47 protein-coding genes are annotated in these 49554 nt (G+C 66.2%); 36 read left to right on the plus strand and 11 right to left on the minus strand.

Going from position 1 to position 49554, the window contains the following annotated elements; all coding sequences use genetic code 11:
• Window positions 1-77: 77 nt before the first annotated feature.
• The 7 genes from dmpG to QMG28_RS20015 all read left to right on the plus strand — a co-directional run bounded on the left by dmpG (window position 78) and on the right by QMG28_RS20015 (window position 5768).
• On the plus strand, window positions 78-1112 hold the full coding sequence (dmpG, locus tag QMG28_RS19985) for a 4-hydroxy-2-oxovalerate aldolase (protein WP_281843988.1): 1035 nt from the start codon (window positions 78-80) through the stop codon (window positions 1110-1112).
• Complete coding sequence (locus QMG28_RS19990) at window positions 1109-1873, plus strand: 2-keto-4-pentenoate hydratase (protein ID WP_281843989.1); 765 nt, start codon at window positions 1109-1111, stop codon at window positions 1871-1873. The genes dmpG and QMG28_RS19990 overlap by 4 nt, the downstream gene beginning before the upstream one ends.
• 10 nt (window positions 1874-1883) lie before the next feature.
• Window positions 1884-2108 (plus strand): 2-hydroxymuconate tautomerase, encoded by a 225-nt coding sequence (gene thmT / locus QMG28_RS19995; protein ID WP_281843990.1) that lies wholly within the window; start codon window positions 1884-1886, stop codon window positions 2106-2108.
• A gap of 42 nt (window positions 2109-2150) precedes the next feature.
• On the plus strand, window positions 2151-2975 hold the full coding sequence (locus QMG28_RS20000; RefSeq protein WP_281843991.1) for an alpha/beta fold hydrolase: 825 nt from the start codon (window positions 2151-2153) through the stop codon (window positions 2973-2975).
• 149 nt (window positions 2976-3124) lie between these two features.
• On the plus strand, window positions 3125-3925 hold the full coding sequence (locus QMG28_RS20005; protein WP_281843992.1) for an ABC transporter ATP-binding protein: 801 nt from the start codon (window positions 3125-3127) through the stop codon (window positions 3923-3925).
• The gene (locus QMG28_RS20010) at window positions 3922-4683 is read left to right on the plus strand and encodes an ABC transporter permease (RefSeq protein ID WP_281843993.1); all 762 of its coding nucleotides are present in this window, start codon (window positions 3922-3924) and stop codon (window positions 4681-4683) included. The genes QMG28_RS20005 and QMG28_RS20010 overlap by 4 nt, the downstream gene beginning before the upstream one ends.
• A gap of 50 nt (window positions 4684-4733) precedes the next feature.
• Window positions 4734-5768: an ABC transporter substrate-binding protein gene (locus tag QMG28_RS20015; protein WP_281843994.1), complete on the plus strand. Its 1035-nt coding sequence runs from the start codon at window positions 4734-4736 to the stop codon at window positions 5766-5768.
• 293 nt (window positions 5769-6061) lie between these two features.
• Here the strand turns inward: QMG28_RS20015 and QMG28_RS20020 are convergent, their stop codons facing one another.
• The 8 genes from QMG28_RS20020 to QMG28_RS20055 are packed head-to-tail and all read right to left on the minus strand — an operon-like array spanning window position 6062 to window position 15615.
• On the minus strand, window positions 6062-7624 hold the full coding sequence (locus QMG28_RS20020; protein ID WP_281843995.1) for a flotillin family protein: 1563 nt from the start codon (window positions 7622-7624) through the stop codon (window positions 6062-6064).
• Between the two features lie 13 nt (window positions 7625-7637).
• Window positions 7638-9113, minus strand: coding sequence for an aldehyde dehydrogenase family protein (locus tag QMG28_RS20025; protein WP_281843996.1), 1476 nt, complete (start codon window positions 9111-9113; stop codon window positions 7638-7640).
• 15 nt (window positions 9114-9128) lie between these two features.
• On the minus strand, window positions 9129-10352 hold the full coding sequence (locus tag QMG28_RS20030; RefSeq protein WP_281843997.1) for an ABC transporter ATP-binding protein: 1224 nt from the start codon (window positions 10350-10352) through the stop codon (window positions 9129-9131).
• Window positions 10345-11082 carry an ABC transporter ATP-binding protein gene (locus QMG28_RS20035; RefSeq protein WP_281843998.1) on the minus strand — a complete coding sequence of 246 codons (738 nt, stop codon included), beginning with the start codon at window positions 11080-11082 and terminating at the stop codon, window positions 10345-10347. The genes QMG28_RS20030 and QMG28_RS20035 overlap by 8 nt, the downstream gene beginning before the upstream one ends.
• On the minus strand, window positions 11079-12011 hold the full coding sequence (locus QMG28_RS20040; protein ID WP_281843999.1) for a branched-chain amino acid ABC transporter permease: 933 nt from the start codon (window positions 12009-12011) through the stop codon (window positions 11079-11081). The genes QMG28_RS20035 and QMG28_RS20040 overlap by 4 nt, the downstream gene beginning before the upstream one ends.
• Window positions 12008-12874, minus strand: a complete 867-nt coding sequence (locus QMG28_RS20045) for a branched-chain amino acid ABC transporter permease (RefSeq protein ID WP_281844000.1) — start codon at window positions 12872-12874, stop codon at window positions 12008-12010. Before QMG28_RS20045 ends, QMG28_RS20040 begins: the two co-directional genes overlap by 4 nt.
• 54 nt (window positions 12875-12928) lie before the next feature.
• On the minus strand, window positions 12929-14131 hold the full coding sequence (locus tag QMG28_RS20050) for an amino acid ABC transporter substrate-binding protein (protein WP_281844001.1): 1203 nt from the start codon (window positions 14129-14131) through the stop codon (window positions 12929-12931).
• A 35-nt stretch (window positions 14132-14166) separates the two neighbouring features.
• Window positions 14167-15615 carry an aldehyde dehydrogenase family protein gene (locus tag QMG28_RS20055; RefSeq protein ID WP_281844002.1) on the minus strand — a complete coding sequence of 483 codons (1449 nt, stop codon included), beginning with the start codon at window positions 15613-15615 and terminating at the stop codon, window positions 14167-14169.
• Between the two features lie 136 nt (window positions 15616-15751).
• Here QMG28_RS20055 and QMG28_RS20060 point away from each other — a divergent pair, with 136 nt between their 5' ends.
• The gene (locus QMG28_RS20060) at window positions 15752-16645 is read left to right on the plus strand and encodes a helix-turn-helix domain-containing protein (RefSeq protein ID WP_281844003.1); all 894 of its coding nucleotides are present in this window, start codon (window positions 15752-15754) and stop codon (window positions 16643-16645) included.
• Window positions 16646-16715: 70 nt separating this feature from the next.
• Here the strand turns inward: QMG28_RS20060 and QMG28_RS20065 are convergent, their stop codons facing one another.
• Window positions 16716-17660, minus strand: a complete 945-nt coding sequence (locus QMG28_RS20065; protein ID WP_281844004.1) for a LysR family transcriptional regulator — start codon at window positions 17658-17660, stop codon at window positions 16716-16718.
• Between the two features lie 166 nt (window positions 17661-17826).
• Here QMG28_RS20065 and QMG28_RS20070 point away from each other — a divergent pair, with 166 nt between their 5' ends.
• From QMG28_RS20070 to QMG28_RS20085, 4 genes are all read left to right on the plus strand, one after another.
• Complete coding sequence (locus tag QMG28_RS20070; RefSeq protein WP_281844005.1) at window positions 17827-18816, plus strand: hypothetical protein; 990 nt, start codon at window positions 17827-17829, stop codon at window positions 18814-18816.
• A 65-nt stretch (window positions 18817-18881) separates the two neighbouring features.
• Window positions 18882-19904 carry a Bug family tripartite tricarboxylate transporter substrate binding protein gene (locus tag QMG28_RS20075; RefSeq protein ID WP_281844006.1) on the plus strand — a complete coding sequence of 341 codons (1023 nt, stop codon included), beginning with the start codon at window positions 18882-18884 and terminating at the stop codon, window positions 19902-19904.
• An 80-nt stretch (window positions 19905-19984) separates the two neighbouring features.
• Entirely contained in the window at window positions 19985-20824 is an 840-nt protein-coding gene (locus QMG28_RS20080) for a universal stress protein (RefSeq protein ID WP_281844007.1), read from the plus strand.
• Window positions 20825-20954: 130 nt separating this feature from the next.
• Window positions 20955-22997, plus strand: a complete 2043-nt coding sequence (locus QMG28_RS20085) for a tripartite tricarboxylate transporter permease (RefSeq protein ID WP_281844008.1) — start codon at window positions 20955-20957, stop codon at window positions 22995-22997.
• Window positions 22998-23054: 57 nt separating this feature from the next.
• On the opposite strand, the gene QMG28_RS20090 is transcribed toward QMG28_RS20085, so the two are convergent.
• Complete coding sequence (locus QMG28_RS20090) at window positions 23055-23492, minus strand: MarR family winged helix-turn-helix transcriptional regulator (RefSeq protein ID WP_281844009.1); 438 nt, start codon at window positions 23490-23492, stop codon at window positions 23055-23057.
• A 258-nt stretch (window positions 23493-23750) separates the two neighbouring features.
• Here QMG28_RS20090 and QMG28_RS20095 point away from each other — a divergent pair, with 258 nt between their 5' ends.
• The 21 genes from QMG28_RS20095 to QMG28_RS20195 all read left to right on the plus strand — a co-directional run bounded on the left by QMG28_RS20095 (window position 23751) and on the right by QMG28_RS20195 (window position 45354).
• A complete protein-coding gene (locus tag QMG28_RS20095) occupies window positions 23751-25025 on the plus strand; it encodes a Rieske 2Fe-2S domain-containing protein (RefSeq protein ID WP_281844010.1) in 1275 nt (424 codons plus the stop codon).
• Window positions 25026-25130: 105 nt separating this feature from the next.
• The gene (locus QMG28_RS20100) at window positions 25131-26258 is read left to right on the plus strand and encodes a Gfo/Idh/MocA family oxidoreductase (protein WP_281844011.1); all 1128 of its coding nucleotides are present in this window, start codon (window positions 25131-25133) and stop codon (window positions 26256-26258) included.
• 21 nt (window positions 26259-26279) lie between these two features.
• Entirely contained in the window at window positions 26280-26687 is a 408-nt protein-coding gene (locus QMG28_RS20105) for a hypothetical protein (RefSeq protein ID WP_281844012.1), read from the plus strand.
• A gap of 103 nt (window positions 26688-26790) precedes the next feature.
• The gene (locus QMG28_RS20110; protein ID WP_281844013.1) at window positions 26791-27480 is read left to right on the plus strand and encodes a class II aldolase/adducin family protein; all 690 of its coding nucleotides are present in this window, start codon (window positions 26791-26793) and stop codon (window positions 27478-27480) included.
• A gap of 42 nt (window positions 27481-27522) precedes the next feature.
• Window positions 27523-28479: a PDR/VanB family oxidoreductase gene (locus QMG28_RS20115; protein WP_281844014.1), complete on the plus strand. Its 957-nt coding sequence runs from the start codon at window positions 27523-27525 to the stop codon at window positions 28477-28479.
• A gap of 57 nt (window positions 28480-28536) precedes the next feature.
• Window positions 28537-29622: an AbrB family transcriptional regulator gene (locus tag QMG28_RS20120; protein ID WP_281844015.1), complete on the plus strand. Its 1086-nt coding sequence runs from the start codon at window positions 28537-28539 to the stop codon at window positions 29620-29622.
• Between the two features lie 331 nt (window positions 29623-29953).
• Entirely contained in the window at window positions 29954-31249 is a 1296-nt protein-coding gene (locus tag QMG28_RS20125; protein WP_281844016.1) for an ABC transporter substrate-binding protein, read from the plus strand.
• Window positions 31246-32010, plus strand: a complete 765-nt coding sequence (locus QMG28_RS20130) for an ABC transporter ATP-binding protein (protein WP_281844017.1) — start codon at window positions 31246-31248, stop codon at window positions 32008-32010. Before QMG28_RS20125 ends, QMG28_RS20130 begins: the two co-directional genes overlap by 4 nt.
• On the plus strand, window positions 32007-32738 hold the full coding sequence (locus QMG28_RS20135; protein WP_281844018.1) for an ABC transporter ATP-binding protein: 732 nt from the start codon (window positions 32007-32009) through the stop codon (window positions 32736-32738). The genes QMG28_RS20130 and QMG28_RS20135 overlap by 4 nt, the downstream gene beginning before the upstream one ends.
• A complete protein-coding gene (locus tag QMG28_RS20140; protein ID WP_281844019.1) occupies window positions 32735-33619 on the plus strand; it encodes a branched-chain amino acid ABC transporter permease in 885 nt (294 codons plus the stop codon). Before QMG28_RS20135 ends, QMG28_RS20140 begins: the two co-directional genes overlap by 4 nt.
• A 2-nt stretch (window positions 33620-33621) precedes the next feature.
• Window positions 33622-34632, plus strand: a complete 1011-nt coding sequence (locus QMG28_RS20145; RefSeq protein ID WP_281844020.1) for a branched-chain amino acid ABC transporter permease — start codon at window positions 33622-33624, stop codon at window positions 34630-34632.
• On the plus strand, window positions 34629-35456 hold the full coding sequence (locus QMG28_RS20150; protein WP_281844021.1) for a helix-turn-helix domain-containing protein: 828 nt from the start codon (window positions 34629-34631) through the stop codon (window positions 35454-35456). The genes QMG28_RS20145 and QMG28_RS20150 overlap by 4 nt, the downstream gene beginning before the upstream one ends.
• Window positions 35457-35624: 168 nt before the next feature.
• Complete coding sequence (locus QMG28_RS20155; RefSeq protein WP_281844022.1) at window positions 35625-36071, plus strand: acetyl-CoA carboxylase biotin carboxyl carrier protein; 447 nt, start codon at window positions 35625-35627, stop codon at window positions 36069-36071.
• A gap of 3 nt (window positions 36072-36074) precedes the next feature.
• Window positions 36075-37439 carry an acetyl-CoA carboxylase biotin carboxylase subunit gene (locus QMG28_RS20160; RefSeq protein ID WP_281844023.1) on the plus strand — a complete coding sequence of 455 codons (1365 nt, stop codon included), beginning with the start codon at window positions 36075-36077 and terminating at the stop codon, window positions 37437-37439.
• The gene (locus tag QMG28_RS20165; RefSeq protein WP_281844024.1) at window positions 37436-38902 is read left to right on the plus strand and encodes a carboxylase; all 1467 of its coding nucleotides are present in this window, start codon (window positions 37436-37438) and stop codon (window positions 38900-38902) included. Before QMG28_RS20160 ends, QMG28_RS20165 begins: the two co-directional genes overlap by 4 nt.
• A complete protein-coding gene (locus QMG28_RS20170) occupies window positions 38899-39744 on the plus strand; it encodes an HAD-IIA family hydrolase (RefSeq protein ID WP_281844025.1) in 846 nt (281 codons plus the stop codon). The genes QMG28_RS20165 and QMG28_RS20170 overlap by 4 nt, the downstream gene beginning before the upstream one ends.
• Window positions 39744-41735: an acetoacetate--CoA ligase gene (locus QMG28_RS20175; RefSeq protein ID WP_281844026.1), complete on the plus strand. Its 1992-nt coding sequence runs from the start codon at window positions 39744-39746 to the stop codon at window positions 41733-41735. The genes QMG28_RS20170 and QMG28_RS20175 overlap by 1 nt, the downstream gene beginning before the upstream one ends.
• A 21-nt stretch (window positions 41736-41756) precedes the next feature.
• Complete coding sequence (locus QMG28_RS20180) at window positions 41757-42533, plus strand: SDR family NAD(P)-dependent oxidoreductase (protein WP_281844027.1); 777 nt, start codon at window positions 41757-41759, stop codon at window positions 42531-42533.
• A gap of 177 nt (window positions 42534-42710) precedes the next feature.
• Complete coding sequence (locus QMG28_RS20185; RefSeq protein ID WP_281844028.1) at window positions 42711-43463, plus strand: SDR family NAD(P)-dependent oxidoreductase; 753 nt, start codon at window positions 42711-42713, stop codon at window positions 43461-43463.
• A gap of 40 nt (window positions 43464-43503) precedes the next feature.
• Window positions 43504-44733, plus strand: a complete 1230-nt coding sequence (locus QMG28_RS20190; RefSeq protein WP_281844029.1) for a Tm-1-like ATP-binding domain-containing protein — start codon at window positions 43504-43506, stop codon at window positions 44731-44733.
• Between the two features lie 51 nt (window positions 44734-44784).
• Window positions 44785-45354 carry a biotin transporter BioY gene (locus tag QMG28_RS20195; protein WP_307726364.1) on the plus strand — a complete coding sequence of 190 codons (570 nt, stop codon included), beginning with the start codon at window positions 44785-44787 and terminating at the stop codon, window positions 45352-45354.
• An 83-nt stretch (window positions 45355-45437) separates the two neighbouring features.
• On the opposite strand, the gene QMG28_RS20200 is transcribed toward QMG28_RS20195, so the two are convergent.
• Window positions 45438-46391, minus strand: coding sequence for a LysR substrate-binding domain-containing protein (locus QMG28_RS20200; protein ID WP_281844030.1), 954 nt, complete (start codon window positions 46389-46391; stop codon window positions 45438-45440).
• 122 nt (window positions 46392-46513) lie between these two features.
• On the opposite strand from QMG28_RS20200, the gene QMG28_RS20205 reads away from it, so the two are divergent.
• From QMG28_RS20205 to QMG28_RS20215, 3 genes are read left to right on the plus strand one after another with little or no spacing between them, the layout of a single operon-like run.
• Window positions 46514-47530 carry an ABC transporter substrate-binding protein gene (locus QMG28_RS20205; RefSeq protein WP_281844031.1) on the plus strand — a complete coding sequence of 339 codons (1017 nt, stop codon included), beginning with the start codon at window positions 46514-46516 and terminating at the stop codon, window positions 47528-47530.
• Window positions 47527-48336, plus strand: a complete 810-nt coding sequence (locus QMG28_RS20210) for an ABC transporter ATP-binding protein (protein ID WP_281844032.1) — start codon at window positions 47527-47529, stop codon at window positions 48334-48336. Before QMG28_RS20205 ends, QMG28_RS20210 begins: the two co-directional genes overlap by 4 nt.
• Window positions 48333-49103 carry an ABC transporter permease gene (locus QMG28_RS20215; protein WP_281844033.1) on the plus strand — a complete coding sequence of 257 codons (771 nt, stop codon included), beginning with the start codon at window positions 48333-48335 and terminating at the stop codon, window positions 49101-49103. The genes QMG28_RS20210 and QMG28_RS20215 overlap by 4 nt, the downstream gene beginning before the upstream one ends.
• Window positions 49104-49554: the final 451 nt, after the last annotated feature.

Raw genomic sequence — 49554 nt, forward strand, 5'->3', positions numbered from 1 at the left:
CGACATCATGACTTCTGCGGCCAAGGCCACGGCGGAAAGCTGGGCCCGGGCGCACCGCGACGGAAAGGCGGCCTGACATGGCGATCACCGACAAGACCCGGCTCTACATTCAGGACGTGTCGCTGCGCGACGGGATGCATGCGCTGCGTCACCAGGCCAGCCTTGACGATGTTGCCCGGATTGCCGGCGCGCTGGACGCGGCGGGCGTGGATGCGATCGAGGTGACCCATGGCGACGGGCTGTCGGGTTCGTCCTTCAACTACGGCTTCGGCAGCCATTCGGATCTGGACTGGATCGAGGCGGCGGCAGCGGCGGTGTCGCGGGCGCGGATCACGGTGCTGCTGGTGCCGGGGATCGGGCTGGCCGAGGATCTGAAGGCGGCGCGCGAAGCCGGGGCCAGTTCGGTGCGCATCGCCACCCATTGCACCGAGGCCGACGTGTCGCGCCAGCATATCCGCGTGGCCCGCGATCTTGGCTATGACACGGCGTGCTTTCTGATGATGGCGCATATGACCCCGCCCGAGGCGCTGCTGGACCAGGCGAAGCTGATGGAGAGCTACGGCGCCGAATGCGTCTATGTGGTCGACAGTTCGGGCGCGATGCTGCCCGACGACATCACCGCGCGCGTGACGGCGCTGCGCGGCGGGCTGAAACCCGAAACCGAGGTTGGCATCCATACCCATGAGAACCTGCATCACGGCGTCGCCAATGCGGTGGCGGGGGTGCGGGCCGGGGCGGTGCGGGTCGACGGCTCGCTGGCCGGGCTCGGCGCGGGCGCGGGCAATGCGCCGATCGAGGCGCTGATCGCGGTGTTCGACCGGCTCGGGCTGGCGACGGGCTGCGACTTCACCCAGCTCTCCGCCGCCGCCGACGAGCTGGTGCGCCCGCTGATGGACCGCCCCGTGCGGGTCGACCGCGAGAGCCTGATGCTGGGCTATGCCGGGGTCTATTCGAGCTTCCTGCGCCATGCCGAGAAAGCCGCCGCCGATTACGGCATCCCCGCCGCCGACATCCTCGTCGAGCTTGGAAAGCGCAAAATGATCGGCGGTCAGGAAGACATGATCGTCGATGTCGCACTCGATCTGGTGGCGCGCGGGCGGGCCGCGCAATGAGCGTTCTGGCCGCAACCGCCGCCCGGCTCGACCGGGCGATCCTGACCGCCACGGCCACTCACCAGATGCCCGAGGCCGAGCAGTTCGACGCGGCCACCGGCTACGCGGTGCAGGCGCAGGGGATCGAGCTGCGCAAGGCGCGGGGCGAGCAGGTGATCGGCGTCAAGATGGGGCTGACCAGCCGGGCCAAGATGGCGCAGGTGGGCGTCGATGAAGTCACCTGGGGGCGCCTGACCGACACGATGCGGCGCGAGGAGGGCGGCGCGCTGGACCGCGCGCAGTTCATCCATCCCCGTGCCGAGCCGGAGATCGCCTTCATCCTGAAGCGGCGGCTGACCGGCGAGGTGAGCATGGCCGAGGCGGCGCTGGCCGTCGAGGCATTGGCGCCGGCGGTGGAAATCATCGACTCGCGCTATGAGAACTTCCGCTTCTCGCTGGGCGATGTCGTCGCCGACAATTCCTCGTCCGCCGCCTTTTTCCTGGGTCCGTGGGCCCGGCCGGATACCGACGTTTCGAACCTCGGTATCGTTCTGTCCGTCGATGGTGTGGCGCGCGAGATCGGGTCTTCCGCCGCGATCCTCGGCCATCCCATGCGCGCGCTCGTCGCGGCGGCGCGGATGACGGCGCGTGCGGGCCATGTGCTTGAGCCGGGCGATATCGTGCTGGCCGGCGCGGCCACTGCCGCCGTTCCGCTCGCCCCCGGCATGCAGGTCGAGGCCGAGATGCAGCGGCTTGGCCGCCTGGCATTTTCCGTAGTTTGAGGAGGCACCGATGCCGCTCGTGGAAATCACAATCGTCGAAGGCCGCAGCCTTGAACAGAAGCGGATGCTCATGGCCGGGGTGGCCGACGCGGTCGAGCGTGCCCTTGCCGCCCCGCGCGAGGCCATCCGCATCGCCATCCGCGAAATTCCGGTGGAGCACTGGGCGATAGGCGGCGTCTCGCTTCCCGAACTGCAGGCGGCGGAGGCCGCCCGGAAGGCGGCGGACGAGACATGACGCGCCAGGACGGAACCCGTTGCATCAGACAGGGAGGGGCACATGGCTGAGAACCCCGAGATCGGCCGCCAGATCAACGCCGGCGGGCTGAACACCAATTATCACGATATCGGCGCTGGCCGCCCCGTATTCTTCATTCACGGCTCCGGCCCCGGTGTATCGGCCTGGGCCAACTGGCGGCTGAACCTGCAAGCTGTGGCCGATCATGGCCTGCGCTGCATCGCGCCGGATATGGCCGGGTTCGGCTATACCGAGCTGCCGGCGGAGATGGCCTTCTCGCGCGATGCGTGGGTTGAGCATTTCGCCGCCTTCGCCGACGCGCTCGCGGGCGGCGAACGCATCTCGATCGTCGGCAATTCCTACGGCGGTGCGATTGCCCTTGCCTATGCGATCCGCTTCCCCGAACGGGTCGACCGGCTCGTTCTGATGGGCGCCGTGGGGCTGGACTTTCCGATCACGGCCGAGCTCGACAAGGTCTGGGGCCATGTCGCCTCGCGCGAGGCGATGCGCGATCTGATGAAGATCTTCGCATGGGACCAGAGCCTGGTGAACGACGACCTGGCGGAGCTGCGCCATCTGGCCTCGATCCGGCCGGGCATGATGGAAGCGTTTTCGGCCATGTTTCCCGAACCGCGGCAAGCGGCGCTGCGCGCGCTGGCCTCGCGCGAGGAAGACATTGCGCGGGTGCAGGCGCCGACCTTGATCATTCATGGCCGGGATGACCGGGTGATCCCGGTCGACGTTTCGAAGCGGCTGTTCGAGCTGCTTGCGAACGCGGAACTGCACCTGTTTCGCAAGTGCGGTCACTGGACGCAGATCGAGAAGGCAGAGCGCTTCAACGCGATTGTCGGCGCGTTTTTGCGATGAGTTGAAGGATCGAAAACCACGGATGAACCGAACTCGTCCGGGAGGCGGCGAGTTGCAACATTCACCCCGATCGAGGCTTGCGCGTGTCGCCGCAGGCCCGGGCCGCGGGCCGGCCCGTATGAGACCGGCGGCGAAAGCGAGGAGACCAAATGACACAGAAAGACAGTATAGCGGTTACGGGAGAGGCGATCACCCTTACCGGCGTGTCGAAAACGTACATGACGGCGAGCGGCGCGCTCCCGGTTCTGCGCGATATCGACCTTCACATCGAAGCCGGCCAGTTCGTATCCTTCGTCGGGCCGTCCGGCTGCGGCAAGTCGACATTGCTGAACATCATCGCCGGCCTCGTCAGCTACGACACCGGCACCGTCACCGTCGGTGGCCAGCCGCCGCGCGAGGGGCGCGACGATATCGGCTTCATGCTCCAGAAATCGGTGCTGATGCCCTGGCTCAACGTCAGCAAGAACATCGAACTCCCGTTCATCATTGCCCGTCGCCGCGGCGCCGACACGGCGCAGCGCGTGACCGATCTGCTTGAGCTTGTCGGCCTGTCGGATTACGCGACGATGAATTCCTGGGAGCTGTCCGGCGGCATGCAGCAGCGCGTCGCGCTGGCCCGCGCCCTTGCGCTCGATCCGGGCGTCATGCTGATGGACGAACCCTTCTCGGCGCTCGACGAGTTCAAGCGGGAACATCTGAACATCGAAGTCGCCCATATGTCCGAGCGGTTCGGCAAGACCACGATTCTCGTCACCCACAGCATCAGCGAAGCGGTGCTGATGTCGGATCGCATCATCGCGCTGGGCGCCAATCCCGGCCGCATGGTTGGCGATATCACCGTCGATCTCGAACGGCCGCGCCGGCCGGAGATGATCGGAAGCGACCGGTTTCAACAGATCAGCAACGAGGTGCGCGCGGCGCTGTCTCAGGGCATGGAGGAAAGCCAATGACACAATCCCTCTGGTACCGGATCGGCTTGCCCGTCGGCGTCTTCGTGATCTTTGTGGCGATCTGGCAGATCCTCAGCGTCACCGGCACGCTGAACCCGGTGACGTTCCCGTCGCCGCTCGAAATCACCATCGCCTTCGGCGAGCTGGTCACCCGCGGCTATTTCTGGGACGCGACCCGGATCACGCTTCTCGAAACCTTGCTCGGCTTCATCATCGGCGCCGCGCTGGGCCTTGTGATCGGCGCGCTGACCGGCACGTTCCGCACCTTCCGCACCGCCTTCTACCCCTTCGTGGTGGCGTTCCAGAACACGCCCCGCGTTGCGCTTGCCCCGATCTTCCTGACATGGTTCGGCTTTGGCATCACCTCGAAGGTCGTCATGGCGGCGGTCATCTGCTTCTTCCCGGTCGTGATCAACACGGTCGCCGGGATCGCCGGTGTCGATGAAAACGCCAAGACCCTGTTCCGCTCGCTCGGCGCCAGCAAGGCCCAAACCTTCTTCCGGCTGACGCTGCCGGGCGCCTCGGCAATGGCGTTCGCCGGGATCAAGACGGCGCTGACGCTGGCCCTGCTCGGCGCGATCGTCGGCGAATTTGTCGGCGCCTCGGAAGGGCTCGGGGTGCTCATCAAGGAGCTTAACTTCCAGCTCGAAGTGGCGATGGGCTTTGCCGTCGTCATCTTCCTGGCGGTGATCGGCCTGGTTCTCTACGGGCTGATCGAACTTCTGGAAAAACGTCTGATTACCTGGGCGCGCGACTGATGCCGCGCGCCTGCAACCCAATTCACAACCACACATCAGAGGAGGAAAACATGAAACCTTTCGGTTGGAGAATGACCGCTGCGGCACTGGGTGCCGTCGCATTGAACATCGCGGCGACGGGAGGGAGCGCCGCCCAGGACCTCACCCCGGTGAACGTGCTGCTGCCCATTCCCGAGGGGATCGCCTTCACGCCGATGATCGTCGCGCGCGAAAACGGGATCTTCGCGGATGCCGGGATTGATGTCAGCACCTCCGTCGCCGACGGGTCTGGCTATCTGTCGCAGCAGATCGTTGCGGGGCACTCCCAGTTCGCCCTGATGGGCGCGGCCGATGCCGTCGTGTCTTTCACCAAACGCGACGATGTCCGGGTGCTGTTCTGCAACCAGGTCAAGAACGTGTATCGCATCGTCGCCAAGGCCGATGCGGGCATCGGTTCGATGGCCGAGCTGCAGGGCAAGTCGCTGGGCTACACCGAGCCGGGTGGCGGCGAGAGCAAGCTCGTGTCGGCGGCGATCGACGAGGCGGGTCTGGTCGTGAACGACACGATCCGGCTGGTGCCGATCGGGTCTGCCGGGCCGCAATCGCTGGTCGCGCTTCAGAACGACACCGTTCAGGCCTACAGCTCCAGCTTCCCCGATGTGGCTGCGCTCGCCGCTGCCGGGATCGAATGGGTCGACATCACCCCGGCGAAATACTCGAACGTGCCGGGGGCCTGCATGGTGACCACCGAGCAGGTGCTGGCGACCGACGAAGGCATGGCCGCCGCGACGGCGCTCACCTCGGCCTGGGTCCAGGGGCAGTACTACTCCATCGAAAACAGGGCGGAAGCCTTCGAGCTGGTCTGCTCGACGATCGAAAGCGCCTGTGAGAACGAGGTGGCTGCCGAGGCGCTGTTTGCCGAGGCGATGAACCTCATCACCCCGCCGGAAGGCCACCGCCCCGGTGAGTTGACCCCGTCGTCGTGGCAAACTGTGGTCGAGATCCTCGCATCGAGCGACACGGTGCCCGCCGACCTCGATATCATGCCGCTGATTTCCGGCGAACATGTCGAGGCGGTGATCGCCGCCGCTTATGCCGGGCGGTGACCGGGCAATGATGCCGGCGGCGGCCGGGCGCTGATCCCCGGGGATTGGCTGCCGTCGCCCGCATCTCTCAAAGACACGCTTTGAAATCTGCAAAGCGGGCGCTGAAAGGCATCTTCTGAGCCTTTCAGCGCCATTTTCATTTAGTGGCACGTGGTTGAGATGATCCGGCATGTGCCCGGGGGGCATGGCCCGGCGCGGGCGGCATCTTCAGCAAGCGGCCGCCGTCCGTCCCGCCGCTCTCAGGCAGGTCGATCAGAACCACAGCTTTTCCCGCCGCGCCATGCCGGTGGCGCTCAGGCGCCTTTGCCCTTTTCGGCGTCCTGGCCGACGCCCTCGCCGATGATCTCGCCCAGCTTGTTCATCGCCGGCAGCGCCACCGACATATCGAGGATCGAGTCGACGATCTGCGACACCGGCGAGCCCGCCTTCGCCTCGCCCGGCTCGACGCCGCCGCGCGCGCCCAGCCCGGAGATGTGGTTGATCGAGATCCTGTCGATCTTCTCGGCGGGCTTGACCATCTGTGCGACGATGCCCGGCATCGCCTGAAGCCGCATCTTCTCCAGCTCCATCGCCATCAGCGCGTCGGAGCGGGCGTTTTCGGCCTCGATCCGGGCGCGCTCGGCCTCGGCCTCGGCCAGTTTGAGCAGCTTGACCGCCTCGGCCTCCTCGCGCTTCGCCTCCTTGCGGTCTTTCGCCGTCGCCTTCTCACTCTCGGCGGCGATCCGGGCACGCGTGGCGGCGGTTTCGGCATCCTGCTGGGCGGCGAGCAGGGCCACCTGCTTGCGCCGCTCGGCCTCGGCCAGCTGGCGCGCGGTCTGGATCGCTTCTTCGGCTTTCACCGCCTCGGCGCGGGCGGTGTCGGCCTCGGCCCGGGCGCGGCTTTCCTCCTGGCTCTTTGCCGAGATCTGGATCTGGCGGTCCTGCTCGGCGATCTGGAGCGCGCGGGCTTGCGCAATCTCGGCCTCGCGCACCGCCAGTTCCCGGGCGATATCGGCCGACTGGATTTCCTGCTCCATGCGGATGCGCGCATGCGCCGCCTCGCGCTCGGCATCGGCCTTGCGGCGGGCCACTTCCGCCAGTTGCGCCGCCATCAGGCTTTCGACTTCCTGCGCCTGCGCAATCTCGGCGCGGCGCTCCTCAAGGTCGATCTCCAGCTTGCGCCGGCTCGCTTCCATCGCGGTGCGGCGCACCTCGACCTCGCTGTCGCCCTCGATCTGCGCGCGTTCCTTCTTCGATTTCGAGATCACCTCGGCCAGCTTGCGCATCCCGACCGCATTGAAGGCGTTGTTGTCGTCGAGCGCGGAAAACGGCGTCTGGTCGAGCTCGGTGAGCGAGACCGAGTCCAGTTGCAGCCCGTAGCGCTCGATCGTGCCATGCAGCGCGTCGCGCACCTCGCGGACGAACTCGGCGCGGTCTTCGTGAAGCTGGTCCATCGTCATCTGCGCGGCGACCGCGCGCAGCGCATCCACCATCATGCCGTCGATCAGCGCCTTGAGCTCGTCGGGCTGAAAGGTGCGCCGGCCCAGCGTCTGCGCCGCGCGGGCAATCGCGTCGGCGCTCGGCACCACCGAGGCGTAGAACTCGGCGCTCACATCGACGCGCATCCGGTCCTTGGTGATCAGCGCGCTCTCGCCGCGCCGGGTCACGTCCATGCGGATGGTCTGCATGTTCACCCGGCTGATCTCGTGGAAATAGGGAATGGCCAGCGTGCCGCCGTCGATGATGACCTTGCGCCCGCCGATACCGGTTTTGACCAGGCTCACCTCGTTGGTGGCGCGCTCGTAAAACCACGCCGCCAGCGCGATCACGATGGCCGCGAGAACGATGAGAAGAATGATCCAGCCCAGAACGCTCATGGTGTGTCCTCCCTCAGAATGCCGGCGGGAAATGCCGCCCGCCGCGGTCGAGCGTGATCCAGCGCAGCTCGGTGAAGGCGTCGAGCGACCAGCGCCCGCCATAGCGGCCGACGCCGGAGGCCTTCACGCCGCCGAAGGGCACGTGGGGCTCGTCGTTGATGTTCTGGCAATTGACGTGGCAAATGCCGGTTTCGACCTGTTCGGCAATGCGCAGCGCGCGCGCCTCGTCGCGGCTCATGATCGCCGCGGTCAGGCCGTATTCGGTATCGTTGTTGAGCGCGATCGCCTCTTCCTCGGTGCGGAAGGGCACCACGATCACCACCGGGCCGAAGGTTTCATCGTGCCAGATATCCATGGTGGAATTGACGTTGGTGAGCACCGTCGGCTCGACGAAATTGTCCCACGCCTTGCCGCCGATCTCGGCGGTCGCGCCCTTCGCCAGCGCGTCGTCGATCAGCGCCTTCACGCGCTGCGCCTGGCGGGTATTCACCAGCGGGCCAAGGATGTTGTCCTTGTCGCGCGTGTGCCCGGTTTTCAGCTTCGCGGCGCGGGCGAGGAACTTCTTCATGAAGGTATCGTAGACGCTCTCCTGCACCAGGATCTTCTCGGTCGACATGCAGACCTGGCCCTGATGCATGAACGAGCCGAAATTGGCGGCCTTCGCGGCATGGTCCAGATCGGCATCCTCGAGGATGATCATGCTGTCCTTGCCGCCAAGCTCGACGCAGGCTTTCTTCAGATGCGCCCCGCATTTGGCGGCGATATGGCGGCCCACGGCGGTGGAGCCGGTGAAGGAGACGGCCTTCACGACCGGGTTCTCGATCAGCTCGTCGCCCACCGCGCCGACGCTCTCGCGCGAGCAGGTGACGACGTTGAACACCCCTTTCGGAATGCCAGCCTCTTCGAGGATCTCGGCAAAGTAGAGCCCGCCGGCATAGGGCGTGTCTTCGGACGGTTTGAGCACCACCGTGTTGCCCGCCGCCAGCGCGGCGGCGAACCCGCGCGAGGTGAGGATGCCGGGCATGTTCCAGGGAGAGATCACGCTGACCACGCCGAGCGGCACGCGCAGCGCCATCATGAACTTGTGGTGCTCGGAGGGCAGCACCTCGCCGGTATTCTGGTAGCACAGCGCCGAGGCGGAGCGGAACACTTCGGCGACGTAGCCCGCCTCGAACGCGCCCTTGCCGAACCAGCCGCCGCCTTCCGCCATCGCCGCGGCGATGAAATCGCTCTGCCGCCGGTCCCAGACCTCGGCAATCTTCAGCAGGTAATGCGCGCGTTCATGGAAGGCGAGGCCCGCCCAGGCCGGAAACGCGGCCCTTGCCGCGTCGATGGCGCGGCGCACATCCTCGGGCGAGCCATCGGGGATGCGGGCGTAGAGCGAATTGTCGGACGGGTTGAGGTCGTCGAAGGTGCGCGCGGCGGGCACCCAGTTTCCGTCGATATACATGCCCCGGATCGTCGGGGCAGACGTGGCGGTATCCAGCATGATCGTCTCCTTTCGTCAGTCGATATCCCGGTTTGGCGGGCCGGGGCTGCGTGTGCTGCGGCTGCGCGCGCGCGCCGCCGCCTCCTCGATTTCGGCGAGGACTTCCTTCAGGCGGTCGCCATGCGATGAGAGGTCGGGCATCGCGGGGCGTTGCGGGGCTGGTGCGGGGCGGGGCTGGGCCGGCGCGGGGCGCGGCCCGGCGGGCATGGCGCTGCGGCCCGACGACATATCCCGCGCCCGCGCCACCAGCGCGTCGATCTCGATGCCATGCGCGCCGGGCTTTGCCGTGGCGCTGCCGTTGCGGGGCGGCGGGGCCGTTTGCACGGGCGGCGGTGCGGGTGGCGGCGGCGGTGGTGGCGAAACCTTGGGCGCAGGCGGCGGTGTCGGCGCAGGGCGCGAGCCGGGCACGGAGGAGATCGCCGCCGCGGCGATGTCGGAGGGCGACGGGCCAGCCGCCGGGCGCGGCGCCGACGGCATGGGCGCAGCCGGAGCCGCTACCCCTGCCCGGCGCGGCCCGGCTGCCGAGGCACCCGCACCGCCCAGATAGGCTTTCTGCACCGCCGGGTCGCGCATCAGGTTGGCTGCCGTGTCTTCATGAATGATATGGGCGTTTTCGAGCAGATAGCCGCGATCCGCGATGGCGAGCGAGGCGCGGGCGTTCTGCTCGACGAGCAAAATCCCGATCCCGGTCGCGCGCACCGCTTTCAGGCTCTGAAACAGCTCCTTCGACAGCAAAGGCGACAGGCCGAGCGAGGGTTCGTCGAGCGTGAGGATCGCCGGGTTCGACATCATCGCGCGGCCGATGGCGACCATCTGCTGCTCGCCGCCCGACATCGTCCGCGCCACCTGCCCGCGCCGTTCCTCGAGCTTGGGAAACAGCCGGTAGACCCGGCCGAGATTGGCGCGCTCCTCGTCGCGCGCGCGGCCCGGATAGGCGCCGAGCAGCAGGTTTTCCTCGACCGTCAGATCGGCGAATATCCCGCGCCCCTCCGGCACCAGCGCCACGCCTTCCTCGACGATCCGGTCGGCGCGCTCACCCACCACCTCGTGGCCGTTCATCCGCACCGAGCCCGACACCTTGCCCTCGCAGATGCCGCTGATCGCCTTCAGCAGAGTCGACTTGCCCGCGCCGTTGGCGCCGAGGATCACGACGATCTCGCCACGCCCGACCCTGAGCGACACGTCCTCAAGCGCGATATGCTGGCCGTAGGCCGCCGAAAGGCGTTTGACCTCAAGCATCCTCGTCCCCCAGATAGGCGCGCACCACGTCGGGGTCGGACAAGACCTCCTCCGGCGTGCCTTCGGCGATCTTCTTGCCCGACGACATCACCACGCAGCTGTCGCAGAGCGAGCGGATCGCATCCATCACGTGCTCGACGAGGATGATGGTGCGGCCCTCGTCGCGCAGGGCGTGGATCAGCTCGATCCCGGCCTGCAACTCGGTCGGGTTGAGGCCCGCGAGCCACTCATCCAGCAGCAGCACTTCCGGTTCGCCCGCCAGCGCGCGGGCCAGTTCGACGCGCTTGGTGTCGATATAGGTGAGCTGGCTGAAATGCGCCCTGGCCTGGCGCGCCATGCCGACCTTTTCGAGGATCGCCATCGCGTGCTGTTCGGCTGCACGCCCCCAGCGCCGCCGGTGGCCGAACACCGCGCCGGCCATGACGTTTTCGAGCACGGTCATCGACGGCAGGAGCCGCACGAGCTGGAAGGTGCGCGACACACCGAGGCGGGCGATGTCCTTCGCCGGCAGGCCGGTGATCGGCGTGCCGCGCAGCACGATCTCGCCATCGCTGGGGGTGAGCGCGCCCGAGATCAGGTTCAGCGTGGTCGACTTGCCCGAACCGTTCGGGCCGATCAGCCCTTTGACCTCGTGTTCGGTGACGTCGAAATCCATGTTGTCGACGGCCACGAGGCCGCCGAACTGCTTGGTCGCGCCGCGCAGCGATATGACATTGGTGGCGGTCCTCATGCCGGCACCCCCCGCAGCGCCCGCCGTGCGCGCAGCCTGTCATAGAGCCCGACGAAGCCGCCCGGCAGCAGATAGACGATGACCAGAAAGCTCAGCCCGAGCAGCAGCGTCGTCTGGTTCGGGAAGGAGGCCGAGATGACCTCCCACAGCAGCGTGAACGGCACCACGCCCACAAGCGGCCCCCACAAGCGCCCGGTGCCGCCGAGCAGCGCCATGATCACCACCTGGAACGACAGCATCGGCGCGAAGGCGATGGCAGGCTCGATATAGACGTAGCGCGGCGCGATGATCGCCCCGACCACCGCCGCGACCGCCCCCGAGACGACGAACAGCGCGACCTTGGAGAGTGCTGTGTTGATCCCGACATGGCGCGCCACGTCCTCGTCCTCGCCGATGATGCGCAGCGCGAAGCCCAGCCGCGAGCGCCCGATCGCCCAGCCGGCGAGGTAGACGAGGCCGGCCAGCCCGAGCAACTGCCAGTAGATGCCGGAATCGGTCATGTCGGTGAGCACATAGGTGCCCTTGTGGCCGGTCTGGTTCTGATACCAGGTCACCACCTGGCGGATCATCTCGGCCAGCCCGAGCGAGAAGATCACGAAATAGACCCCCGAAAGCCTGAGCGTGGCGAGGCCGACGAGCGCGGCCAGCACGCCACCCGCAACGGCCGCAATCGGCAAAAGCGCCCAATAGGGGATGATTTCGATCCACGACCCGGTGACATAGGAGCCGACGCCGAAGAAGGCCGCCGTGGCCAGCGAGATGTAATGGGTCGGCCCCGAGAACAGCGCCCAGCTGGTCGCCAGCACGGTATACATCGCAATGCTCACGCCGAGCGAGATCAGGTATCCGTCGCCGGTCAGCGGCAGGAGGGCCGCGACGAGCAGCAGGAGGGCCGCAAATCCGAGCGTCTGCCAGTCCTTGCGCCTCATGCGCTCTTTCTCCCGAACAGGCCCTGCGGGCGGAACAGCAGGATGAGGATGAACAGGGCATAGGCGGTGGCGAGGGTCAGGCCCGGGTCGATCAGCGAGGCCACCAGCGTTTCGCCCACGCCCAGAACGAGGGCGGCGACGATGGTGCCGCGCACGTCGCCGACACCGCCCATGATCACGATGATCAGCGCCTTCATGGTGAAAAGCACGCCGGTCGAGGCATCGAGCGTGAGGAAGGTCGAGATCACCGCGCCCCCCACCGCCGTCACCGCGCCGCCAAGCGCGAAGGCGCGCGCCGAGAGCTTCGGCACGTCGATCCCCACCAGCCGCGCGCTTTTGGGCGAGACCGCGACGGCACGGATCGCCATCCCGGCGCGCGAGTGGTTGAGCCAGATATAGAGCGCTGTGCAGAGGATCACGGCACCGATGAAGGCCGAGAGCCGGTTGAGCCCGTAATTGTCGCCAAACAGCACGACCGGCCGGGCGAGATAGGAATAGCTGAAATAGTCGCCGCCGAAGACCCAGATCATCAGCCCGACCATCACGAAGGACAGCCCGAAGGTGGTCAGGATCGCATCCTGCTCCAGCATCCCGCGCGATTTCGCCCGCGTCACCAGCGGGCGCAGCATGATGCGGTAGATCAGCCAGTTCAGCAGATAGGCCACCGGCGCGACGATGAAGATGGTCAGAAACGGGCTGACCGCCGCGCCGGAATAGAGCGCGAAGGCGGTGAAGGCGCCGACCACGAGCATTTCGCCATTGGCGAGGTTCATGATCCGGGCGACGCCGTATTGCAGGTTCAGCCCCATGGCGATCAGCGCATAGGTGCCGCCCAGGAACAGGCCGGTGATGATGATGTCCATGTATCCCCCGAGAGGTGGTAGGCGGGCCCGCAGATGCCGGGCCCGCCGGTCAGATCATTCCCAGCCGGCCTTCACGAAGGGTTCGACAACGCCGTCGAGCCCGCCGAAAGACGCAACCCCCTTGAACACGCCGTCCTGCCACTGGCCCGCGGTCCAGTAGCCGGTGGAGCTGTTCTGGTCGTCGAAGGTGATGGTGCCCATCACCGTCTCGAAGGAATTGTCTTTGATGTATTGGGTCACCTCCGCCATATCGAGCGTGCCGGTCGCCTCGATCGCGGCCTCGAGGATCTGGAGCGAGGCATACATCTGCCCGGACGCCCAGTAATCGGGCTGCGAGCCGGTCTCGGCTTCGAGCCGGGCGGCATAGTCGAGGAAGGTCTCCGACGATGCATTCACGCCGCCGATCCCCATGATCCCCTCGGCCGCCGCGCCGAAGCGCCCGGCGAAGGACGGGAAGGCGGTGCCGACGCCGGTGTAGAACACACCCACATCGAGCCCCTCGATCATCGCCTGCTCGGTCAGCCCGAACGTGTCGCCGGGATAGGAGAAGGCGACGAAGGCGTCGGGTTCGGCATCCTTGGCGGCCTTCATGATCGGCGAAAGGTCCTGGGTGCCGAGCGGATAGGACGTCTCATAGACGATCTCAAACCCGGCGGCTTCCAGCGCCGGCTTGCCCGCGCTGACCAGCTCGATGCCAAAGGCGTCGGCCACGTTCACCAGCGCCACGCGGTTGCCGATCTCGCCGGCGTCGCGCATCTTGGCCATCGCCTCGACCGCGCCGCCCGCGATCTCGGCGCTGCGCCCGAGCAGGAAGAACAGGTTCGGGAACTGGCCCGCAAGCTCGTCAATCTGGTCGGTCGCCGCCGACGAGGTGATCTGCGGAATGCCGAGCCGGTCGAAGATCGGCGCCGCGGCCAGGCTGAGCCCGGTCGAATAGGGCGACAGGATGATATCGGCATTGTCCTGCTGCGCGAGCCGCGTGACCGCCTTGATCGTCTCGGCCGGGTTGGTCTGGTCATCGTATTCGATGACTTCGAGCATCCGCTGCTCGCCGCCCACATTCAGCCCGCCGCGCGCGTTCACCTCGCTCACCCAGAGCTGGATATTGGGCCAGTGCGTCACCGCCGCGCCGCCGGCCAGCGGGCCGGTCTTGGGCGCAACCGCCCCCACGACGATCGGATCGGCGGCAAAGGCGGCGCCGGCAAGGGTCATCGCCGCTAGCGCGGTGCTGGCCCGGAAAAAAGTTCTGCGTTTCATGTGTCTCCTCCCTGACTTGGTTCTTTGTGAACTCGTTACGTCCAGAACGGGAAATCTCCCCTCGGTTCCTGGATCGTTATCCACCTGAGTTCGGTGAATTCGTTGATGACCGCCTCGCCGCCGAACCGGCCATAGCCCGAGGCTTTCATGCCGCCGAACGGCATTGCCGGGTCGTCGAACACGGTCGGGCCGTTGATATGGCAGACGCCGGTTTCGATCCGTGCCGCCAGCCTGCGGGCGCGGTCGGTATCGGCGCTGTAGATCGACGAGACGAGGCCATATTCGGTGTCGTTGACGATGGTGACCGCCTCGTCCTCGTCGCGCGCGCGGATGATCGCGGCGACCGGGCCGAAGCTTTCCTCGCTGTAGATCTTCATCTCCGAGGTCACCCGGTCGAGCAGCGTCGGCTGCACGCTGGCGCCCGAAACCTCGCCGCCGATCTTGAGCACCGCCTGGCGCGACAGCGCATCCTCGATCAGCCGGCCCACCCGGCGGGCGGCCTCGGCATTGATCAGATCGCCGACCTTGTGGCGCCCCTTGCGGGTGAGCAGGGCGGCGCATTCGGCCTCCATCTCGGCGACGAAAGCGTCGGCCACCGCCTCGACCACGACGATCCGTTCGGTGGTCATGCAGATCTGGCCCTGATTGAAATAGGCGCCATATGCGGCGGCGCGGGCGGCGGCGGGCAGATCGGCATCTTCCAGCACGACCAGCGCGGCCTTGCCCGACAATTCCATCAGGCAGGGCTTGAGGTGGCGCGCGGCGATCCCGGCGATGCGCCGGCCAATCCGGGTGGAACCGGTGAAGTTGATCCGGCGCACGGCGTGATGCGCGGCCAGCGCCTCGACCACGGCTTCGGCCTGTTCGGGGGCATGGAGAACCGAGGCCACCGCGCCATCGGGCAGACCGGCCTCGCAGAGAATGTCGACGATCAGCGAATGCAGCTTCGGGCAAAGCTCGGAGCCCTTGAACACCACCGTGTTGCCGCAGGCGAGCGGCCAGATGATGGCGCGCACGGCAAGCGTGACCGGCGCGTTCCACGGCGCGATGGCAAGCACCACCCCCACCGGCTGGCGGATCTGGTGCGAGGTAATCCCGTCCTTCTCGCTGGTCTTGCCCCAGCTTTCGACCTGGGCGGGGATCTTCAGCGCCTCGTCGATCACCTGGGCGGCGATGGCGATGTTGAAGCGGATCCAGTCGGGCGTCGAGCCGAGCTCACGGCCGGCGACCTCCACGAGTTCTTCGCTGCGCGCGACCAGAGCGTCGCGCGCTCTGGCGAGGATTGCGCATTTCCGCTCCGCCGGCATGTCGCGCCAGCCGGCGAAGGCGGCGGCGGCGGCATTGGCCGCATCGCGCGCATCGCGCGGACCCGCCGCCGCAGCGGTGGTGACCGGCTGGCCATCGACGGGCGAGACGCGCTCGAAAGTCGCGCCATCGCGTGCGTCAACACCCGCCGCGCGGATATGAAGCTTCGCTTGGTACATGTCCTCCCAGACCGGCCGGCTGTTCGCGCAAGGGGCCGTTGGAAGAAGGATGACCGAGGATTCGCGGAAAAATAATGCTGGAACATGGGAATAAATTGTCAAACTATGGGTTTTACCATCACAAACCCGTGGACCCATGCCCGATTCCGTCACGCCCCAGTTTCGCGCCGCGCGGGTCGATTGTGCCCTGCAGGAGCGCATGATCGGCACGCAGGCGGCGTTTGCCCGCAGCCGGTGGTTTGCCTTCTTCCTCGAAAGCGGTCACGCCGTCGCCCAGACCCAGGCCGGCGAGTTCGAGCTGACCGGCCCGGCCCTGCAATGGGGCCCGCTCGATGAAGATACCCGCCTCAGGATCGACGCGGGCAGCGCCGGGCATTACCTGTTCCTGTCCGACCGGATGCTCGACGACGCGATCGGCGTGGTGGCGGAGGCGGCGGATCTGCGGCAATTCGCACGCCGGCACATGGTGGTCACCCTTGGCCGGTCCGATCCGCGCACGACCGATCTCGAAACCTTGTTCGAGCGGATCGAGGCGGAAGCGGCACGCGCGGCTTTCGGCACCGAAATTTCCGTTTCGGCCTATATCCGCCTGCTGCTCGTGGCGCTGTGGCGCGGCCGGGAGCGGGAGGGCGCCGGAGCGCGGACGACCGTTGGCCAGGGACGCCGCGAGATCAATCGGTTTCGCAATCTGGTGGAGGCGCATTTCCGGGCGCGCTGGAAGGCAAGGCAGTATGCCGCAGCACTCGGCATGTCCTACGACCGGCTCCACGATCTGTGCGTCCGCTCGGTCGGCAAACCGCCCGCGCAGCTGATCCGCGAGCGCTGCTTTCACGAGGCCGAGATTCTGCTCCGGCGCACCACCCTGAGCGCCGAGCGGATTTCGGCGATGCTGGGGTTCAGTTCCGCGAGCCAGTTCAACCACTTCTTCAAGGCGATCGCGCAGGAAACGCCGGGCGCATTCCGCAGCCGCATCGCCAGCAGCCAGGAAGCCCCCGCCACACAGGCCGCGCGGTTCTCCGACTGGCCCTGAACGGCATTATGGGCGGGACGGCTGGCATCACCGCTACGGCAGTGGCCGGAGCGGGTTGGGCGCGCAGCCCTCATCGGAGTTCATGCAGCCGGTGGCGCAGCGGATGGGCGTAGGCGCCCAGCCGCTGGCTGTATTCCTTCAGCAGCGCGGGCACGAAGACCTTCATGAAGGCGGGCGGGATTGTTTTTCGGGCGCTGCGCGACATGGTGAAATAGAGCGTGCGCACCGCGCGCGCATTGGCGATGGGGCGCGCGCAGATCAGATTGTTTGTCGCCTCCTCGACCATTGCCCCATAGGGTATGATGCTGGTCGCGGCGCCCTGTTCCACCAGCTTCTTCACCGCCGATTGCGACTGCACCTCGAACGCCACCGTCACCTCGCGCGACAGGTAATCGGCGGTGTTATGGACGATCTGCCAGATGATATCGCGGCGGCTGAGCAGGGCGAGGTTCGGCACCAGCGCATCTTCAAAGGCAATCGGCTGCCAGTTGAGGTCCGGATCGGGCGCTGAGACGAAGAACAGGGTTTCTTCCAGCAGGGCATACCGATCCGCCTGCGGATTGTCTTCGATGTTGAAGGCGAATGCACAGTCGATCTCGTGGTTCTCCAGCGCGGAGACGAGCTTGAACGACAGACCTTCGACGAATTTGACCGAAGCGACATCGGAGATTTCCTCGGCCAGCTCGAAGACCCGTGGCCCGAGCAGCTCCATGACGCTGGGGGTCATCCCCAGGCTGATCAGCGGGCGGCGCCCGCTGCCGAGATCGCGCAGATCGCTGACCGTGTCATCCAGCATCGTCAGAATCTCGCGGGCGCGGCCGGCAAAGATTTCCCCCGCTTCGGTCAGGCTCACCCCCCGGGAATGCCGGTTGATCAAGGGCACGCCGAGTTCGTCTTCGAGGTTTTTGATCTGTAGCCCAAGTGCAGTCTGCGCGATATTCAGCGCATGCGCGGCATGGCTGAGATTGCCGGTTTCGGCGGTTTTAACAAAGTATTTCAACTGTTTGAGGTTCACCGCCGATCAGCCTCCTCCGCTCGATCCGCTCTGATCAACAAAAATCTTTGGTCAGAAGTATATATTCTATGTTGGACTGGATGTCTACACTGCTGCACGGTGCGCAGGATCGGGAGGCACGGATTGAACCGTGCGGGAAGATGAACGTTCGGGAGGCGGCCAGACCATGCGCAAGACCATCACATTCGGTTGCTGGGACTATGACCGGATGTTTCCGATTCTCGATGGTCGCGTGCAGCCGCAGGGGATTGACCTGAACTTTCTGAACATGCCGGTCGAGGAGACCTTCTTCCGGATGCTCAGGCACCAGGAATTCGACGTGTCGGAGCTGTCGCTCTCATCCTATGTCGTATCGCTCCACAAGCCGGAACGCCCGTTCATCGCAATCCCGGTGTTCCCGTCGCGCTTCTTCCGTCACAGCTCGATCTACGTGAATGCCGAGAGCGGCATCGAGAAGCCTGAGGATCTGGCCGGCAAGAAGGTTGGCTGCCCCGAATACCAGATGACCGCGCCGGTCTGGATCCGCGGCATCCTGAGCGACGATTTCGGGGTTCCGGTCAATTCGGTGACCTATTTCACAGGTGGCGAAGAAGAGCCCAATCGCGTCGAGAAGCTCAAGCTGGATCTGCCGGAGGATATCAGGGTCGTGCCCATCGGGCCGGACAAGACGCTGTCGCAGATGCTCTACGATGGCGAGATCGACGCACTCTACACCGCGCGCAAACCCAGCACCTATACCGGCCCGAACGGCAAGGTGCGGCGGCTGTTCGAGGATTTTCCGGCCGTTGAGAAAGCCTATTTCCAACGCACCGGCATCTTTCCGATCATGCACACCGTGGCGATCCGCCGGGCGGTCTACGAGGCCGATCCCTGGATCTGCCAGTCGCTTCTGAAGGCTTTTGACGAGGCCAAGGACATCACCGTGCAGAGCCTTTCGGAAACCGCCGCGCTGAAGACGATGCTGCCCTGGGCGGCGGCGCATTTCGAAGAGGCGCAGGCCGCGCTCGGCGAGGATTACTGGCCCTACGGCTTTGCCCCGAACCGCGACACGGTGGCGACGTTTCTGCGCTACTCGCACGAGCAGGGGCTCTCGCCAAGGCTGTTGGAACCGGAGGAAATCTTCGCGAAAGAAACGTTGGAGGCGTTCGTGATCTAGGCCAGTGGCCGCAATCGCCGGCCCGCGTTCAGGGCCGCATATCAAAACATCAGGGAGGAATAAAAATGTCAGTTATCAAGGTTTTAAAATCGCTCGCGGTGGTTGCCGCGGTCGCCGTTCCGGCCAGCGCGCAGGCGCAGTCGGTCGAGGAATTCTACGCAGGCAAAACCGTTAGCCTGTATATCGGCTACAGCGTCGGCGGAGGTTACGATACCTATGCCCGCGTGATTGCATCGCATCTGGGCAAGCACATCCCGGGCAATCCGACGATCGTGCCCACCAACATGCCCGGGGCCGGCAGCCTGCGCCTGGCCAACTGGCTCTACGAGGCCGCGCCGAAAGACGGCACCGCCATCGGCACGGTTGCCCGCGCCGCGCCGTTCGAGCCGCTGCTTGAGAATGAAGCGGCCAGCTTCAACGCCGCCGAGTTCAACTATATCGGCAATGCGAACACCGAATATTCGCTTTGCGCCGCCAATGCCGATGCGGGGATCGCCAATATCGACGACCTGCGCAGCAAGGAGCTGCTGGTCGGCGGCACCGGCGCGGCGTCGGACCCCAACAAACAGGCCAATATCGCCAATGCCGCGCTCGGCACCAACATGACGATCATCGACGGATATCCCGGCGGCAACGACATTACGCTGGCGATGGAGCGCGGCGAGGTCATGGGCCGTTGCGGCTGGTCCTGGTCGACGATCAAGGCCACCAAATGGGATATGATCGAACAGGGGCAGGTGAACCTGCTGCTGCAATTCGCAAACACCCCCCATCCCGATCTTGCGGATGTGCCGCTTGTGGCCGAGCTTGCGGATACCGACGAGCAACGGGCGATGCTGAACTTCATCGTGGCGCCGCAGGAGATGGGGCGGCCCTATATCGCCCCGCCGGGCGTGCCGCAGGACCGCGTGGATGCGTTGCGTCAGGCTTTCATGGATACGATGGCGGATCCGGAATTCCTGGCCGCGGCAACGGAGGCCGGTCTTGAAATCACGCCCTCCAGCGGCGAGACGTTGCAGGAGATCGTCGCCTCGGTCTTCGCCACCGATCCCGCGATCATCGCCAAGGTGATCGAGGCAACCAACTGATGCAGGATGGCGGCCGGCCCTACGCCGGCCGCTACCGCGACCGAAACCGGTCTTCCGGCATCCGCCGGTGAGGAGTGAACATGGGCCTCAAGAACATTCTGGTTCCCTATAACGGCACCACTTCCGCAAACCGGGCGCTTGCCCAGGCTTTGAGCATTGCCGAAGAGCGGGGCGCCCACGTGACCGGGTGCTTCCCCTATGAGGCGTTCGACTCCCTCGGCGTCTTCGATCTTCCCATGAGCCGACCGCTCAAGGAGGATTTCCGCAAGATCGCCAAACGCATGGAAACCGAGGCGCGCAAGGCGGTCGAGGAGAGGTTTCGCGAGGCGACCAGCGCCTGCGCCGCCCCCGACCGGCTGCACTGCCTCGACATCACCGGCGATACGGATATCGCGATCACCAAGGCCGCGCGGCATTTCGATCTGACGGTGATCAGCCCGGCCGATCCGGAAGACGACCCGGATGCGCGGCAGGTCCATCCCGACGTGATCGCGCTGCGCAGCGGCAAGCCGGTGCTGATCGTGCCGAAGGGCAAGCCGACCGGCGCCATCGGCCGCCGTGTGGTGCTGGCCTGGGACGGCAAGCGCGCCGCCGCGCGCGCCGTCGGCGAAGTGTTGCAGATGTTCGGCCCGATCGGCGCGGCCTTCGTGCTCCGGGTTGGCGCGCCCGACGAGGCGGCGGATTTCTGGAGCGGGCAGCTCTGCGATCATCTGGCCCGCCACGACACGCCGGCAACCTTTCTGCGCCGCGACGAGAGCGGCTCCATTGCCGCAACGATCCTCGATGTCTGCAACGAGGTCGGGGCCGATCTGCTGGTCATGGGCGCCTACGAGCATTCCAAGTTCGGCGAGGATCTGCTGGGCGGCACGACGAATGATATCCTCGCCGGCCTGAGCATTCCGGTCTTCATGGCGCATTGAACGCGGCCCGGCCCGCCGGTCTGGCGGACAGGGCAGGGCCAAACGGCGGTTCGCGCCGGCGTCGGAAAGTATAACGAAATTCACCCCTCCCGGCACTGGGCCGGGCGACAGAAGAAGGGCTCGCAAGACAATGGTCGAAAGCCTCATCGACGCATTTTTCCTGGTGATCCAGTTTGAACGTCTGATCTATCTGGCCGCCGGGGTGATGCTTGGGCTGATGCTCGGCATCCTGCCCGGTGTTGGCGGGGTCGCGGGGATGGCGCTTTTGCTGCCCTTCACCTTCGGCATGGACCCGATTGCCGCCTTCGCCTTCATGCTCGGCCTGTCCGCCGTCGCCGCGACCTCGGACACGATCCCGGCGGTGCTGTTCGGCGTGCCCGGCACGCAGGCGTCGCAGGCGACGGTCATCGACGGCCACGCGATGGCGCGCAAGGGCGAGGCCGGGCGTGCGCTCTCCGCCGCCTATGTCTCGTCGGTGATTGGCGGGCTTTTCGGGGCCTTTCTGCTGGCGCTGGCGATCCCGGTGCTGCGTCCGATCATGCTTTATATCGGCTCGCCGGAATTGCTCGCCGCCTCGATCTTCGGCATCTCGATGGTCGCCGTTCTCGCCGGCAGTTCGCCGTTGCGAGGGCTGGGCATCGCCGGTTTCGGCATCATGCTGTCGATGATCGGCAGCGACCCGCAGGGCGGCGATCTGCGCTGGACGATGGGCACGGTCTATCTCTACGACGGGCTGCCGCTGCTGCCGATCGCGCTGGGCCTGTTCGCCCTGCCGGAGCTGGCCGACCTCGCCATCCGCCGCGTCGCCATCGCCAGCAAGACCAAACATGAAGTGCGTGAAGGCATGCTTCAGGGCGCGCGCGACGCTTTGCGCAACTGGTGGCTGATCCTGCGTTGCGGCGGCATCGGCGCGGCCCTCGGGGCCATGCCCGGTCTCGGATCGTCGGTTATCGACTGGTTCGCCTATGGCTACGCCGCGCGCAGCGTGAAGGGCGCGCGCGACAGTTTCGGCACCGGCGACGTGCGCGGCGTGATCGCGCCGGAAAGCGCGAACAACGCCAGCACGAGCGGCGCGCTGGTGCCCACCATCGCCTTCGGGGTTCCCGGCAGCGCCAGCATGGCGATCCTGCTGGGCGCCTTCCTGATCCACGGGCTCCAGCCCGGACCGGCGATGCTGACAACCAATCTCGCAATAACCTATTCGATGGTCTGGAGCGTGGCGATTGCCAACATCCTCGGCGCCGGAATCTGCTTTGCCCTGAGCGGCCAGATGGCCAGGATCGCCACCCTGCGTTACACGCTGATCATGCCGATGATCCTGAGCATCGTCTATCTGGGCGCGTTTCAGGGCAACCGCGACTGGGGCGATCTTTTTGCCCTGCTCGCCTTCGGGGTGCTCGGCTGGGTGATGAAAAGCCTGCACTGGCCGCGGCCGCCGCTGATCCTGGGCTTTGTGCTCGGCGCGATCATCGAGCGTTACCTGTTCATCTCCATCGCCCGCTATTCCTGGGAATGGCTGCTGCGCCCCGCCGTTATCGTGCTCTTGCTCCTGGCTGTGGTGATGGTTCTGCGTCCTTTCATTGGCGAGATCATCGAACGCCGCCGGACGGGTGAAAAGGGCCTGCCGTTCCACGCGCCGGTGCTGCATGTGACTGATCTGTTCACCCTGCTGCTGATCGCCGGGGTCGGCTGGATGGTGGTCGAGGCCACCGGGTTTGCCGACAAGGCGCGGCTGGCGCCGCTTTCCGTCGGTTTCGCCTCGCTGGCCTTTCTGGTCGTCAGCTTCACCAACCAGATCCTGCGCCGGCCCGGGCGTGGGGCGGCCATCGGCGTCGGCGGCGGGAAGGCGCGCAAGGAGGTGCATCTCGATCTGGTCGAGGATTACCGCGGCCTTCCGGTCGGCAAGATCGTGCTGCGGGCCGGGGTGTTTTTCGGCTGGATGCTCGTCTTCATGGCGTCGATGGCGCTGATCGGGCTGATCCCGACCGTGTTCTTCTTCATCGTTGCCTATATGCGGCTGGAAAACCGCGAACCGTGGAAGCTGGTGCTGCCGATCGCGCTGGGCACGACGCTATTCATTTACGTGGTGTTCGACGTCTTCCTGACCATCCCCTGGCCCGCCACGTTGCTGGGCAGGCTGGTGCCGGCGCTTCAGGTATTGCCCTCGATCTGACGAGGGCCGGACGGAGACAAGCAGGAGGGGCGCCGATGCGCCCCTCTTTGCGTCTGGTCAGCCGTATTGTTCCAGATTGTCGAGCAGCTTCGACAACATCTTGCGCAAAGCCGTTTTCTGGGTTTCCCGAAAGCCGTGCAGGGCGATCTCATTGACCTCCAGCGCAAGCGGCACGAGTTCCGCCTCAAGCGCGCGGCCGCGCCCGGTCAGCCCGATATAAACGGTTTTCTGATCCCCCGGCTTCTTCGTGCGGGTGACGTAGCCGCGCTGTTCCATCGCCTGAACGGCGGTGACGGTGGCGGGCTTTGCAACCCCGGCGCGCTGGCTGAGCGCGGTCACGCTCAGCTCTTCCGCCTGCCAGAGCACGCGCAGGATCGTCCAGTGCCCATAGGCCACATCGCGGGCTGCGAGCCGGTCCTGCAACGCGCGCGCTGTCGCCTTGCTGGCTTGTTTGAGCAGATGCGCAACGCGATCGACTTCCGGGTCGTGTGACATCCGGCCCTCCTCGTAAACTGTCTGGCCGTTTCATTGTGGCCGAACCCTTTATTGGTATCCAGTTAACAAATTTAGAGATCAGAATGCTAATAAAAATTGAGCCGTATCGCAAAAATTCCATTGATCGACGCGCCGCAATATTGTTAATCACTTAACAATAACGCAGGTGCCGACTCGATCAGTCAGAGGCACATAGCAAACCGGCGACATCCGGGGGCAGGGCCCCGGCGCGCCATGATAGCCAGGAGGAGGCGACACATGCTCACCCAGGAACAGAACGATATGCTGACCCGCGTCGGCCCGGGCACACCCGCCGGCGAATTGATGCGGCGCTATTGGCAGCCGATTGCCGCGATGGAAGACCTGAAGGACAAATGGTCGATCCCGGTGCGCTTGCTTGGCGAGGATCTGGTGCTGTTTCGCAACCGCCAGGGGCGCCTCGGCCTGCTCGACCGCCACTGCCCGCACCGCCGCGCCTCGCTGGTCAACGGCATCCCCACCGACGAGGGGATCCGCTGCCCCTATCACGGCTGGGCCTTCGGCAACGATGGCCAGTGCCTCGAACAGCCCAACGAGCCCGAAGGCTCTTCGTTCTGCCAGAAGATCAAGACCAAGGCCTACAAGGTCGAAGAGCTGGGCGGGATGATCTGGGCCTATATGGGGCCGGACCCGGCGCCGCTGCTGCCGCGCGTCGATGGCTTCGTCGAGCCCGGCACCGTCCGGATGATGGGCCGCACCGTGATCCCGATCAACTGGTTGCAGGCGATGGAGAACTCGCTCGATCCGGTCCATACCGAATGGCTGCACGGCCATCTCTATGAATTCGTGAAAGAGCAGGAAAACGTGAAGGTGGCGATCAGCGCCCCGCACGCCAAGATCGCCTTCAAGGAATTCGAATACGGCATCACCAAACACCGTCTTCTGGTCGGCCAGTCCGAGGATTCGGACGATTGGCAGGTCGGCCACCCGATCATGTTCCCCAACACCCTGTCGGTGGGCAATGGCGACGAAAACTCGCGCTACTACGCCTTCCAGATCCGCGTGCCGGTGGACGACACCCATACGCTGCATATCTGGTACACCGCCTATGTGCCGCCGGCGGATGCCAACGTGCCGGCGCATCTGACCGACAGGCTGCACACCTATGAGGTGCCGATCTACGACGAAAACGGCGATTACATCGTCGACAACGTCGACGGGCAGGACATGATGGCCTGGATCTCCCAGGGCGCCATCGCCGACCGCACCATCGAGAATCTCGGCTCCACCGACCAGGGCATCGCCGCCTATCGCCGGATGCTGCGCCGCGAGATCAAGAAGGTCGAGGCCGGGGAAGACCCGATGTGCGTGTTCCGCGATGCCGTTCAGAACGAGCGGATCGACCTGCCCAACGAGAAGAAGAAGCACCACAACAGCGACGGCATGAAAAGCTGGCTGATGCGCACGCATATGCGCTACTCGCCGATCCTTGACGATCTGGTCGAGCTTTACGAGCCCAGCACGCCGTCGCCGCTGGCGACCAAGGCCGGCTGATCCCGGCTCGCCGGGCGGCTTCCTCCTCGGTGCGGCGCTCGCCTCCGGTCAGCCCTTGTGGCGGTCCGGAGGTCGGGCGCCGGCCTTCAACGGAAAGAACCTGCCATGACACGTTTGGGCGTCATCGGATTGGGCGCGGCGGCGCAGGCGTTTCTGACGCCGCTGCGCCGGCACCCGGATTTCACAATCGTCGCGGCCTGCGATCCCCGTGCCGAGGCGCGCGCGGAGTTTGCCGCGGCCTTCGATGTGCCGGTGTTCGACACCGTCGATGATCTGCTGCGGGCAGGGCTGTGCGAGGCGGTCTATATCGGCACGCCGACCGAGCTGCACCGCGATCACGCCATGGCGGCGCTGGAAGCCGGCCAGCATGTGCTGCTGGAAAAGCCGATGTGCATCCGCGCCGAAGACGGGATCGCCCTCGCGCAAGCCGCCGAGGCGCGCGGGCTGGCGCTGGTCGTGGGCCATTCGCACAGCCACGATCTGCCGATCCGCAAGATGCGCGAGATCATCCGGTCGGGCCGCCTCGGGGCGGTGCGGATGGTCAATACCTGGTGCTACACCGATTGGGTCTACCGCCCCCGGCGGCCCGATGAGCTGCGGCCCGAGCTGGGCGGCGGCGTCACCTATCGCCAGGGCGCCCATCAATTCGACATCCTGCGCAGCCTCTGCGGCGAGCGCGTTGTCTCGGTCACCGGCCATGCCTTCGACTTCGATCCGGCCCGGCCCACAATCGGCGCGCACAGCGCCACGCTCACTTTTGCCAACGGGGCCATCGGCACGGCGGTCTATAACGGCTATGGCCATTTTGCGACTTCGGAGCTGACCGGACAGGTGGGCGAATGGGGCTACCCGGCCACGGTGAAACCGCGCGCCGCACAGGCCGCCGCCTCGCCCGAAGAGGAACTGAAACGCAAACGCGAGCGCGCGAAATCGGCCATCGGCAACGACGCGCCGCACCAGCCGCATTTCGGGCTTACGCTGGTGAGCTGCGAGAAGGGCGACATCCGGCAATCGCCGGACGGGTTGCTGATCTACACCGCGGAAGGCTGCGAGACGCTGCCGCTCGACAACAGCCGGTCGCCGCGCGAGCTGGTGCTCGACGAGTTCGCGGCGGCAATCGGCGGCGAGCCGCCGCTGCATGACGGCTATTGGGGCGCGTCGATCGTGTCGGTCTGCGATGCGGTGCTCGACTCCGCCCGGTCCGGCAAGCCCGTTGCGATCCCGCAGAGCTGAACGACAAACAGGAGCGCGAACATGACACTCACCGCCACGTTGAACGATCAGGCCACTACCGCCAGCGTAACCGTGACCCAGGACGAACAAAGCACCGCCATCTCCTGCGATGCCGCCGAGCTTGACCGGATGATCGCCGATCTGGTGGCCGTGCGCGCCGCGATGCAGCCCGCCAAACAGGTTGCGCTGACCGCCGGCGAGACCCCGGTTTACGACTGCGACAACCTTCTGTGGGACACGCTGCCCGATCCGTCGCGGCGCGGTGTCGTGCTGGCGATGTATCACAGCGGGCTTGGCTGGGTGACGATGCGCCTGTCGCGCGCCCAGATCGAAGACCTGATCACCGGTATCGAGTTTTCGCTGGCCGATCTGGCCCGGATGCCGGGCTTCCAGAACCAGCGGCCGGCAACCGCCGACAACGAAGAATGAGCCCAACCGGTCCCGCAAGGCGCGGGTCCGGCATGCCGAAACTCATCACATCATTCGGGCCCCGACGCGGAGTGCGGCGCCCGGACCCAACAGGGAGCGCGACATGGATTATCCGGAACTGAGAGAGAAGCTTGTGCAGGCGGGGAAGGTGCTCTGCGCCAACGGTCAGGACGATCTGACCCGGGGCCACGTCTCGGCACGGCTGCCGGACAATCCCGGGCTGTTTTTGATGAAGCCGCATTCGGTGGGCCTCGACGAGCTGACCCCGGATTGCCTGCTGACCATCGACCTCGATGGCAACGTGGTCGCGGGCAAGGGGCGCCGTCACAGCGAGGCGTTCATTCATACCGAGATCTACCGCGCGCGCCCCGATGTGCACGCGATGCTGCACACCCACCCGACCTATTGCGTGGCGCTGACCGCCAGCGGCGAGCCGCTGCGCCCGGTCAGCCAGCCCGCGGCGCTGTTCCACCAGCGGCTCGGGCTTTATGAAGACACGATCAACCTGATCCGCACCCCCGAGATGGGCCGGGGCGTGGCCGTGGCACTGGCGGCGAACCGCGCGGTGCTGCTCAAGCATCACGGCATCGTCTGCACCGGCGCCTCGGTGGAAGAGGCGGTGATCGGCGCGATCATGCTGGAGAATGCGGCGATGATCCAGCTCGTCGCCGATGCGTCCGGCAGCCGGGCCGACCCGTTCCCCGACGGTGATATCGAAAAGCTCCGCGATGCGCTCGGCAAGCAGGAGCAGTTCACCATCAACTTCGACTACCTGGTCCGGCGCCTGCGCTGAGGCAGCGTTGTGCCGATGCCAGAAGACAAGGAGAGCCCTGGTATGGAGATGTTCCAACTGAAAGTGACCGCCATCCGCGAAGTTGCGGCGGGCATCCACGAATACACGCTGTCCGATCCCGAGGGCGGCGATCTGCCCGCCTTCACGCCGGGCGCGCATATCCATGTTGCGGTGCCGTCGGGCGGGACGCGGCAATATTCCTTGCTGAACGACCCGGCCGAGCGGTCGGCCTACCGGATCGCGATCAAGCTCGAAGCCGAGGGCAAGGGCGGCTCGACAAGCTTCATCGCCGCCACCGCCGCCGGCGACAGCGTCGAGGTCTCGGCGCCGGTCAACGATTTCGAGCTGCGCGGCGATGGCGAGCGGATCGTGCTCATCGCCGGCGGCATCGGCATCACCCCGATCCTCAGCATGGCGCAGTACCTGCTCCGGACCGCCGCCAAACCGTTCGAGATGATCTATCTGACCCGCGAACCGGGGCAGACCGCCTATCTGGATGAGGTCGTCAACGGCCCGCTGGCCCCGCATGTGACCCTGCACCACGACATGGGCGATCCCGCCAATTCGCTGGACCTTGCAGCCCTTCTGGCCGAACAGAACGGCGCGGTGCTCTATTGCTGCGGGCCGACCGGGCTGCTCCATGCCGTCCGCGCCGCCAGCCAGCACTGGGAGCGCGGCAGCGTCCGCTTCGAGGATTTCGGCACCACGCCCGCCGCCCCGGCGGAAGACGAAGACGGGTTCCAGGTCCGGCTCGAAGGGGGCGACCAGAGCTATTGGGTGCCCGAAGACAAGTCGATCCTCGACGTTCTGAACGAGGCGGGGCTGGACATGCCAAGCTCCTGCGAGTCGGGCACCTGCGGCACCTGCCGTATGCGATTGGTCGAGGGCGAAGCCGACCACCGCGATCTCGTGCTGTTCGACGACGAGATGGACGACAGCATCATCATCTGTTGCTCCCGCGCCAAGAGCCGCGAGATCACCATCGGCTTTCCGGCGTGAGCGTGCGGGCCGGCGGTTCCCGCCGCAGCGGCGGGTGTGGTGCGACATGGGGCGGCCATGCGGGCGCGGATTGATGTCAACCTCGTCCTGACGACGGGCTTCACCCTGGTGATCGGGATGTGCGGGGTCGCTCTGGCGACCCTTGCGCATGTTCCGTTGCCATGGATGCTCGGGCCGCTATTCGCGACGGCGGCGGTCAACCTGTCGGGGCTGCATCCCTTTGGCCTGCGTATCGGCATGCCGAGGATCACCAATCGTATCTTTATTCCGGTCATTGCGATCTCGATCAGCTCCGGCGTCACGCCGAGCTTCCTGATCAGCCTGCTGTCGTGGTGGCCGAGCCTCGTCGCCATGATCCCCTTCGTGGTGGTTCTTCAGATGGCGAACTACATGACCTTCCGGCTGATCGCGCGCTACGACCGGGCAACCGCCTTCTTCTCCGCCAGCCCCGGCGGCGTGGCGGAATCGGTTCTGCTGGGCGAGGGCAACGGGGGCAATCCCGGCAAGATCGTCTTGCAGCATTCCTCGCGGGTCACGCTGGCGATCATCGTCCTGCCGTTCCTGCTGACGGCGATATTGCACAGCAGCTACGACCGCTCCGGCGCTCTGGCCACGGGCGGCGGCGCGCCGTTCAGTCTCTGGCAGGCCGCGCTTCTCACCGCCGCCGCCGCGCTCGGCGCCGCTGTCGCGCTGCGCTTTCGCCTGCCCGCAAGCCCGATGATCGGACCGCTGGTGCTGGGGTCGATCCTCTTCGGCACGGGGATCACCACAATGACGGTGCCGCCGTCGCTGCTTCACCTCGCCCAGCTCGCCATCGGCACGATGCTGGGCTGCCGCTTCCGCGAAGAAAACCGGCGCGACCTGCTGGGCAGCATGCCCTCGGCAGTGGCAGCCTTCGCGGTTTCGGCGGCGATCGCCGCAACCTGCGCGCTGGCCATCTCGGCCACCGGCATCGCGCCGGCATCTTTGCTGTTTCTGTCATTCGCGCCCGGCGGGCTGTCCGAGATGAGCCTGGTGGCAATCTCGCTCGGCGCCGACCCGGTCTTCGTCGCGGCGCATCATCTGGCGCGCATCATCGCGACCGTGTTCCTGTCGCCCTGGATTTTTTCCCTGATGGACCGAAAGAAGAGCCGGGAGCCGTGAGATGATCGGCTTGCGCCGCCGGTCCCATTAACCAGCCTGGCGAAAGCGGGGCCGGGGCGCCGCAACCAGCATCACCGATCACCGGCACCGCACGGACGAGGTGCCGTGTTGCGGCATGCCCTCGGGTAAGTCCCAATCATTTCCGCAACTTCCCGCACCAGCGGGGTTTCTCAATGATTTCACGTGGTGAAATCTCGCGGTTTCCCGTCTGTTTTTTTCCTGCTTCCCTGTTTCTACTTTTCCCGACCGATGGCGGCAGCCTCAGCACCACAAGGCGTGGGCCTCAAATGCGCGGGGGCGTCCCGGCCATCGGAACCAGGGAGGATAATCTATGAATAGCACTGGAAAACCCGAGTTTTCGGGACTGGATCGGCGTGGCTTTCTGGCCGGCGCGGCCACCTTGGCGGCGGTGACGGCCCTGCCGCTGCGCGCGCAGGGCGATACCACCTTGCGGATTGGCTTCATCTCGCCGCGCTCGGGGCCGCTGGCAGCCTTCGGGCAGGGCGACGACTTCGTGATCGCACAGGTCCGGGCCGCGGTTGCCGGGGGGATCGAGATCGCTGGCACCACCTATACGGTCGAGATCATCGACCGCGATACCCAGTCCGATCCGTCGCGCGCGGCGCAGCTTGCCAACGATCTCATCAACAACGAGGGGGTGGACCTGATGCTCGCCTCCTCGACGCCGGAGACCATCAACCCGGTGGCCGACAGCTGCGAGGCGGCGGGTGTGCCCTGTCTTTCGACGGTGATGCCGTGGGAGGCCTGGTATTTCGGCCGTGGCGCCAAGCCGGACGAGCCCAGCCCGTTCAAATGGTCCTACCATTTCGGCTTCGGTGTGGGCGAGTTCGCCAAGGCCTATATCACCCAGTGGAACCTGATCGAGACCAACCGCAAGGTCGGCGTGCTCTACCCGAACGATGCCGACGGCAACGCGGTGCGCGCCATGCTGGCGCCGCAACTTGCCGATGCCGGTTTCGAGATCGTCGATCCCGGCGCGTTCGAAAACCTCACCGTGGATTATTCGGCCCAGATCCGCGCCTTCAAGGAGGCCGGGGTGGAGATCATCAACTCCTTCGCCCTGCCGCCCGATTTCGCTGCCTTCTGGCGTCAGGCCGCACAACAGGGCCTGCTGAAAGACATCAAGATCGGCCAGGTCGCCAAGACCGGGCTGTTCCCCTCCGATATCGAGGCGATGGGCTCGCTCGGGCCGGGTCTTTCGTCTGCTGCGTACTGGCACCGCGACATGCCCTACAGCTCGCCGGTGACGGGCCAGAGCGCTGAGGCGCTGGCAGCGGGTTACGAGGCCGAGACCGGCACCCAATGGGTGCAGTCGCTCGGGGCCTCCACCGCGCTGTTCGATGTCGGCATCGCGGCGCTGACCGCCTCGGCTGCGCCGAAGGACAAGGCGGCGGTTGCGGCGGCGATTGCCGGGCTCAGGACCGACACTATCGGCGGTGTGGTCGACTTCACCGCCGGCCCGGTGCCGAATGTGGCCCATGGCCCGCTCGTCGGCACGCAATGGGTCGAGGGAACGGGCGCATGGCCGATCGACTACGTGGTGACCGAAAACACCACCGACCCGAACCTGCCGGTCGTCGGCACGCTGCACGCCTACAACGAATGACCGACGCAGCAGAACATCAGGCGATCGGGGCGGCGCGGGCCGCCCCGATCCTCTCGGCGCGGAACCTGGGTAAATCTTTTGGCGCGCTGCGGGCGATGTCGGAGGTCACCCTCGATCTGGCGCCGGGCGAGGCGGTGGGCATCGTCGGCCCGAACGGCGCGGGCAAGTCAACCTTGCTGGCGGCGCTGGCGGGCAGCTTCCTTCCGAGCGAAGGCACGATCACCTTCGACGGGCGCGACATCACCCGCGCGGGCGCGGCGGAGGTCTGCCATCTCGGCATCGCCAAAACGCATCAGATCCCCAAGCCCTTCGACGGGCTGACGGTGTTTGAAAATGTGCGCGTCGCGGCGGCCTTTGGCGGCGGCGGCGATCATGCCGCCGACGAGGTGGCCTATGACGCGCTGAAGCTGTGCCGGATGCTGCCACTGGCCAACCAGCGCGCCGAACGGCTCGGCCTGCTCGACCGCAAGCGGCTGGAAGTCGCCCGCGCGCTGGCGACCGGACCACGTGTGATCCTGCTCGACGAGGTCGGCGGCGGGCTGACCGATGCCGAGGCGGAAGAGCTTGTCGAGATCATCCGCGCCATCCGGGCGCGCGGTACGGCGATCATCTGGATCGAACATATCGTCCATGTCCTGCTGCAAGTGGCCGAACGGCTGATCTGCATGGATGCGGGCCGGGTGATCGCCGACGGCGATCCCGAGGCGGTGATGAAGGATCCGCAGGTGATGGAAGCCTATTTGGGGCACAGCGTGGAATGAGCCAGCTTGTCGTTGAAAACCTGACCGCCCGGCACGGCCTGCTGACGGCCGTGAAAGATGTATCGCTCCGACTCGACAAGGGCGAAATCCTCGCCATCGTCGGCGCCAACGGCGCGGGAAAATCCACCCTTCTGCGCGCCATTGCCGGCAGCCACGGGGCCTATGACGGGCATGTGATGCTCAATGGCGCGCCGCTCGACCATCTGAAATCGCACCAGCGGGTGCGGGCGGGGCTTGCGCTCGTGCCCGAGGGGCGGCGGCTGTTTGCCACGATGAGCGTGCAGGAAAACCTTGCCCTCGGCGCCCAGGTCGGACGTGCGGGCGCCTGGACGCCGGCGCGGGTGTTCGAGGTGTTCGACAATCTCGTCAAACGCCGCCACAGCCGCGCGCTCAACCTGTCGGGCGGCGAGCAACAGGCCACGGCCATCGGTCGGGCGCTTGTGACCAATCCCGATGTGATCCTGCTCGACGAGGTCTCGCTGGGCCTGTCGCCGGCGGTGGTCGACCGGGTCTATTCGATCATGCCGGCGCTGCGGGAAACGCATACATCCGTCGTCATCGTCGAGCAGGATCTCGGGCGGGCGATGGCGGTGGCGGATCGGGTGATCTGCATGCTGGAAGGGCGGATCGTGCTCGAAGGCCGGTCCGCCGATCTGACCCGTGAAGACATCATTGGCGCCTATTTCGGCCTGTCCGGCCAACAGGCGCAAAAGGAGCCGGTGGGATGATCGACGTCGTTGTTCAGGGTGTGCTGCTTGGCGGCTACTACGCCATCCTCGCGGCGGGCCTGGCCTTTCTCTATTCGGTGATGGGGCTGTTCAACCTCGCGCATGGCTCTTTCGCCGTGCTCGCGGCCTATTTCGTGGTGATGCTGTGCGACGCGCTGGGCCTCGATCCCTTCCTTGCCATCGCGCTGGTCGTGCTGGCGCTCGGCGTGATCGGCGTGGTGGTTGAGCGGCTGGTGTTCGAACCCTCGACGCGCGGCGGGCCGCTCCTGTCGGTGCTGGCGACCTTCGGGCTCTCGGTGGTGCTCGACAATGCGATGTTTCAGGTCTTCGGCGCCAATACCCGCTCGCTCGCGCCCTATATCGGCGATCTGAGCTGGGCGAGCTGGGAGCTGGGCGATCTCTATGTCGGCAAGCTCGCGGTGATCACGCTGGTCGCAGCAGTGGCCGTGCTGGGCGGGCTTCACCTGTTCCTTACCCATACGGGGCTGGGCCGGGCGATCCGGGCCACGGCGCAGGACGCCGATACCGCCGGTCTGGTGGGGATCGACCCGCGCCGGGCCCGCACCATCGCCGCCGCCATCGCCTTCATGACCATCGGTCTCGCCGGTGCCGCGCTCGGGATGCGGGCCACCTTCACGCCCTATAGCGGCACGCCGCAGCTGCTCTTTGCCTTTCAGGCGGCGGTGATCGGCGGGTCCAATTCGATCTGGGGCACGCTGATCGGTGGTATCGTCCTTGGCCTTTCCCAGACCATCGGCGCCGAGATTTCCACCCAGGGCTTCTTCATCGCCGGCAACCTCGTGTTCTTCGCGGTGCTGTTCGCCCGGCTCTACGGCGGGTCGCTGCGGCTGCCGGCGCTGATCCTCAAACGGAAGGTGTGAGCATGTCGCAACCATATGAAGTCGAACGCTGGAACACCCGTGCGCGGATCACCGTCTGGGCCTTCGTTCTGGGCTGCGCGGTGCTGGCGCTCGCGCCGCTCTGGGGCAGCCCGGCCTTCCTGTCGCGCTCGGTGGTGCTCTTCGTCTATGTGCTGCTCGCGGTAACGTGGAACGCCCTGGCGGGCTATGCCGGGTTGATGTCGGTCGGGCAGCAGGCGTTTTTCGGGCTTGGCGCCTATTTCACCATCCGCCTCTCCGATGGCGGCGTGCCGGTCTTTGCCGCGATGGCGGTTGCCGCCGGGGCGGTGGCGCTGGTTTCGGTGCCGATCAGCTATGTCATGCTGCGGCTGAAGGCGGGCGAGTTTGCCATCGGCATGTGGGTGCTCGCCTCGCTTCTGCACCTGCTGGTCAACCTCGATCCGCTGATCCAGGGCGAAACCGGCATCTCGCTGCTCGCGCTCAACGCCTTCGATCCGAAAACCCGGATGGTGGTGATCTATCTCTTCGGGCTGCTCTCGGCTGTCGGCGTGGTGGCGGGGATGCTGCTGCTGCTGCGCTCGCGCTTCGGTGCCGCGTTGCAGGCGATCCGCGACAGCGAAGAGGCCGCCGGCTCGATCGGCGTGCCGGTGTTCCGCACCAAGCAGCTCGTCTTCGTCTTCGCCGCGCTGGGTGCGGCTCTGGCCGGGGCGCTCTGGCTCGCCTCGACGGTCAGCTTCCAGCCCAAGACCTATTTCGGCATCCAGTGGATGGCCTATACCGTGTTCATGGTGATCGTCGGCGGGATCGGAACCTTCGAGGGCGCGCTGATCGGCGCGGTGATCTTCTTCGTGATAGAAACCCTGCTCGCCTCCTTCGGTCTGTGGTATCTGATACTTCTGGGCGGCACCGCGGTGTTTTTCGCGCTGGCCTTCCCGCAAGGGGTGTGGGGCTATGCCCGCAACCGTCACGGCTGGTTCCTGCTGCCCATCGGGCGCACATTGATCACTCGGGAGAAGACAACCGGAGCCGAATGAAAAACACCTCCGTCAAATCCATCCGCGCCCTGTCGCGTGGCCTTGAGGTTCTGCAACTGATCCAGGTGTCGGAGGCGATGACGCTGCACGATCTGCACCGGGTCTCGGGCATCCCCAAGGCTTCGCTGCTCAGGATTCTCAAGACGCTGATGGAAGAAGGGGTGATCTGGCAGCGGATCGTCGATGACGCTTACGTCGCCTCCTATTCGCTGTCGGAGCTTGCAAGCCGGATCGACCGCGAGACGCGGCTGGTCGAGATCGCGTCGCCGGTGCTCGAACGGCTGTCGGAAGAGGTCAAATGGCCCTCGATCCTCGCCGTGCCCCGGCTGACCCATCTGGAGGTGAAGGAAACCAACGCGCCCCGGGCCTATTTCCACCACATCCCGCTTGGGCCGATCGGCTTTCAGATCAACTATCTGCGCTCGGCAACGGGGCGCGCCTACCTGGCCTATTGCGAACAGCCCAAGCGCGAGGCGATCCTCGACCGGCTGCGCCGGAGCGGCCGCAAGGGCGATGCGCTGGCGCATTCCGAGGAGGCGGTTGCCCGTATTCTCGACGAAACCAGGGCGCGGGGCTTCGGGCTGCGCGACCATGATTTCGGCGGCCATTTCGACGAGGGCCGCGCCGGGGTTGACGATGGCCGCGATTCGATTGGCGTGGCGATCCGGGTCGGGGCCTCGGTGCCCGGCGCGATCAATATCACATGGGCGAAACGGGCGCTGAACCGGGCCACCGCCGCGGAGACGCTCGCCGAGCGGACGATGGCGGCGGCACGCGAAATCGCCGAACGGCTGGCGGAGACGCCAAAGAATTTCACTGGGTGAAAACCAGCCGGGACGGTGATTGAGCGCCGGGCGGGGCGCCCCTACCGTCGATACTCGAACGATCAGGGCCGCGCTTCGGCAGGGTCGCATCAGGGAGGACATCATGAACAACGCCGTTTTCGGCTGCCGCCGGGCAGTCGCCGGATTTCTGCGCGCAGGTGGCCAGCCATGAGCAGCCTGACGCGGGCCGATCTCGAAGAGATCATGCATCTGCTGGATGCATCGAACTTCAACAGCCTGAAGCTTGAGATGGGCGAGCTCAAGCTGGAGCTGCGCCGCGCCGGTGCGGACGAACCTGCGCCCCCTGCCGCGAGCCCTGCGCCCACCGCTGCACCTGCGCCCGCCGCGCCTCCCGCCGCTGCACCGGCCCGCACCGGCACCGAGATTCCCGCGCCGCTGCTCGGCACCTTCTACCACGCGCCGAAGCCCGGCGCCGATCCCTTCGTCAAGGTCGGTGACCGCGTAACCGAGGACAGCGTGATCGGCATCATCGAGGTGATGAAGCTGATGAACTCGGTGGCGGCCGGGGTCAGCGGCACGGTGACCGAAATCACCGCCCCGAACGGCGCGCTTGTCGAGCATGGCCAATGCCTGATCCGCGTGGCGCAGGACTGAGCCATGTCGCGGATCAAGCGCATCTTCATTGCCAATCGTGGCGAGATCGCGGTGCGGATCATCCGCACGGCCCGCGCCCTCGGGATCGAGACCGTGCTCGGCGTGTCTGAGGCCGACCGTGACAGCCTTGGCGCCCAGCTTGCCACCCGCGCCATTTGCCTCGGACCGGCCCCGGCCCCGGAGAGCTATCTCAAGGTCGCAACGGTGATCGAGGCGGCGCTTGGCACGGGCTGCGACGCGATCCATCCCGGCTACGGCTTCCTGTCGGAAAACAAGGCGCTGGCCGAGGCCTGCGCCAAAGAGGGGCTGGTGTTTATCGGCCCGTCGCCGGAGAACCTCGACGCGGTGGGCGACAAGCTGACAGCGCGCAGCCATGCCGAGGCCGCGCAGGTGCCGCTGGTGCCCGGCGGCTCGGTCGAAACGGTGGCACAGGCCGAAGCCATTGCCGGCGATGTCGGCTTTCCGATGCTGATCAAGGCGGTGGCGGGCGGCGGCGGCAAGGGCATGAAGCGGGTCGACCGCGCCGAAGACCTTGCCTCCCAGATCGACATGGCGATGTCGGAAGCGCAGGCCGCATTCGGCGATGGCCGCATCTACATGGAACGCTTCGTGACCGTTGGCCGCCATGTCGAAGTGCAGATCATCTCCGACGGCGAAACGGTGCTGCATGCCGGCGAGCGCGATTGCTCGGTGCAGCGCCGCTATCAGAAAGTGGTCGAGGAAGCCCCGGCGCCCAACCTGCCGGAAGCGCTGCGCGACGGGTTGCGCGCCGCGGCGGTCGCCTATGCCCGCCATATCGGCTACCGCTCGCTCGGCACGGTGGAATTTCTCGTCGATGTCGAACGCGGCGCGTTCTACTTTCTCGAAATGAACGCCCGGGTGCAGGTGGAGCATCCGGTGACCGAGATGGTGACCGGGCTCGACCTGATCGCGCTGCAAATCTCGATCGCGCAGGGCGACAAGCTGACGATCGCGCAGGACGATATCCGCTTCACCGGCCATGCCGTCGAATGCCGGCTCAATGCCGAAGATCCGGCCCGCGATTTCATGCCCAGCCCGGGCCGGGTCACGCAGGCATGGTTCCCGTGGATGCCGGGCCTGCGGGTCGATACCCATATGCAGCCGGGCGCGATGATCCCGCCCTATTACGACTCGATGGTCGCCAAGCTGATCACCCATGGCAGCACCCGGGCCGAGGCGATTGCCAATATGGCCCGCGCGCTCGATGTCTGCGTGCTCGACGGGGTAACCACCAATGCCGGCCTGCACCGCGCGATCATGGCCGATCCCGGTTTCGCCGCCGGCGGGGTCGATACCGCCTATCTCGCCGGGCTGCTGCCCGGACTGGACAAGGAGAGCGCCGCATGAGCGATATCACCCTCATCGACACGACCCTGCGCGACGGCAACCAGTCAAACTGGGGAGCCACCGGGCTCGATACCGGCATGATGCTCCAGATCGCGCCGGTGATGGAGCGGATCGGGTTCGAGGCGATCGACTTCAGCACCTCGACCCATATGGCGGTGGCGGTGCGCTTCAAGAAGGAAGACCCGTGGGAGCGGCTGCGGCTGTTCCGCGAGGCGATGCCGACCACGCCCCTGTCGTTTCTCACCACCGGGATGCGCTTTATCTCGTGGGAGATCGCCAGCGACGAACTGATGGAATTCGCCTTCCGCCTGCTCGTCAATAACGGCATCCGCCGCTTTGCGGTGATGGACCCGATGAACAACGTCTCGGCGATGCTGCGGATGGCCGAGATCACCCGCAAGGCCGGGGGCGAGAGCATCGTCGCGGCGCTCACCTTCACCCTCTCGCCTTTGCATGACGATGCCCATTTCACCGAAGCGGCCAAAGCGCTGGCGGGGTCGGGCAGGTTCGACCGGCTTTATCTGAAGGATCCGGGCGGGCTGGTCACACCGGAACGCGCGCGCACGCTGATCCCGGCGCTGAAAGCGGTGATGGGCCCGGTCCCGCTCGAATTCCACTCGCATTGCACCATCGGGCTTGGCCCGTTCTCCTATCTGGAGGCCGCCGGCCTCGGGGCCGAGACGCTGCACACCGCGTCCAGCGCGGCGGCCAATGGCACCTCGCAGCCGGCGATGCGCCCGGTCATCGCCAATCTGCGCGACCTCGGCCATCGGGTCGATATCGACGACGAGGCGGTGGCCGAGATGGATGCCTATATCGCCGCGCTCGCGGCGGCGGAGGGGCTGACGCATGGCCAGCCCGGCGAGTTCGACCGTGCCTATTTCCGCCACCAGATGCCGGGTGGCATGATGGGCACGATGAAGCGCCAGCTTGCCGAGATCAAACAGCTCCACCGGCTGCCGGAGGTGCTGGAGGAGGTCGAGCATGTGCGCGCCGATCTGGGCTATCCGATCATGGTCACGCCGTTCAGCCAGGTGGTTGGCACCCAGGCGCTGATGAACGTGATTTCGGGCGAACGTTACAAGACCATCCCCGACGAGGTAACGCGCTATGTGCTGGGCCGTTTCGGCGCGCCGGCAATGCCGCTCGACGGCGCGCTGGAAGACCGGGTGAAATCGTCAAAACGCGCCAGGGAGCTCGACGAGGAGCCGCATATGGCCTCGCTCGATGAACTGCGGGCGAAAATCGGCAAGCACTATTCCGACGAGGAATTCCTGCTGCGCGCGGTGATGCCGGCCGATCAGGTTGACGCGATGAAGGCCGCCGGGCCGGCGCGGCGCGACTATAATGCCGGATCGCGTCCGGTGATGGCGCTGATCCGCGAACTGACGGCGCGCAAGGATCTGAGCGCCGCGCGGATCGAGAAGCCGGGCTTTTCGCTCGAACTGGGAGGCGGCCGATGACACCTGACACGCCGATCCGTGCCGCCGTCTTCGATATCGACGGCACGCTTGCGATGATGGACAAGGCGAGCGGCACGTTCACCGCCTTGCCCGGCGCGGTGGCGGCCCTCGCGGCCTGCCGCGCGGCGGGGATGGCCGTGGCGGCCTATACCAACGGCACGTTCTTTCCGCCCGAGCATTATTATCCGCGGCTGGCGGCGGCGGGGCTCGACTTCGAGCCGGGTCACATCCTCACGCCCGCTTCGGTGGCGGCGCATCACCTCACGCGCATGGGCATGAAGCGGGTGATGGTGTTCGGCGACGAAGGCACCGCCGTGCCGCTGCGCGATGCGGGGATCGAGGTGCTGGCCCCGGAACCGGCCGACGGGCCGGTGGATGCGGTGCTCTGCGGCTGGACCCGGCACGTGGACGTGCCCAAGATCGAGGCCGTCTGCAACGCGGTCTGGGACGGGGCGAAGCCTTTCACCACCTCCTCGGCGCCGTTCTTCGCCGGCGCGAATGGCCGCCTTCTGGGCATTTCCGGCGCGCTGGCCGCGATGATCCACAACGTGACCGGCCAGGAGGTCGGGCTGTTTGGCAAGCCGTCGCCGCTGGGCCTTGAGATGATCGTGGCGCTGACCGGGGTTTCGGTGGACGCGATCATGGTGATCGGCGACGATCCCGAACTGGAACTGCGCATGGCGCGCGAGGCCGGGGCCTTTGCCATCGGCGTGACCACCGGCCTGCACGACAGGGCCGCCTTCAATGCCATCGAACCGGCGGCGCGGGCGCATGTGGTGCTGGAGGGGCTGATCGGTTTTGCCGACCAGCCGTGGTTTGAGACGCGGGAAGGAGCGACGTGATGGTGGCGGAAGGCGATCTGATCTGGGAGGCGGATGCGGCGCGCAGGAGCGCGGCCAATCTGACCGCATTCCTCGCCTGGCTGGCGGAGCGGGGCCGGCCCTTCGAGGGGTATGACGATCTCTGGCAATGGTCGGTCGACGATCTCGAAGGTTTCTGGGCGGCAATCTGGGACTATTTCGAGCTGATCTCCGAGGGCGAGCGCGAGGCGGTGATGACCGCCGAGCCGATGCCGCGCACCCGCTGGTTCACCGGCACGCGGCTGAACTATGCCGAGCATGTGCTGCGGCACGAGTTTTCCGGCGATCCGGACCGGGTGATGCTGCGCCACTCCTCCGAGTTGAGAGAGATGGCGAGCATGAGCTGGGCCGAAACGGGCGCTGCGGTGCGCCGGCTCGCCACCCGGCTGCGGGCGATGGGGATCGGCAAGGGCGACCGGGTGGTCGCCTATATGCCAAACCTGCCGGAAACGGTGATCGCCATGCTCGCCACCACCGCGATCGGCGCGGTCTGGTCCTCCGCCGCGCCGGAATTCGGCGCCCAGACGGTGATCGACCGGTTCAGCCAGATCGAGCCCAAGCTGATCTTCGCCTGCAACGGCTACCGCTATGGCGGCAAGGATTACGACCGGATCGGCGACCTCGCGCAGATCGTTGCGGCGCTGCCGACCGCCGGGCATCTGGTGATGTTCGACTATCTGCCCGGCGCGGGAACCGAGGTGCCCTTCGCCGGTGAAACGCTGGGCTGGGAGGATATGCTGGCGGGCGCGGATGTGGCGCCCGAGGCGTTCGCCTATGAGCGCGTGGCGTCCGACCATCCGCTTTGGGTGCTGTTCTCGTCCGGCACCACCGGGCTGCCCAAGCCTATCGTCCATGGCCACCACGGCATCGTGCTGGAACACTACAAATCCGCCGCCTTCCATTTCGAGCTGAAGAAGGGCGATGCGCTGTTCTTCTATTCCACCACCGGCTGGATGGTCTGGAACACGCTGATGTGGGCGCCGATGATGAACGGCGAGGCGGTGCTCTACGATGGCCACCCGGCCTATCCCGATGCGCGCCTGCTCTGGCAGATCGCCGATGCGGCGGGGGCCACGGTGCTCGGGGTGAACCCGACCTTCCTGCAAATCGTGCGCAATCAGGGGATCGTGCCGAAAGACGAGCTGCGGTTCGAGCGGCTGGATTCGGTGATGCTGGTCGGCTCGCCCGCCACGCCCGAGGTCTTCGCCTGGGTGCTTGAGGCGGTGAAGGCGAATGCCTGGCCGACCTCGCAATCGGGCGGCACCGAGTTCTGCTCGGGCATCCTGGCGGGATCGCCGCTGCTGCCCGCCCGCGCCGGCGAGATCCAGGCCCGTGGTCTTGGCACCGATGCGCAAGCCTTCGACGAGGCCGGCAATCCGGTGATCGGCGAGGTGGGCGAATTGGTGATCCGCAAGCCGATGCCCTCCATGCCGCTCTTCTTCTGGGGCGATGCAGACTTCGCCCGTTACACATCGAGCTATTTCGAGGACTTCCCCGGCGTCTGGGCGCATGGCGATCGTGTGCGGTTCACCGATCATGGCGGCGCGCTGGTGCTGGGCCGTTCCGATGCCACGCTCAACCGCTTCGGGGTGCGGATCGGGTCGGCCGAGATCTACCGCACGGTGGAAACCATCGACGGCATTGCCGACAGCCTGATCATCTGCGTCGAGGATGGCGCGGGCGGCTATTACATGCCGCTCTTCGTCGAGCTTGCCGAGGGCGTGGCGCTCGATGAGGCGATGGTGGGCGAGATCAGGCGGCGGCTGCGCAGCGAGCGCAGCCCGCGCCACGTGCCCGACGAGATCGTCGCCGCGCCGGCCATTCCACACACCCTGACCGGCAAGAAGATGGAAGTGCCCGTACGCAAGATGTTTCTCGGCGCGCCGATGGAACAGGTGGCGGGCAAGGGGGCGACGAAGAACCCCGAGGCGCTGGAATGGTTCGCGGCCCGCGCGGCCGGTTGGGCCGGTTGAGATATCCGGGAGGGCGGAGAAATGACGGCAAACGAGATTTTCGATGTGAGCGGCAAGGTGGCCTTCGTCACCGGCGCCGGGTCCGGCCTCGGTCGGGCGATGGCGGAGGCGATGGCCGAGAACGGCGCCAATGTCGCCTGTTTCGATCTCGACCCGGAAGGGCTGACCGAAACCGCGACCCTGTTGTCGCGCCTCGGGGCCGATGTGCTCACCTTCACCGGCGACGTGGCCGACGAGGCGCAGGTGGATGCGGCGGTGGCCGAGACCGTGGCCCGCTTCGGCAGCCTCGATATCGCCTTCGCCAATGCCGGGATCGGCGATCCCGAGCCGGGTTTCATCCACGAATACGACAGCGCCAACTGGCGCAAGGTTGTCGATGTGAACCTGAACGGCGTGTTCAACGTCAACCGCGCCGCGATCCGCGAGATGATGAAGACCGGCGGCGGCAAGGTGATCAACACCGCGTCGATGTGGGGGCTGGCCGGTTCGTCGAGCGTGTTCCCGCTGCCGGCCTACAACGCCACCAAGGGCGCGGTGGTGAACCTCACCCGCGAGCTCGGCCTGCAATATGCGCGAAGCAACATCCAGGTCAACGCGATCTGCCCGGGCTTTTTCCTGACCGCCCTCGGCCCCTATGACGATGCCGAATTCATGGAGGCCGTCACCGGCTTTACACCGATGGGGCGGGTGGCCGATCCGGCCGAGATCAAGGGCACGGCGCTCTATCTCGCCTCGTCGGCCTCCGATTTCGTGACCGGCACGGCGCTGGTGATCGACGGTGGCTGCATGGCGAAGTGAGAGGGGGTTTCACTGGGTGAAACGCTCGCCCGTTCCCCATATCCAGCCTGCGACAATCCGCGCAGATTGACGACGTGACCGGGCGCCACAGCCCGCGACAACATCCACAGAGCAAGGCATGGCCCGGTTCGGCAGGTCTGGTCACGGAAGAGCTTTGCCATCCTATCGGAGAGAGCCATGACATCGGACGTATCGAGATCGGTCATGATCACCGGCGCCGCCACGGGCATTGGCCGGGCGACGGCACTGGCCTTCGCCGAACGCGGCGACCGGGTGACGATCGCCGATATTGATGCGCGCGCCGCCGATACCGCCGCGGCGATCCGCGAGGCCGGCGGCCGGGCGCAATTCATCGAATGCGACGTGACCGACCGCGCGGCAGTGCAGCGCGTGGTCGATGGTGCCCTCGCCGCCTATGGCGCGCTCGACGCGGCCTTCAACAATGCGGGCGTCCTGCCCAAGCCGCAGCCGCTGCACGAGGTCGATGCCGCCTCGCTCAACCTCATTCTCGACGTCGATCTCAAGGGCGTGTTCCATTGCATGCAGGCCCAGATTTCGCATTTCCTCGAAAGCGGCGGTGGCGCCATCGTCAACACCGCTTCGGTGGCGGGGATCATCGCCGATCCGGAAATGTCGCCCTACGTGGCGGCCAAGCACGCGGTTGTCGGCATGACCAAGGCCGCGGCGGTGGAATACGCCACCCGCAACATCCGCGTGAACGCCATCGCGCCCGGTCTGGTCGAGACGCCGATGACCCGCGCCTGGCTTGAGGACGATGCGTTCCGCGCGGCGATGTTCCAGCACAATATCAGCGGCCGCGCGGCCCGGCCGGAAGAAATTGCCGGCACGGTGCTGCATCTGTGTTCTGACGCGGCAAGCTTTACCAACGGTGCGGTTTTCGTCGTGGACGGAGGCCATACCGCACACTGACAAGGGGCTCTGGAGGAGAGCCGCAACAGGGAGGACGTCCATGGCGACGAAAAAGAAGGTTCTGCTCATCGTGACGCAGGACACCAAGCAGCACGAAGCGAAGTTCCTGCGCGACACGCTTGAGGCGGCGGGGGTGGATGTGATCCACCTCGATCCTTCGGTGCGCAAGGTTATGGGCGGGGCCGAGATCTCGCCCGACGCGGTGGCTGCCGCCGCCGGCATGACGCTGGACGAGATCCGCGCGATCAGGCACGAGGGCAAGATTCAGGAAAAGATGATCGAAGGGTCGATCAAGACGGCCCATCGGGTCCATGCCGAAACCCCGATCTCCGGCATCCTGTCGATCGGCGGCTCGATGGGCACCACGCTGTCGACGCAGGTGATGCAGAGCTTCCCCTATGGGATGCCGAAGCTGATGATCTCGACCCTTGCATCGGGCATGACCGCCGGCTTCGTCGGGGTGAAGGATATCGCCATGCTGAACTCGGTCTGCGATATCTCCGGGCTCAACTCGATTTCGCGCGATGTCTATCGCAACGGTGCCAATGCGGTGGCGGGTATGGCCAGGGGCTATGAGCCGGGCAAGCCGGAAGAAAAGCCGCTGGTGCTGGTCTCGACGCTGGGCACCACCGAGGCGCTCTCGCGCGCCGTGCGCGAGGGGCTGGAGGCCGATGGCTGCGAGGTGATGGTGTTCCACACCACCGGCAATGGCGGGCGCACGCTGGAGGCGATCTGTGCCGAGCGCGACGTGTCGGCGGTGGTGGATATGTCGCTGGTCGAGGTCAACGACTTCATCCAGGGCGGCATCTGCGCGGTCGGGCCCGAGCGGGCCACCACGGCGGTTGGCCGCGGCATCCCGGCGGTCTTCGCGCCGGGCAACGTGGATTTCTTCATCATGCCCTCCGATCTGGCCGAGGGCGATATGCCCTTCGAGGGCCGTGACTTCCACGTGCACAATGCCGCGCTGACGGCGGTGCGCACCACCGCGGAGGATCTCGGCAAACTGGCCGGTCATATGGGCGAAATTTTTGCCGAGGCGGAAGGGCCGATCCGCTTTCTGGTGCCGCTCGGGGGCTTTTCGAGCCACGACAGCACCGAGGGCACGCTGCACCGGCCCGACCTGCCGGCGGTGTTCGCCAGCCAATGCGAGGCGGCCTTCCCCGACCGCATCGCGGTCGAGACCGTGGATGCCCACGCCAATGACCGTGCTTTCGCCGATGCACTGCTGAAAGCGGTGCGCGAATTGATGGCAGGGAACCGGTCGGCCTGACCCTGATCGAAGGCCCGGCCACCGGGTCTTCGCCGCTTAAGGAGAGATGTCATGATCCCCGCTCGTTCCCCCGCCCTCGCCTCCCGCCTTTCCACCCGGGCCGCGCTCGCGCTGGCCGGGTCTGCGCTGCTGGCCCTGTCGGCGCGCGTGACCGTGCCGCTCTGGCCGGTGGAGGTTTCGCTCCAGACCTTCGCGGTGCTGTTGATCGCCTCCGCCTTCGGGATGCGGCTCGGCCTTGCCACCATGGCGCTCTATCTCGCCGAGGGCGCTCTGGGTCTGCCGGTGTTTCAGGGCACGCCCGAAAAGGGGCTGGGGCTGGCCTATATGGCGGGGCCAACGGGTGGCTATCTTGCCGGTTTCGTGGTGGCGACCGCGATTGTCGGCTGGGCCGCCGACCGGGGCTGGGGCCGCAATCCGCTGCGTATCGGGGCCGCGATGCTGGCGGGCGAGCTTGCTTTGCTTGCGCTCGGCGCCGCCTGGCTGGCGGTGCTGTTCGGCCCGGCGCAGGCATTTGCCTATGGCGTCGGCCCGTTCATCCTCGGCGATATCCAGAAGCTCGCCTTGGCCGCGCTGCTCGCCCCCGTGGCGCTGCGGCTATTGGCTTCCATGCACCTGCGCTGATCCCCGGTCGCTATCGCCAAGGCGGCGGCCCCGGGCGGGCCAGAACCTGCCGGCCAAGGCATCGCGACTGATCCCGGGCGGGCCTACTCCGATCCGATGCCGTCGGCATAGCTCTGGCAGGACACGCGCAGCGAGGCGCAGAACCGGGCCATATCCGGCGATTCCGGCACGCTTGCGCGCCGAAGCGTCGAGACCGGGGCGGAAAACGTGTCGAGCATGCAATCGAGCTTCGTCACCAGGCCAAGCTCCGCCGCGAACTGTGCCGCCACTTCGGGAACGAGCCCCAGCACCTCGCCCCGGGCGACGAAGGAGATCGCGGTGGCGAAGGAGGTCGTCTCGAATACCGGGACCGGCGGCGATTTGCCCGCCCGCAGAAACTCCATCTCGAAGAGCCGCCGCGTCGTCAGCTCCGGCGGCGGAAGCACCCAATCCGCCGCCGCCAGATAGTCCCAGCTCAGACCGCGCATCTGGGCCAGAGGGTGAAGCGCGCCGGCGATGGCGACGAGGTGCTCGTCATACAGCCGTTCCTGCACGAGCTGGCCATAGGGGTGGCGGCGCTCGCCCTCGCCGGAATAGCGCCCGACGATCAGGTCGATCTCGCCCGCTTCGAGCGCCGAGATCAGCTCATGCATCGAGGCTTCGCGCAGGGTGACGCGCACGTTGGGGTATTCCTTGCGAAACCCGCTGAGCGCGCCGGGCAGGATCGTCATCCCGATCAGGGGCGTGCTGCCGACCCGCAGCACGGTGCCGCCGCTTCGTTTGGCCACCTCGATATCCGCCGGGATCTGCCGCCATTCGTTGAGGATGATCGCCGCGCGGCGGGCAAAGGCCGCGCCCTCGGGGGTGATCTTCGCCCCGTGCCGCCCGCGCTCGAACAGCCTGGTGCCGAGCGAGGCTTCCAGCTCCTGCAGCATCTTGGTCAGCGCCGGCTGGGTCCGGTTCATCTCCTCCGCGATCTGACCGACGGTGCCGTGTTGGGCGAGCAGTTCCACCAATTGCAGGTGGCGCAGGCGGAGATGGAGAAGCTGGTCGGACATAGCCCTGTATTACATTCCATAATGTTATGGAAAAGGGCCTTTTATTCAATTTTCTTCACCCGGTGTCTGACTAGACTGCGCCGAACGGACATTTTGCAGATAAAACGAAAGGACCTCGCCACATGTCATCCAGCCTTCTCACCCGCCGCCAGTTCATCGGATCCACGGCAGCCGGGGCCGTTGTCCTGTCGGCGGGCGGCAGCGCCCTTGCGGCGGGCAACGCCTTCCGCTTCATGACGCCGTTCTCCTTCTCGCTGTCATTTGCCTCGGTGCTCTATGGCGAGGCCGTGGGCTACTATGCCGCCGAAGGGCTTGAGATGCAGATCGAGGCCGCCAAGGGCGCCGCCATGGCCTCGCAGATGGTGCTGGCCAACCAGATGGACAGCTCGCGCACCGGCGGGACGAACTACATCATCTCGCGGGTCGAAAACGGCGCACCGCTCGTCTCCATCGCCACCATCGCGCAGCTTTCGCCGTTCTTCGTCATCTCCTCCTCCGACAACCCGGTGAACTCGGTGGCCGATCTTCAGGGCCGCACGGTTGGCATGGCCTCGCTCGGCGGCTCGATGGAAGGCACGCTCGATCTGCTGATGGCGGGCGCCGGTCTGTCGTCGGATACCGTAGACAAGGTGAAGCTGGCCGACAGCGCCGCCTCCTACGCGCTGATCGAAGCCGGGCGCGCGGGCGCCTTCATCGGCAACACCTCGTCGATGATCCAGGCCCGCCAGGCCAGGCCGGATGCCGTTCACGCCATTCCGATGGATGACGGGATGCCGGGGCAGGTCTATGTCGCGCGTGAGGACGATATCGAGGTGAACGCCGACAAATACGCGGCCTTCCTGCGGGCCACGCACAAGGCCGCGCTTGAGATCGCTCAGGCCGACGACCTGACGCCGGTGCTCGAAGCGATTGGCGGCAAGTTCGAGGTTAACGGTCTCAACGACATGGAAACCGCCAAGCTGGACCTCGCCAGCAACGCCGCCAACTGGGTGGCCAAAGGCGAAGAGAACCTGCTGCGCAACATCCCCGAAGTGTGGGACAACGCCGTGACGCTGCTGGCGGATGCCAAGCTGATCAACAGCCGGCCCGACGCGACGACCCTCTACACCAACGCGCTGCTTGAAAAGGCGCTTGGATGATGGCCTTCGACCAGGGTGAACACCCGCCGGAAATCGAGATCTCCGGTCTGACGAAAGTTTTTGGTGGCGGGGCTTCTGAAGTCATCGCCATCAAAAACGCCAATCTCGACCTTCAGAAAGGAGAGTTCGTGTCGCTGCTCGGGCCTTCGGGCTGCGGGAAGACGACGCTGTTGCGCATCGTCGCGGGGCTTGAGACGCCGACCGAGGGCAACGTGGCGGTGCGGGGCAACACCGTGTGGAAGGGCGGGCGGCGTTCCGGCCCGGCCACGCGGCCCGTTTCGATGATGTTTCAGGAGGCGCGGCTGTTTCCCTGGTTCACCGTGGCCGAGAACGTGGCCCTGCCGCTCCGGGTGCAGGGCATGGGGCGCAAGGCGCGGCTGGAGAAGGCGCACGAGATCTGCGAAACGGTCGGCCTTGCGGGCTTCGAGCACCACCGGCCCACCGCTTTGTCGGGCGGGATGCGCCAGCGCGCTTCGCTGGCGCGCGCTCTGGTGACCGAGCCGCAGGTGCTGCTGCTCGACGAGCCCTTCGGCGCGCTCGATGCAATGACGCGCGACAATCTCAACCTTGAATTGCTCGATGTCTGCGCCCGCGCCCATGTGACGACGATTCTCGTCACCCACTCGATTGCCGAGGCGGCCTTTCTGTCGGACCGCGTCGTCGTGCTGGCGCCGCGTCCGGCGCGGATCGTCGACGTGGTCGAGATGCCGTTCGAACGCCCGCGCACGCTCGACCTTCAGCGCAGCACCGCCTTTCAGGATGCGGTCGGCGCGCTGCGGGCCAAGCTCAAGGAGGGCGCGGCATGAGGCAAGAATACATGAAACGCCTGCTGCCCATCGCCTCGGTGTCTCTGTTCCTGATCGGCTGGTCGCTCTACGTGCGCAGCGGCGAGGTCTCGCCCTTCGTGCTGCCGGGGCCGGAATCCATCGTGGTGGCGCTGTGGAACATGCTGTTTGATCCCCGGTTCTGGCACCACACGCTGGTGACGGTGATCGAGGGCGTGTCGGGCTTTCTGATCGCGGTGTTTCTCGGCATCTCGATCGGCTTCGCGATGGCGCGTGTGCCGCCGATGGAATGGGCGGCGAAACCCTTCATCGTGCTTTTGCAGCTGATCCCGAAAATCGCTCTCGCCCCGCTGTTCATCCTGTGGTTCGGGTTCGGGCTGGAATCGAAGATCGTGATCGCCGCGGCGCTGGCGTTCTTCCCGGTGTTCTCGAACGCGCTGGTGGCGTTCAAATCGGTCGAGCACGGCGACCGTGACGTGTTCACCATGTTGCAGGCCAACCCGTTGCAGCGCCTGTTGATGCTCGATTTTCCCTCGGCCCTGCCGGTGATCCTGACGGGCACCGAAGTGGCCGTGGTGCTGGCGATGATCGGCGCCATCGTCGGTGAGTTCATCGGCGGCAATGAGGGGCTGGGCTACCTCGCGGTGGCGCATCTGCAAAACCTGGCGGTGCCCGAGCTGTTCGCGGTGATCGTCGCCCTCGCGCTGGTGGGGCTGCTGCTCTACACCTTCATCGGCCGCCTGCGGGCGTGGTTCACCCCCTGGCACGTTTCCAACGCCAGACGGTGATGTGACATGACCCTCGCCCGCCACGGGATGGCGGGCGAGGGTACCTCCACCATGGTGAAGGGGCAGGGCGTTCTGTCCGAACCATCAGGCAAGATGCAGCGGCAGGGACGGTGCGAGCGGATGGTTTCGATGCCGACCTCTCAGCTTTCATCCGCTCTCGCCTGCTGCCGCTGATCGACGGTCCGTCCGCAGCAGCATGGTGACCGCGACGATAGCGACGGCCTAAAGCGTTTCGGCGTGACCCTGACTCGCGGGGGATTCCCTTGAGGCATCAGATGTGATTCATCCTTGTTGGGAGGATGGATCATGTCAGCCCCTTTGCCGTCGGCACTCAGGACGCGATTTCAGAGATACATTGAAGAAGGGTTAAGCGGGCGCGCGGCAGCGTTGCGTTTGCAGCTTTCGCCCGCGACGGGCGCACGTTGGGCGCGCCAGGTGAGGACGATGGGCC

The organism is Sinisalibacter aestuarii (assembly GCF_027923545.1).
GTDB lineage: Bacteria > Pseudomonadota > Alphaproteobacteria > Rhodobacterales > Rhodobacteraceae > Sinisalibacter > Sinisalibacter aestuarii.

Bases quoted from the DNA above. Each gene is read 5' to 3' on its own strand.
- QMG28_RS20205 (WP_281844031.1), top strand. From the start codon at position 46,514: ATGTCATCCAGCCTTCTCACCCGCCGCCAGTTCATCGGATCCACGGCA.
- QMG28_RS20125 (WP_281844016.1), top strand. From the start codon at position 29,954: ATGAATAGCACTGGAAAACCCGAGTTTTCGGGACTGGATCGGCGTGGC.
- QMG28_RS20100 (WP_281844011.1), top strand. From the start codon at position 25,131: ATGACACGTTTGGGCGTCATCGGATTGGGCGCGGCGGCGCAGGCGTTT.
- QMG28_RS20050 (WP_281844001.1), bottom strand. From the start codon at position 14,131: ATGAAACGCAGAACTTTTTTCCGGGCCAGCACCGCGCTAGCGGCGATG.
- QMG28_RS20055 (WP_281844002.1), bottom strand. From the start codon at position 15,615: ATGTACCAAGCGAAGCTTCATATCCGCGCGGCGGGTGTTGACGCACGC.
- QMG28_RS20185 (WP_281844028.1), top strand. From the start codon at position 42,711: ATGACATCGGACGTATCGAGATCGGTCATGATCACCGGCGCCGCCACG.
- QMG28_RS20115 (WP_281844014.1), top strand. From the start codon at position 27,523: ATGGAGATGTTCCAACTGAAAGTGACCGCCATCCGCGAAGTTGCGGCG.
- QMG28_RS20140 (WP_281844019.1), top strand. From the start codon at position 32,735: ATGATCGACGTCGTTGTTCAGGGTGTGCTGCTTGGCGGCTACTACGCC.
- QMG28_RS20195 (WP_307726364.1), top strand. From the start codon at position 44,785: ATGATCCCCGCTCGTTCCCCCGCCCTCGCCTCCCGCCTTTCCACCCGG.
- QMG28_RS20155 (WP_281844022.1), top strand. From the start codon at position 35,625: ATGAGCAGCCTGACGCGGGCCGATCTCGAAGAGATCATGCATCTGCTG.
- QMG28_RS20010 (WP_281843993.1), top strand. From the start codon at position 3,922: ATGACACAATCCCTCTGGTACCGGATCGGCTTGCCCGTCGGCGTCTTC.
- QMG28_RS20175 (WP_281844026.1), top strand. From the start codon at position 39,744: ATGGTGGCGGAAGGCGATCTGATCTGGGAGGCGGATGCGGCGCGCAGG.
- QMG28_RS20020 (WP_281843995.1), bottom strand. From the start codon at position 7,624: ATGAGCGTTCTGGGCTGGATCATTCTTCTCATCGTTCTCGCGGCCATC.
- QMG28_RS20145 (WP_281844020.1), top strand. From the start codon at position 33,622: ATGTCGCAACCATATGAAGTCGAACGCTGGAACACCCGTGCGCGGATC.
- QMG28_RS20070 (WP_281844005.1), top strand. From the start codon at position 17,827: ATGCGCAAGACCATCACATTCGGTTGCTGGGACTATGACCGGATGTTT.
- QMG28_RS20005 (WP_281843992.1), top strand. From the start codon at position 3,125: ATGACACAGAAAGACAGTATAGCGGTTACGGGAGAGGCGATCACCCTT.
- dmpG (WP_281843988.1), top strand. From the start codon at position 78: ATGGCGATCACCGACAAGACCCGGCTCTACATTCAGGACGTGTCGCTG.
- QMG28_RS20035 (WP_281843998.1), bottom strand. From the start codon at position 11,082: ATGAGGACCGCCACCAATGTCATATCGCTGCGCGGCGCGACCAAGCAG.
- QMG28_RS20215 (WP_281844033.1), top strand. From the start codon at position 48,333: ATGAGGCAAGAATACATGAAACGCCTGCTGCCCATCGCCTCGGTGTCT.
- QMG28_RS20165 (WP_281844024.1), top strand. From the start codon at position 37,436: ATGAGCGATATCACCCTCATCGACACGACCCTGCGCGACGGCAACCAG.
- QMG28_RS20160 (WP_281844023.1), top strand. From the start codon at position 36,075: ATGTCGCGGATCAAGCGCATCTTCATTGCCAATCGTGGCGAGATCGCG.
- QMG28_RS20170 (WP_281844025.1), top strand. From the start codon at position 38,899: ATGACACCTGACACGCCGATCCGTGCCGCCGTCTTCGATATCGACGGC.
- QMG28_RS20060 (WP_281844003.1), top strand. From the start codon at position 15,752: ATGCCCGATTCCGTCACGCCCCAGTTTCGCGCCGCGCGGGTCGATTGT.
- QMG28_RS20190 (WP_281844029.1), top strand. From the start codon at position 43,504: ATGGCGACGAAAAAGAAGGTTCTGCTCATCGTGACGCAGGACACCAAG.
- thmT (WP_281843990.1), top strand. From the start codon at position 1,884: ATGCCGCTCGTGGAAATCACAATCGTCGAAGGCCGCAGCCTTGAACAG.
- QMG28_RS20110 (WP_281844013.1), top strand. From the start codon at position 26,791: ATGGATTATCCGGAACTGAGAGAGAAGCTTGTGCAGGCGGGGAAGGTG.
- QMG28_RS19990 (WP_281843989.1), top strand. From the start codon at position 1,109: ATGAGCGTTCTGGCCGCAACCGCCGCCCGGCTCGACCGGGCGATCCTG.
- QMG28_RS20095 (WP_281844010.1), top strand. From the start codon at position 23,751: ATGCTCACCCAGGAACAGAACGATATGCTGACCCGCGTCGGCCCGGGC.
- QMG28_RS20085 (WP_281844008.1), top strand. From the start codon at position 20,955: ATGGTCGAAAGCCTCATCGACGCATTTTTCCTGGTGATCCAGTTTGAA.
- QMG28_RS20135 (WP_281844018.1), top strand. From the start codon at position 32,007: ATGAGCCAGCTTGTCGTTGAAAACCTGACCGCCCGGCACGGCCTGCTG.
- QMG28_RS20080 (WP_281844007.1), top strand. From the start codon at position 19,985: ATGGGCCTCAAGAACATTCTGGTTCCCTATAACGGCACCACTTCCGCA.
- QMG28_RS20030 (WP_281843997.1), bottom strand. From the start codon at position 10,352: ATGCTTGAGGTCAAACGCCTTTCGGCGGCCTACGGCCAGCATATCGCG.
- QMG28_RS20130 (WP_281844017.1), top strand. From the start codon at position 31,246: ATGACCGACGCAGCAGAACATCAGGCGATCGGGGCGGCGCGGGCCGCC.
- QMG28_RS20025 (WP_281843996.1), bottom strand. From the start codon at position 9,113: ATGCTGGATACCGCCACGTCTGCCCCGACGATCCGGGGCATGTATATC.
- QMG28_RS20040 (WP_281843999.1), bottom strand. From the start codon at position 12,011: ATGAGGCGCAAGGACTGGCAGACGCTCGGATTTGCGGCCCTCCTGCTG.
- QMG28_RS20210 (WP_281844032.1), top strand. From the start codon at position 47,527: ATGATGGCCTTCGACCAGGGTGAACACCCGCCGGAAATCGAGATCTCC.
- QMG28_RS20200 (WP_281844030.1), bottom strand. From the start codon at position 46,391: ATGTCCGACCAGCTTCTCCATCTCCGCCTGCGCCACCTGCAATTGGTG.
- QMG28_RS20180 (WP_281844027.1), top strand. From the start codon at position 41,757: ATGACGGCAAACGAGATTTTCGATGTGAGCGGCAAGGTGGCCTTCGTC.
- QMG28_RS20015 (WP_281843994.1), top strand. From the start codon at position 4,734: ATGAAACCTTTCGGTTGGAGAATGACCGCTGCGGCACTGGGTGCCGTC.
- QMG28_RS20120 (WP_281844015.1), top strand. From the start codon at position 28,537: ATGCGGGCGCGGATTGATGTCAACCTCGTCCTGACGACGGGCTTCACC.
- QMG28_RS20105 (WP_281844012.1), top strand. From the start codon at position 26,280: ATGACACTCACCGCCACGTTGAACGATCAGGCCACTACCGCCAGCGTA.
- QMG28_RS20090 (WP_281844009.1), bottom strand. From the start codon at position 23,492: ATGTCACACGACCCGGAAGTCGATCGCGTTGCGCATCTGCTCAAACAA.
- QMG28_RS20150 (WP_281844021.1), top strand. From the start codon at position 34,629: ATGAAAAACACCTCCGTCAAATCCATCCGCGCCCTGTCGCGTGGCCTT.
- QMG28_RS20000 (WP_281843991.1), top strand. From the start codon at position 2,151: ATGGCTGAGAACCCCGAGATCGGCCGCCAGATCAACGCCGGCGGGCTG.
- QMG28_RS20045 (WP_281844000.1), bottom strand. From the start codon at position 12,874: ATGGACATCATCATCACCGGCCTGTTCCTGGGCGGCACCTATGCGCTG.
- QMG28_RS20075 (WP_281844006.1), top strand. From the start codon at position 18,882: ATGTCAGTTATCAAGGTTTTAAAATCGCTCGCGGTGGTTGCCGCGGTC.